Source organism: Streptomyces sp. NRRL WC-3626, assembly GCF_000718785.1.
GTDB classification, from domain to species: Bacteria; Actinomycetota; Actinomycetes; order Streptomycetales; family Streptomycetaceae; genus Streptomyces; species Streptomyces edwardsiae.
In genome coordinates, this window is sequence record NZ_JOCA01000001.1 from 341,144 (window position 1) to 398,814 (window position 57,671).

General features: G+C 71.5%; 41 protein-coding genes (2 of these 41 running past the window's edge). 20 read left to right on the forward strand and 21 right to left on the reverse strand.

Annotated features, from left to right (window positions below; all coding sequences use genetic code 11):
• Nucleotides 1-248: the end of an alpha/beta hydrolase gene (locus IF28_RS0101555; protein ID WP_030212617.1), read on the forward strand. The gene continues 1,363 nt to the left of window position 1, outside the view; the window shows 248 of its 1,611 coding nt (coding positions 1,364-1,611); the start codon falls outside the window, past its left edge; its stop codon occupies nt 246-248.
• Here the strand turns inward: IF28_RS0101555 and hemQ are convergent, their stop codons facing one another.
• Nucleotides 249-974, reverse strand: coding sequence for a hydrogen peroxide-dependent heme synthase (gene hemQ / locus IF28_RS0101560; protein ID WP_030212619.1), 726 nt, complete (start codon nt 972-974; stop codon nt 249-251).
• 4 nt (nt 975-978) lie between these two features.
• Nucleotides 979-2,436 carry a protoporphyrinogen oxidase gene (gene hemG, locus IF28_RS0101565; protein ID WP_030212622.1) on the reverse strand — a complete coding sequence of 486 codons (1,458 nt, stop codon included), beginning with the start codon at nt 2,434-2,436 and terminating at the stop codon, nt 979-981.
• A gap of 156 nt (nt 2,437-2,592) precedes the next feature.
• Between hemG and IF28_RS0101570 the strand changes: the two genes are divergently transcribed.
• Both IF28_RS0101570 and IF28_RS0101575 read left to right on the forward strand, forming a co-directional pair.
• A complete protein-coding gene (locus tag IF28_RS0101570; protein WP_030212625.1) occupies nt 2,593-3,576 on the forward strand; it encodes a DUF4349 domain-containing protein in 984 nt (327 codons plus the stop codon).
• A gap of 48 nt (nt 3,577-3,624) precedes the next feature.
• A complete protein-coding gene (locus IF28_RS0101575; protein WP_030212628.1) occupies nt 3,625-5,022 on the forward strand; it encodes an FAD-dependent oxidoreductase in 1,398 nt (465 codons plus the stop codon).
• Between the two features lie 227 nt (nt 5,023-5,249).
• Here the strand turns inward: IF28_RS0101575 and IF28_RS0101580 are convergent, their stop codons facing one another.
• Nucleotides 5,250-5,594, reverse strand: a complete 345-nt coding sequence (locus tag IF28_RS0101580; protein ID WP_030212631.1) for a hypothetical protein — start codon at nt 5,592-5,594, stop codon at nt 5,250-5,252.
• A 132-nt stretch (nt 5,595-5,726) separates the two neighbouring features.
• On the opposite strand from IF28_RS0101580, the gene IF28_RS0101585 reads away from it, so the two are divergent.
• Nucleotides 5,727-6,554, forward strand: a complete 828-nt coding sequence (locus tag IF28_RS0101585) for a rhomboid family intramembrane serine protease (RefSeq protein WP_030212634.1) — start codon at nt 5,727-5,729, stop codon at nt 6,552-6,554.
• Between the two features lie 30 nt (nt 6,555-6,584).
• Here the strand turns inward: IF28_RS0101585 and hemE are convergent, their stop codons facing one another.
• On the reverse strand, nt 6,585-7,679 hold the full coding sequence (gene hemE / locus IF28_RS0101590; protein WP_030212642.1) for a uroporphyrinogen decarboxylase: 1,095 nt from the start codon (nt 7,677-7,679) through the stop codon (nt 6,585-6,587).
• Nucleotides 7,680-7,818: 139 nt separating this feature from the next.
• Between hemE and IF28_RS0101595 the strand changes: the two genes are divergently transcribed.
• The 3 genes from IF28_RS0101595 (at nt 7,819) to IF28_RS0101605 (ending at nt 10,868) form a co-directional block, all read left to right on the forward strand.
• Nucleotides 7,819-8,493, forward strand: a complete 675-nt coding sequence (locus tag IF28_RS0101595) for a DUF3000 domain-containing protein (protein ID WP_078620798.1) — start codon at nt 7,819-7,821, stop codon at nt 8,491-8,493.
• A gap of 269 nt (nt 8,494-8,762) precedes the next feature.
• The gene (locus tag IF28_RS0101600; RefSeq protein ID WP_030212648.1) at nt 8,763-9,425 is read left to right on the forward strand and encodes a helix-turn-helix transcriptional regulator; all 663 of its coding nucleotides are present in this window, start codon (nt 8,763-8,765) and stop codon (nt 9,423-9,425) included.
• 150 nt (nt 9,426-9,575) lie between these two features.
• Nucleotides 9,576-10,868 carry a ribonuclease D gene (locus IF28_RS0101605; RefSeq protein ID WP_030212651.1) on the forward strand — a complete coding sequence of 431 codons (1,293 nt, stop codon included), beginning with the start codon at nt 9,576-9,578 and terminating at the stop codon, nt 10,866-10,868.
• 60 nt (nt 10,869-10,928) lie between these two features.
• Here IF28_RS0101605 and IF28_RS0101610 read toward each other — a convergent pair whose 3' ends face one another.
• The 3 genes from IF28_RS0101610 to IF28_RS0101620 are packed head-to-tail and all read right to left on the reverse strand — an operon-like array spanning nt 10,929 to nt 14,025.
• Nucleotides 10,929-11,759, reverse strand: a complete 831-nt coding sequence (locus IF28_RS0101610) for a carbohydrate ABC transporter permease (RefSeq protein ID WP_030212654.1) — start codon at nt 11,757-11,759, stop codon at nt 10,929-10,931.
• The gene (locus tag IF28_RS0101615) at nt 11,756-12,709 is read right to left on the reverse strand and encodes a carbohydrate ABC transporter permease (protein ID WP_030212656.1); all 954 of its coding nucleotides are present in this window, start codon (nt 12,707-12,709) and stop codon (nt 11,756-11,758) included. Before IF28_RS0101615 ends, IF28_RS0101610 begins: the two co-directional genes overlap by 4 nt.
• Nucleotides 12,709-14,025 carry an ABC transporter substrate-binding protein gene (locus tag IF28_RS0101620; RefSeq protein WP_030212659.1) on the reverse strand — a complete coding sequence of 439 codons (1,317 nt, stop codon included), beginning with the start codon at nt 14,023-14,025 and terminating at the stop codon, nt 12,709-12,711. The genes IF28_RS0101615 and IF28_RS0101620 overlap by 1 nt, the downstream gene beginning before the upstream one ends.
• Nucleotides 14,026-14,176: 151 nt before the next feature.
• Here IF28_RS0101620 and IF28_RS0101625 point away from each other — a divergent pair, with 151 nt between their 5' ends.
• The 4 genes from IF28_RS0101625 to IF28_RS0101640 all read left to right on the forward strand — a co-directional run bounded on the left by IF28_RS0101625 (nt 14,177) and on the right by IF28_RS0101640 (nt 21,127).
• Nucleotides 14,177-16,561, forward strand: a complete 2,385-nt coding sequence (locus IF28_RS0101625) for a glycoside hydrolase family 2 protein (RefSeq protein WP_030212669.1) — start codon at nt 14,177-14,179, stop codon at nt 16,559-16,561.
• Entirely contained in the window at nt 16,558-17,592 is a 1,035-nt protein-coding gene (locus IF28_RS0101630; protein WP_030212676.1) for a LacI family DNA-binding transcriptional regulator, read from the forward strand. Before IF28_RS0101625 ends, IF28_RS0101630 begins: the two co-directional genes overlap by 4 nt.
• A 191-nt stretch (nt 17,593-17,783) precedes the next feature.
• Nucleotides 17,784-19,001, forward strand: a complete 1,218-nt coding sequence (locus IF28_RS0101635) for a thiolase family protein (RefSeq protein ID WP_030212677.1) — start codon at nt 17,784-17,786, stop codon at nt 18,999-19,001.
• A complete protein-coding gene (locus IF28_RS0101640) occupies nt 18,998-21,127 on the forward strand; it encodes a 3-hydroxyacyl-CoA dehydrogenase NAD-binding domain-containing protein (protein ID WP_030212678.1) in 2,130 nt (709 codons plus the stop codon). Before IF28_RS0101635 ends, IF28_RS0101640 begins: the two co-directional genes overlap by 4 nt.
• 73 nt (nt 21,128-21,200) lie before the next feature.
• Here IF28_RS0101640 and IF28_RS0101645 read toward each other — a convergent pair whose 3' ends face one another.
• Nucleotides 21,201-22,709 carry a hypothetical protein gene (locus tag IF28_RS0101645; RefSeq protein WP_030212679.1) on the reverse strand — a complete coding sequence of 503 codons (1,509 nt, stop codon included), beginning with the start codon at nt 22,707-22,709 and terminating at the stop codon, nt 21,201-21,203.
• Nucleotides 22,710-22,751: 42 nt separating this feature from the next.
• Nucleotides 22,752-23,987, reverse strand: a complete 1,236-nt coding sequence (locus IF28_RS0101650) for a hypothetical protein (protein ID WP_078620799.1) — start codon at nt 23,985-23,987, stop codon at nt 22,752-22,754.
• 129 nt (nt 23,988-24,116) lie between these two features.
• Between IF28_RS0101650 and IF28_RS0101655 the strand changes: the two genes are divergently transcribed.
• Nucleotides 24,117-25,004, forward strand: coding sequence for an endonuclease/exonuclease/phosphatase family protein (locus IF28_RS0101655; protein ID WP_030212688.1), 888 nt, complete (start codon nt 24,117-24,119; stop codon nt 25,002-25,004).
• 20 nt (nt 25,005-25,024) lie between these two features.
• On the opposite strand, the gene IF28_RS0101660 is transcribed toward IF28_RS0101655, so the two are convergent.
• Entirely contained in the window at nt 25,025-28,810 is a 3,786-nt protein-coding gene (locus tag IF28_RS0101660; protein ID WP_234324827.1) for a bifunctional glycosyltransferase/CDP-glycerol:glycerophosphate glycerophosphotransferase, read from the reverse strand.
• 394 nt (nt 28,811-29,204) lie between these two features.
• Here IF28_RS0101660 and IF28_RS0101665 point away from each other — a divergent pair, with 394 nt between their 5' ends.
• A complete protein-coding gene (locus IF28_RS0101665) occupies nt 29,205-30,293 on the forward strand; it encodes an LCP family protein (RefSeq protein WP_030212695.1) in 1,089 nt (362 codons plus the stop codon).
• Nucleotides 30,294-30,325: 32 nt separating this feature from the next.
• On the opposite strand, the gene IF28_RS0101670 is transcribed toward IF28_RS0101665, so the two are convergent.
• Nucleotides 30,326-31,363, reverse strand: coding sequence for a hypothetical protein (locus IF28_RS0101670; RefSeq protein ID WP_030212698.1), 1,038 nt, complete (start codon nt 31,361-31,363; stop codon nt 30,326-30,328).
• Between the two features lie 207 nt (nt 31,364-31,570).
• Between IF28_RS0101670 and IF28_RS0101675 the strand changes: the two genes are divergently transcribed.
• A complete protein-coding gene (locus tag IF28_RS0101675) occupies nt 31,571-31,942 on the forward strand; it encodes a hypothetical protein (protein WP_030212700.1) in 372 nt (123 codons plus the stop codon).
• A 21-nt stretch (nt 31,943-31,963) separates the two neighbouring features.
• On the opposite strand, the gene IF28_RS0101680 is transcribed toward IF28_RS0101675, so the two are convergent.
• A complete protein-coding gene (locus tag IF28_RS0101680) occupies nt 31,964-39,355 on the reverse strand; it encodes a type I polyketide synthase (protein WP_030212703.1) in 7,392 nt (2,463 codons plus the stop codon).
• A 149-nt stretch (nt 39,356-39,504) separates the two neighbouring features.
• On the opposite strand from IF28_RS0101680, the gene IF28_RS0101685 reads away from it, so the two are divergent.
• The 6 genes from IF28_RS0101685 to IF28_RS0101710 are packed head-to-tail and all read left to right on the forward strand — an operon-like array spanning nt 39,505 to nt 45,496.
• Entirely contained in the window at nt 39,505-40,533 is a 1,029-nt protein-coding gene (locus IF28_RS0101685; protein ID WP_030212706.1) for a 3-oxoacyl-ACP synthase III family protein, read from the forward strand.
• On the forward strand, nt 40,530-41,465 hold the full coding sequence (locus IF28_RS0101690) for an alpha/beta fold hydrolase (protein WP_234324828.1): 936 nt from the start codon (nt 40,530-40,532) through the stop codon (nt 41,463-41,465). The genes IF28_RS0101685 and IF28_RS0101690 overlap by 4 nt, the downstream gene beginning before the upstream one ends.
• Complete coding sequence (locus IF28_RS0101695) at nt 41,462-43,039, forward strand: AMP-binding protein (RefSeq protein WP_030212712.1); 1,578 nt, start codon at nt 41,462-41,464, stop codon at nt 43,037-43,039. The genes IF28_RS0101690 and IF28_RS0101695 overlap by 4 nt, the downstream gene beginning before the upstream one ends.
• Complete coding sequence (locus IF28_RS0101700) at nt 43,036-44,070, forward strand: NAD-dependent epimerase/dehydratase family protein (protein ID WP_030212714.1); 1,035 nt, start codon at nt 43,036-43,038, stop codon at nt 44,068-44,070. The genes IF28_RS0101695 and IF28_RS0101700 overlap by 4 nt, the downstream gene beginning before the upstream one ends.
• Nucleotides 44,034-44,273 (forward strand): acyl carrier protein, encoded by a 240-nt coding sequence (locus tag IF28_RS0101705; RefSeq protein WP_030212717.1) that lies wholly within the window; start codon nt 44,034-44,036, stop codon nt 44,271-44,273. Before IF28_RS0101700 ends, IF28_RS0101705 begins: the two co-directional genes overlap by 37 nt.
• Complete coding sequence (locus tag IF28_RS0101710) at nt 44,270-45,496, forward strand: beta-ketoacyl-[acyl-carrier-protein] synthase family protein (protein ID WP_030212720.1); 1,227 nt, start codon at nt 44,270-44,272, stop codon at nt 45,494-45,496. Before IF28_RS0101705 ends, IF28_RS0101710 begins: the two co-directional genes overlap by 4 nt.
• A 9-nt stretch (nt 45,497-45,505) precedes the next feature.
• On the opposite strand, the gene IF28_RS0101715 is transcribed toward IF28_RS0101710, so the two are convergent.
• The 9 genes from IF28_RS0101715 to ngcE all read right to left on the reverse strand — a co-directional run.
• Complete coding sequence (locus tag IF28_RS0101715) at nt 45,506-47,029, reverse strand: amino acid permease (RefSeq protein WP_030212722.1); 1,524 nt, start codon at nt 47,027-47,029, stop codon at nt 45,506-45,508.
• Nucleotides 47,030-47,177: 148 nt separating this feature from the next.
• Nucleotides 47,178-49,109, reverse strand: coding sequence for a 1-deoxy-D-xylulose-5-phosphate synthase (gene dxs, locus IF28_RS0101720; protein WP_030212723.1), 1,932 nt, complete (start codon nt 49,107-49,109; stop codon nt 47,178-47,180).
• Nucleotides 49,110-49,348: 239 nt separating this feature from the next.
• Nucleotides 49,349-50,641: a sugar ABC transporter permease gene (locus IF28_RS0101725; RefSeq protein ID WP_030212724.1), complete on the reverse strand. Its 1,293-nt coding sequence runs from the start codon at nt 50,639-50,641 to the stop codon at nt 49,349-49,351.
• The gene (locus IF28_RS0101730) at nt 50,638-51,429 is read right to left on the reverse strand and encodes an ATP-binding cassette domain-containing protein (protein ID WP_030212725.1); all 792 of its coding nucleotides are present in this window, start codon (nt 51,427-51,429) and stop codon (nt 50,638-50,640) included. Before IF28_RS0101730 ends, IF28_RS0101725 begins: the two co-directional genes overlap by 4 nt.
• 183 nt (nt 51,430-51,612) lie before the next feature.
• Complete coding sequence (locus tag IF28_RS0101735; RefSeq protein ID WP_030212726.1) at nt 51,613-52,713, reverse strand: sugar ABC transporter substrate-binding protein; 1,101 nt, start codon at nt 52,711-52,713, stop codon at nt 51,613-51,615.
• Nucleotides 52,714-52,847: 134 nt separating this feature from the next.
• Nucleotides 52,848-54,059: an ROK family transcriptional regulator gene (locus tag IF28_RS0101740; RefSeq protein ID WP_030212727.1), complete on the reverse strand. Its 1,212-nt coding sequence runs from the start codon at nt 54,057-54,059 to the stop codon at nt 52,848-52,850.
• A gap of 229 nt (nt 54,060-54,288) precedes the next feature.
• Complete coding sequence (locus IF28_RS0101745; protein WP_030212730.1) at nt 54,289-55,224, reverse strand: carbohydrate ABC transporter permease; 936 nt, start codon at nt 55,222-55,224, stop codon at nt 54,289-54,291.
• A gap of 15 nt (nt 55,225-55,239) precedes the next feature.
• On the reverse strand, nt 55,240-56,169 hold the full coding sequence (locus IF28_RS0101750) for a carbohydrate ABC transporter permease (RefSeq protein WP_030212733.1): 930 nt from the start codon (nt 56,167-56,169) through the stop codon (nt 55,240-55,242).
• Nucleotides 56,170-56,246: 77 nt separating this feature from the next.
• Nucleotides 56,247-57,671, reverse strand: the 3' portion of a protein-coding gene (gene ngcE, locus IF28_RS0101755; RefSeq protein WP_030212735.1) for an N-acetylglucosamine/diacetylchitobiose ABC transporter substrate-binding protein. 39 nt of this gene lie beyond the right edge of the window; 1,425 of the gene's 1,464 nt are visible here — the last part of the coding sequence; its start codon lies beyond the right edge, outside the window; its stop codon occupies nt 56,247-56,249.

Below are 57,671 nucleotides of genomic sequence, written 5' to 3' on the forward strand. Positions count from 1 at the left end.
CCACCCCGTACGACGGCGCCCTGGAGCTGCACCGGCGGCTGGCCGGGTCGACCCTGGTGACCGAGCGCGACGCGGGGAGCCACGGCCTCGCGGGCGGGCCCAACGCCTGCGTCAACGCCCATCTGGAGGAGTATCTGCTGGACGGCCGGGTGCCGGGGCGGCGCGCCTCCTGCGCACCGCACCCGGCACCGGAGCCGAAGCCGGTGGCGGCGGGCCGGACGGCCGAAGAGGCCCGGCCCGCCGTCTGATCAGGCCAGGCCGGCGACGAGTTCCGCGACGTCCTTGCGGCGGCCCGTGTAGAACGGCACCTCCTCGCGGACGTGCCTGCGGGCCTCCGAGCCGCGCAGATGGCGCATGAGGTCGACGATCCGGTCCAGTTCGTCGGCCTCGAAGGCGAGGATCCACTCGTAGTCGCCGAGGGAGAACGAGGCGACCGTGTTGGCGCGCACGTCGGGGTAGCCGCGGGCCATCTTGCCGTGGTCGGCGAGCATGCGCCGTCGGTCCTCGTCGGGCAGCAGGTACCAGTCGTAGGAGCGCACGAAGGGGTAGACGCTCACATAGTTGCGGGGCGTCTCGTCGGCGAGGAACGCCGGGATGTGCGACCGGTTGAACTCGGCGGGGCGGTGCAGCGCCATGTTCGACCAGACCGGCTCCAGCGCGCGGCCCAGCCTGGTGCGGCGGAACAGGTTGTAGGCCTCCTGGAGCTGGTCGGCCGTCTCGGCGTGCCACCAGATCATGAGGTCGGCGTCCGCGCGCAGGCCCGACACGTCGTAGGTGCCGCGGATCGTGACGTCCTTGGCGGCGAGCTGGTCGAACAGCTCCTGGACCTCGTCGGCGTACCCGGCGCGGTCCTCAGGCAGGACGTCCTTCAGCCTGAAGACGGACCAGAGGGTGTAGCGGATGACCTCGTTGAGGTCCTTGGCCAGCTTGCCCTTGTTGGGGATGCGGTCGGGGGTGGTGGCGTCGTCACTCATGTCCTCATTCTCCTGCTCCGCCGTGGAGGCTCTGCACCGGGTGGTCGGTGAGCTGCCGCACAGCGCGCGGGTCACCGTGGATCTGGTCGGCGGCGGCGTACGCGCTCGCGATGCACGCGGGGACGCCGACACCGTCGTAGGCCGCGCCGCACACGGCGAGACCGGCGAGAGACGCGAGGTGTTCGCGGACCCGGGCGACGCGCGCGTGGTGGCCGACGGGGTACTGGGGCAGGCCGTCCTGCCAGCGGGTGACGCGGGTGGCGACGGGGGTGGCGTCCAGGCCGACGGCGGCCTTCAGGTCGTGCCGGGAGACGTCCACGAGGCCGTCGTCGTCGCGGCCGAGGATCTCCGTCTCGCCGTGCCGGCCGACGGAGGTGCGCAGGACGGCCAGGTCCGGGTTCTCGTCGGCGATCCAGGCCCATTTGCGTGAGGCGAAGGTGGCCGCCTTGATGGTGTGTCCGTCGACGGGCGGCACCAGGAAGCCGCTGCCGTCGGGCAGGGCGGTCTCCGCGCGGCGGTAGGCGAGGGTGATCAGCGCCATGGAGGCGTACTCGACACCGGCGAGTTCGGCGGCGGCGCCGGGCGCCTCGGCGCGCAGCAGGGCGGCGGCGGCCGGGGCGGGGACGGCGACGACGACCGCGTCGGCGTGCAGCACCCGGTCGCCGGCGACGACCCGCCAGCCGTCCTCCGGTTCGCGGCGCAGTCCGGTGACCGGCGTACCGGTGAGGATCTCCGCGCCGCGCGCGCGTACGGACTCGGCGACCGCGAGCGGGAGGGTGCCCACACCGCCCGCGATGCCCATGAAGACGGGGCCGGCCTGCTGGGCGGCGGCGGACCCGGCCTGGATCCCGCGCACGGCCTCGGTGAGGGAGGTGTGGGTGCGCGCGGCCTCGAACAGCTGCGGCACCGCGGAGCGCATCGAGATGCGGTACGCGTCACCGGCGTACACCCCGCCGAGCAGGGGCTCGACCAGCCGGTCGACGACCTCCCGGCCAACGCGCGCCGCCACGTACTCGCCCACGGCCACGTCGTCGCCGACCTCCGTGCGGGGCAGGGCGGCGTCCCGTCCGATCCGGGCGAGCCCCTCGTCGGAGAGGACGCCGGCGAGGGCTTCGGCGGTGCCGGGTACGCCCATGACATGGCCCTTGGGCATGGGGTGCAGGGCGCCTCGGGTCCACAGGGAGGCGGAGGCGGTGGCCGGCGGCTGGAGGCGGTCGGCGAGGCCCACCTCGCGGGCGAGACCGACCGCCTCGGGGCGGCGGGCCAGCAGCGACTCGGCGCCGAGGTCGACGCGCGCGCCCGCGATCTCGCCCGGCAGCAGTTTGCCGCCGACCCGGTCCGAGGCCTCCAGCACGGTGACCCGCGCCCCGAGCTCCAGCAGCCGGTGCGCGGCGGCCAGCCCGGCGATTCCGGCTCCGACGACGACGATGTGCCGCCCCGGGGCCGCGTGTGTTCCGCTCATGGCTCCACCTTCTCAAACGCCACCGGTGGTCCCGCCAGGGCCATGTGGCCCTGTCGAGTCCCGACCGTGACCGCATCGGGACCGTCCGGCGCCAACGTCCCGCACCCCTCCCGCGTCGAAGGAGCGTCAGTCATCACCAGACGGGGGGACTCCCACATGCGTATACGACGATCCCGCGCCCTGGCCGGGGTCCTGCTGGCGGCGGCGGTCGCCGTCAGCGGGTGCAGCGGTTCGGCGGACGACTCCGGCGGATCGACCGCCGACCTGGCCGCGGACGCGCCCGCGGCGGGGCAGGCCGCGCAGCAGGACGCGAAGCAGGGCGCGGGAGGCGGTTCGGCCGAGGGCGCGAAGGCGACGGCGGCACCGAAGGCCACCGCGAACCACATCATCCGCACCGCCTCACTGACCGTGCGGGTCAAGGACGTACCGCAGGCGCTGGGCGAGGCCCGTACGGCGACGGAGACCGCCGGCGGCTACATCGGCGACGAGTCCACCGCCCGGGACGCGACGGGCCACGAGCGCACACGTGTGGTGCTGCGCGTGCCCGTGGAGAAGTACGACGAGGTCCTCACCGAGCTGGAGGGCACGGGCAAGCTCCTCCAGCGCGACGCCAAGGCGCGGGACGTCACCGACCAGGTGGTCGACGTGGAGTCCCGCATCACGTCCCAGCGGGCCAGTGTGGCGCGTATCCGGGAGCTGATGGACCGGGCCACCAGGCTCAGTGACGTGGTCACGCTGGAGGGCGAACTCAGCACCCGCCAGGCCGATCTGGAGTCCCTGCTCGCCCAGCAGGCGTCCCTGAAGGACCGCACCGGCCTGGCCACCATCACCCTCACCCTGTCCGAGACGCCGGTGAAGAAGGCGGTGAAGAAGGACGACGATCCCGGTTTCACGGACGCCCTCGCGGGCGGCTGGGACGCCTTCGTGACGATGCTGCGCTGGCTGGCCGTGGTGATCGGCGCGGTCCTGCCGTTCGCGGCGGTCGCGGCGCTGCTGGTCCTGCTGTGGCTGAAGGCCGTACGGCCCCGGCTGCCCCGGCGTCCGGAGCGGGCGCCCGCGACGACCGCGACGACCGCGCCGGGCCCGCTGCCGGCGCACCGGCCGGCGGCCGAGGGCACGGACGGGGACGGGAAGGGCTGAGGACTCCTCGGGCGGGCCCGAAATCCCCTGCCCCCGTAGCGTGTTCCCATGAACATGAGCGATGCGCGCGGTGCGAGGGAACGTCTGGTGGTGATCGGCGGTGACGCCGCGGGGATGTCCGCGGCGTCACAGGCCCGGCGGCTGAAGGGCCCGGACGAACTGGAGATCGTGGCGTTCGAGCGCGGTCACTTCACCTCCTTCTCGGCATGCGGCATCCCCTACTGGGTGGGCGGTGACGTCCCCGACCGGGAGCTGCTGATCGCCCGCACCGCCGAGGAGCACCGCGCGCGGGACATCGACCTGCGGATGCGCACCGAGGTCACGGAACTCGACGTGGACCGGGGGCGGGTGCGCGCGCGGGACCTCGATTCGGGCGCCGAGTCCTGGACGTCGTACGACAAACTCGTGATCGCGACCGGTGCGCGGCCGATCCGTCCGGAGCTGCCCGGCATGGACGCCCCCGGGGTGCACGGTGTGCAGACCCTGGACGACGGCCAGGCCCTCCTCGACACGCTGTCCCGCACGCGCGGGCGGCGGGCGGTGGTCGTCGGGGCCGGGTACATCGGTGTGGAGATGGCCGAGGCGATGATCAACCGCGGTTACGAGGTGACGGTCGTCAACCGGGGCAGGGAGCCCATGGCCACCCTCGATCCCGACATGGGACTCCTGGTGCACCGGGCCATGGAGGGCATGGGCATCACCATGGTCAACGACGCCGAGGTCACCCGGCTGCTCACCGGCGACGACGGCAGGGTGCGGGCGGTCGCCACGCGGGACGCCGAGTACCCGGCCGACGTCGTGATCCTCGGTATCGGGGTACGGCCGGAGACGGCCCTCGCGCGGACGGCCGGACTTCCGGTCGGGGAGCACGGCGGGCTGCTCACCGACCGGTCGATGCGGGTGCGCGGGTCCGAGAACATCTGGGCGGGCGGCGACTGCGTGGAGGTCCTCGACCTGGTCTCCGGGCAGCTGCGGCACATCCCGCTGGGCACGCACGCCAACAAGCACGGCCAGATCATCGGGGCGAACGCGGGCGGCGGCTACGCGACCTTCCCGGGTGTGGTCGGTACGGCGGTCAGCAAGGTGTGCGACCTGGAGATCGCCCGCACCGGGCTGCGCGAGAAGGACGCCCACCGCGTGGGGCTGCGGTTCGAGTCGGTCACCATCGAGTCGACCAGCCGCGCGGGCTACTACCCGAACGCCTCCCCCATGACGGTGAAGATGCTCGCCGAACTGCGCACCGGCCGCCTCCTCGGCGTCCAGATCGTCGGCCGCGAGGGCGCGGGCAAACGCGTGGACATCGCGGCGGTGGCCCTCACGGCGGGCATGACGGTCGACCGGATGACAGCCCTGGACCTCGGCTACGCCCCACCGTTCTCCCCGGTCTGGGACCCGATCCTGGTAGCGGCCAGAAAGGCGGCGGCGAAGATCAGGGCGAGCATGTGAGGAGGGGCGGATCAGCGCCCCTGGCGGTCTGCTTCCGTCGCCGCCGCTGCGGGCAGGCGTGCCGCTGGGGCGGCACGGGTGGGCGCAACGGCACCCGGCAAGCGCCGGCGAGTGAACCCACCCCCGCTGGCAGGGGCGCGGGACTGTGCCGGCTTGCGGCTCCGCCGCGTGGGCGCGACACGCCACGACGCCGCCGCACCCGGAGATGCGGCGGAACCCCTACGGCGTCACGCCGTCCCGTTGATCCGCTCGATCGCCTGCCGAGCCTGCTCCGCGGGCGGCCGGGACGGCAACGACGCCACAGAAGCGCCCGAGGCGCCGGCCTCCGGCATCGGCGCGGACGCCGGCGCCGCGGGCGCGGGCGCGGGCCTCGCGTGGGCGGCGCTCTTCACGGAGCGCAGCCGATGCCCCACCGCCTCCTCGAGCGTCACCGGCCGCTGCAGCTGTGCCGCGAGCCGCCCCGCCTCCTGGCCGAGCCGGGCGACGTCCTCCCACGGAATGCGCACCACGAGCGTGAGTTCGGCCTCGCCGTCCGGAGTCGCGTGCATCGCGGGAGTCACTCGGTCGTTCATCGCCAGTTTCCTCACGTAGGGCCCGCGGCCCCTTCCCCGGGCCGCGGGCGTTGACGAGTCATACGCACGGCCGGACGGCGGCGTTCAGCGGCGCCCCGGATTCACCGCCCGGCGCCCGGGCAGTAGTGGGATGTGGTCATCCCGGTCCATGACGTGAACCCCGCGCGGCGCACCCCCTGGGTGACGTACGCGCTCCTCGCCGCGAACTTCGTGGTCTTCGTCGTCCTCACGCCCGGCACGGTCGGGGGCGGCGGTCTGGCCGACCTGTGTCATCTGCAGGCGTTCCTGGACCGCTACGCGGCGGTGCCGCAGGAGCTGATCCACCACCGGCTGCCGGACCTCGTGCCCACGGGCGGCACCGGCGTGGGCCCACAGGGCCCCGGGTGCGTGATCGGCCCGCCGGGCTACGAGAAGTCGCCGGAGCTGAGCGTCCTGACGGCCATGTTCCTGCACGGCGGCTGGCTGCATCTGCTGGGCAACATGCTGTTCCTGTGGATCTTCGGCAACAACATCGAGGACCGCATGGGGCACGTCCGCTACCTGCTGTTCTACCTGGTCTGCGGGTATGCGGCCGCGTACGGCTTCGCCGTGCTCAACGCCGGCTCCGGCGAGCCTCTGATCGGCGCCTCCGGGGCGATCGCCGGCGTGCTGGGCGCCTATCTGGTGCTGTATCCGAAGGCCCGCGTCTGGGTCCTCGTCCCGTTCCTGATCTTCCTGCCGCTGCGGCTGCCCGCCTGGATGGTGCTGGGCCTGTGGTTCGTGCTGCAGGCGGTGTACTCGTCCGGGCAGGGCGTCACCGACGCGGGGACGGTGGCGTACGTGGCGCACGTCGTCGGTTTCGTGGCGGGCATGCTGCTCGCCTGGCCGCTGCGTCCGGGCACTCCCCCGCCGCCCGAGCCACGGGGTGTGCTGTTCGGCAGAGGGGCGCGGCCGGGGCGGCGGTCCGGGTGGCCCGGATAGTCCGCCCCGGTCCCGGGCGTACGCGGCGGGTCAGCGTGCCGTGCGGGTGTGGACGTACTCCACGAGGCGGGTGAGGGCGTCCGCGTCGGTGTTCGGCATGACGCCGTGGCCGAGGTTGAAGATGTGGCCCTCCAGGCCGGCGGCCGAGTCCAGGACCTCCTGTGCCTTCGTCTCGACGGCCTCCCGGCCGGCGAACAGCACGGTCGGGTCGAGGTTGCCCTGGATCGCCTTGCCGGGGCCGACCCGGCGGGCGGCCTCGTCCAGCGGGACGCGCCAGTCGGCGCCGACGACGTCCGCGCCGGCCTCGCCCATGGGCTTCAGCAGTTCACCGGTGCCGACGCCGAAGTGGATGCGCGGGACGCCGTAGCCGGCCACCGCGTCGAACACCTTCGTGGAGGAGGCCAGCACCGAGCGCCGGTAGTCGGCCGGGGCGAGGGCGCCCGCCCAGGAGTCGAAGAGCTGGACGGCGGAGGCGCCGGCCTCGATCTGCACCTTCAGGAAGGCGGCGGTGATGTCGGCGAGACGGTCGAGCAGGTCGGCCCAGAGCTCCGGGTCGCCGTACATCATCGCCTTGGCGTTCTCGTACGTACGCGACGGGCCGCCCTCGACGAGGTAGCTCGCGAGGGTGAAGGGGGCGCCGGCGAAGCCGATCAGCGGGGTGGACCCGAGCTCGCGGGTGAGCATGCCGACGGCCTCGGTGACGTAGGAGACGTCCTCGGGGGTGAGGTCGCGCAGCCGGGCGAGGTCGGCGCGGGTGCGCACCGGCTGCTCGACGACCGGGCCGATGCCGGGCTTGATGTCGAGGTCGATGCCGATGGCCTTGAGCGGGACGACGATGTCGCTGAAGTAGATCGCGGCGTCGACATGGTGGCGGCGCACCGGCTGCAGGGTGATCTCGGTGACCAGGTCGGGGCGCATGCAGGAGTCGAGCATGCCGATGCCCTCGCGGACCTTGCGGTACTCCGGCAGTGAGCGGCCGGCCTGGCGCATGAACCACACCGGCGTGTGCGGCACGGGCTCGCGCCGGCACGCCTTGAGGAAGGCCGATTCCCGGACTGCATCGTTCCTGACGGGAGCGGGGGTCACGGTCGGCGTCTGGCCCGTCGGGCTCGCGTTGGCACTCACCCGGCCAGTCTCCCATGAGCCGCCCGAGTGCCGGGACCCGCCCGTTGGCCGAGGCCTCGCGGGGCGGGATCCGGACACCGCCGGGCGGCGCGGGTGTCCCTCCCTGCGCCGGGGGCCCGTTCCGCTTAACCTTCCCCGCATGGCTGCGGCTCAGGGACGACTGTCGGACGGCGCTGGCGGAATGGACGAGCGGAAGGAGAGCGAAGGGGACCCGGGGCAGGGGGGTGCGCCCCCGTTGCCCTTCCGGACCGCTGTCGAGGCGCTGCGCGGTGCGCGGCTGCGGCCGCAGATCGAGGTGGACCCCACGCCCGCGCCGAAACGGCTGGCGCCGTACGCGTACGCGCTGGAGGCGGCGGTCGTCGACGGCGAGGAGGATCTCGCCGACGGCAGGCTCGTCCTGCTGCACGACCCGGCCGGGCACGACGGCTGGCGGGGCACCTTCCGCCTGGTGACGCTGGTGCGCGCGGAGCTGGAGCCGGAGATGGCGGCGGATCCGCTGCTGCCGGACGTGTGCTGGTCGTGGCTGACGGGTGCGCTGACGGCGCGCGGACTGACGTACGGCGAGCCGAGCGGCACGGTGACGCGCGCGAGTTCCCACTACTTCGGCGGGCTGTCGGAGCGGCCCGCCGCCTCGCAGATCGAGATCCGGGCCTCCTGGACGCCCCGCGAGGGTCTGGGCGGGGCTCCGGACACGGCCGCGCATCTGGTCGCGTGGTCCGATCTGCTGGCTCAGGTCGCGGGGCTCCCGCCGGCCGCTCCCGGGGACGCCTCCGTGGTGACGCTGCCGCAGCGCAGGGGCCCGCAGTCGCGCTGAGCTGCCCGCTCGAGCCCGTCGGCAATCATCGACGCCCATCTCTTTGTCGATACGGCCACTTTCGGAAGCGTTGTGACCGAGACCGGAACCGTTCGATCTTCGAATGATCGCTCGCGCGTCCGAATTGCTCGGATTGTTACTCATCACTTCGTGATCATTCGTTAAAGGACACCAGGTTTGTTGCCGAAGACGACTGTGACCTTGAAAGCACGGTTCGTCCTGGCTCCGCCCCCCACGAGCCGGCCCCGCCCCGCCCCCCAGGAGGCCTGGTGTCCGTTCTCCTCGAGCAGCCCGCAAGCCTGGTCGCCTACCGCCCGAACAAGCCGACCGCGATGGTGGTCGTGGCCGACCCGCGCGTCCGTTCCACCGTCACCCGCCATCTGTGGGCGCTCGGGGTACGCGATGTCATCGAGGCCTCGTCCGTCGCGGAGGCTCGTCCCCGCGTCGGCAACCCCCGCGACATCTGCGTCGCCGAAGTCCATCTGCCGGACGGTTCCGGCCTCACCCTCCTCTCCGAGACCCGCGCCGCGGGCTGGCCCAACGGCCTCGCCCTCTCCGCGGCCGACGACATCGGCGCGGTGCGCAACGCGCTGGCCGGTGGAGTGAAGGGCTACGTCGTCACCGGCACCCGTACCAACCTCGGGCTCCCCACCCGGCCCGGTGCGGCCCCCATCGGCGCCGCCGCCGCACGCCTGCACCGCCGCCCCCCGGGTGCCCCGAGCCACCCGGGCGGCTACCGCGAGCTGTCGGGCCGTGAGGTCGAGGTGCTGCGGCTGGTGGCGGAGGGCCAGTCGAACAAGGCGATCGGTGTGTCCATGGGCCTGTCCGCCCTGACCGTCAAGAGCCACCTCGCCCGTATCGCCCGCAAGCTCGGCACGGGCGACCGGGCCGGGATGGTCGCGGTGGCGCTGCGTACCGGCATCATCCACTGACCCCTGTCCGCCCGATCACCGGCGCCCGTCACGGTCCACGACCGCGGCGGGCGTCCTCGTCGTATCCGGCGCGGCCTGTTCTCGCTGGTCAGTCATGCCCGCCCGGACGGGGACAGATTCGGCCGCCGTCCGGGCGGATACCCTTGACAGGTGACCGACGCCCACGACACCGCAGCAGACAGTTCACTGCGCACCACCGGAGGCGCCCCTCCGGACGACGGCGGATCTTCTGCTACGGAGGCGCCGATCCCCTTGCTCGAACCCCGCGAGGGCATTCCGCCCGTGATCACGGACGAGACCGCGCTCGCCGAGGTCGTCGCCGCGTTCGCCGCCGGCACCGGTCCGGTCGCCGTGGACGCCGAGCGGGCCTCCGGCTACCGCTACGGCCAGCGCGCCTATCTGGTGCAGCTGCGCCGCGAGGGCGCCGGGAGCGCGCTGATCGACCCCGTCGCCTGCCCCGACCTGTCCGCCCTGGGCGAGGCGCTGTCCGGCGTCGAGTGGGTGCTGCACGCGGCCACCCAGGATCTGCCCTGCCTGCGCGAGATAGGCATGGTGCCCACCCGCCTCTTCGACACCGAACTGGCCGGCCGGCTCGCCGGGTTCCCCCGGGTCGGGCTCGGCGCGATGGTGGAGAACGTGCTCGGCTTCGTCCTGGAGAAGGGCCACTCCGCCGTCGACTGGTCCACCCGCCCGCTCCCCGAGCCCTGGCTGCGTTACGCCGCCCTCGACGTCGAGCTCCTGGTCGACCTGCGTGACGCGCTGGAGAAGGAGCTGGACCGGCAGGGCAAGCTGGACTGGGCCCATCAGGAGTTCGACGCCATCGCCTCGGCACCGCCGCCGGAGCCCCGCAAGGACCCGTGGCGGCGCACCTCCGGCATGCACAAGGTGCGCCGGCGCCGCCAGCTGGGCGTCGTACGGGAGCTGTGGCAGTTGCGCGACCGGATCGCCCAGCGCCGGGACGTCTCCCCCGGCAAGGTGCTCTCGGACGCGGCGATCGTCGAGGCCGCGCTCGCCATGCCGGCCAACCACCACGCCCTGGCCGCGCTCAACGGGTTCGGGCAGCGGGTGGGGCGGCGCCAGCTGGAGCAGTGGCAGGCCGCCGTCGACCGGGCGAAGGCGCTGAGCGAGGCCCAGCTGCCCCAGCCCGGCCAGCCGGTGACCGGGCCCCCGCCGCCGCGCGCGTGGGCCGACAAGGACCCGGCGGCCGCGGCGCGGCTGTCCGCGGCGCGGGCCGGCGTCAGTGCGCTGGCGGAGCGGCTGGGGATGCCGCCCGAGAATCTGATCACCCCGGATACAGTGCGGAGGGTCTGCTGGGAGCCGCCGCAGCCCGCCGACGGGCAGGCCGTCGCGACGGCGCTGGCCGCGCATGGGGCCAGGCAGTGGCAGGTCGAGCAGGTCACGCCCGTACTGGTGGCGGCGTTGGCCGCGGCGGGTGGCGCGTAGCCGCTGTACTGGGCCGCGCCTGTGGGCGCCTGTTCTCAGGCGCCCACACCTCTCTCGTCCCTACTTCGTCGCCCCTCTCATGAAGCCGTTGTAGATGAAGCGCTGGAGGAAGAGGAAGACCAGGAGGGTGGGGAGGATGACCAGGACCGCGCCTGCCGAGATGGTCTCCCAGTGGGCGCCGAAGGGGCCCTTGAAGCGGAACAGGGACGTCGAGATCACGCCAAGATCCTCGGAGGGCATGTAGAGGAACGGGATGTAGAAGTCGTTGTAGACGTTGATCCCCTTCACGATGACCACCGTCGCGATCGCCGGTTTGAGCAGCGGGAAGATCACCTTGCGGTAGACGGTGAACGCGCCGGCGCCGTCCAGACGGGCCGCCTCGTCCAGGGAGACGGGGATGGAGCGGATGAACTGCAGGAAGATGTAGATCGACACGATGTCGGTGCCCATGTAGAGCGCGATCGGCGCCCACAGACTGTCGAACATGCCGAAGCTGTTGACGATCTGGAAGGTCGCCACCTGGGTGGTCACCCCGGGGACCAGCGCGGCGAGCAGGAACAGGACGACGACCAGTTTCCGGAACCGGAACCGGAAGCGGTCGATCGCGTACGCCGTCATCGAACCGATGAGGATCGTGCCGCCCACGGCGACGACGAGGATGATCGCCGTATTGCCGAACGCGGACAGCATCTGGCCGTCCCGGAACGCCGTCACGTAGTTGCCGAGGTTCAGCGGGTCGTCGGGCAGTGCCAGTGCCCCGCTGCCGTTCGCCATCTCCTCGGACGACTTCAGCGAGGTCAGGAAGACCACGGTGAGCGGCAGCAGGACGACGAGCGTGGCGAGGATCAGGGACACGTACACGAGGGTGCGGGCCACCGTGCGGCGGGTCATACCAGGTCCACCTTTTCGTCGGGGACGACGCGCCGCTGCACCCAGGTGACCGCCAGGACGATCAGCAGGAGGACGACGGCGGCGGCCGAGGCGAGTCCCGTCTTGTTGAACTGGAAGGCCAGCTTCACCGTCTGGATGACGAAGGTCTCGGTGCCGGTGGCGCCGCCGGTCATGATGTAGGGGATCTCGAAGACCGACAGCGAGCCGGAGACGGAGAGGATCACGCTCAGGCTCAGGACGGGTCTGATGCCGGGCGCGATGATGTACCGGAACTGGTGCCAGCGGCTCGCCCCGTCGATCTCGGCGGCCTCGTACAGCTCGCCCGGGATGGACTGGATGGCGCCGAGGAAGAGGACGAAGTTCAGGCCGGTGTAGCGCCAGACGGAGACACCGGCGAGCGACGTGTTCGCGGAGAACGGCGTACCCAGCCAGGCGTGGTCGGTCCCGACGCCGAGCAGGCTCAGCACCGAGTCGAGGGTGCCGCCGTCCTGGAAGAAGTAGAGGAAGACGAAGCCGATCGCCACCCCGTTGATCAGGTACGGGAAGAACAGCACACCCTTGAAGAAGTTCCGGAAGCGGACGTCGAAACTGAGGATCGTGGCGAAGTAGAGAGCGGCGACGATCTGCACCACGGAGGCGGCGAGGTAGTAGCCGCTGACGAAGAAGACCTCGAACAGCTCGGAGCGGGTAAGGAGTTCGGTGTAGTTGCCGGTGCCGGTCCAGTTCAGTTCGGGGCTGACGCCGTCCCAGTCGGTGAAGCTGTACGCGATCATGTTGGCGATCGGCGCGTAGGTGAAGGTCAGCAGCAGGGCCAGCGGAGCGATCAGGAAGAGCCACGGGGTGAGGCCGCGCGTCAGCCGGGTGCGGCGCGGGGCGGCCGCGGCCCGTTCCGGCCCGGCGGGCGCGGCCGGGGGAACCGGCCGCGCCGACTTGCGGGTGGTGTCCGTCATCAGGACCCCAGCGAGTTCCGTGCCTCGGTCCAGCGCTCGCCGAGGTCGCCGAGATAGTCGTCGAGTCCGCCCTTGCGGGCGCCGCGGGCGAGGTCGACGAGTTCCTGGCGGTAGTCGGGCTTGTAGATGCCGACCTCGGACTGGTTGTCGATGGACTTCACCTCGGCGCCCTTGGTGTCGTCGAGGTCGATGAGCTTGACGCCCTTGTCCTCGTACGGCTCGAGGATGTCGGGCAGCGGGGCGTCCTTCAGCGGGGACAGGGCGAGATTGGCCGCCGCGTAGCCGGACTTGTCGGTGAACCAGTCGATCCAGGCGCGGGCGGCCTCCTTGTGGTCGGAGTTGACGTTGACGGCCTGCTGGTAGTCCGGCGAGGTCACCGCGCAGAAGACGCCGTCCCGTTGGGCGGGGAAGGGCATGAAGCCGATGTCGGCGGGGTCGGTGCCGGCCTGCTTCGCGGCGTCCCGCATCTGGACGACGGCCCAGGAGCCGAGCCACATCGTGGCGATCTCGCCCTTGGCCAGTTTGGGCTTGGAGCCCTCCCAGTTGGTGGTGGTCGGGTCCTTCTCCACGAGTCCGCCGCGCACGATGTCGTACAACAGGGTGTCGCCCACGCGCAGATCGGCGCCCTCGGCCCAGGGGTCGCCGTCGGCGAGCCTGGTGGTGGCTCCGGTGTCGCAGCCGACGGAGCCGTTGACGTTGGTCCACTGGGTCAGCGGCCACATGTCCTTGAAGTTGGTGTAGTACGGCACCGCGTCGGTCTTCGACTTGATCGCCTTCAGATCGGCGAGGAACTCGGCCGGGGTGGTGGGCCATTCGGTGACGCCGGCCTCGCTCCACACCTTCTTGTTGTAGATGAAGCCGGGGACCACTCCGATCGGGCTCTGGCCGTAGACCTTGCCGTCGACGGTGGAGTAGTCGGTGAAGCGGTACTTGGCGCCGCGTTCCTCCTTGGTGCCCAGCGAGGCGAAGAACCTGGGGTAGTCCTTCTTCTCGATGACCGCCGGGATCATGAGGACGTCGCCGTAGTTCTCCGTGTTCATACGGATCTTGACCTCACCCTCGTAGTCGGTGAGGCCGTCGAACTCGACCTTCACCCCGGGGTAGGTCCTGTTGAACTCGGCGGCGTACTTCTTCATCGTCCCGTCCTGCACCAGGTCCGTGCGGTGGGTGAGGACCGTGATGGTGCCCTTGACCTCGGAGGGATCGTCGGGGGCCTTGGCGTCCGCGCCCTTCGAGGAACTCCCCGTGCCCGTGCAGGCGGAGGCCAGGAGGGCGAGGACGGCGATCGATCCGGCGAGTACCTTACGGCGGTTCATGTGCACCAGCTCCGTTCACGGGGCGGACGAGCACGAGTGGGTTGGCTGGTTCGGCACTCTGGCAGCCTCCTACTGAACCGGTAAAGTCTCTATTGCGCCAACGATGTCAAAACGTTGCCCACACGCGGCTCAACCGGTTTAGGGAGTGTGCATGCGTCAGGTCACACCGCTCACCGAGGGATGGACCCTGCGACACCCGGACGGCACGGGGGACGCGCTCCCCGCCTCGGTGCCGGGCTGTGTGCACACCGATCTGCTGACGGCCGGGCTGATCCCCGATCCGTTCCTCGGCCGTGCCGAGGCCGAGGTGGCGTGGGTGGGCCGGCGGGACTGGACGTACGAGACGGAACTGCGCCCCGGACCGGGCGGGCACGAGCGGACGGAGCTGGTCTTCGACGGTCTCGACACCGTGGCCGAGGTCCTGCTCGACGGCCGGACGCTGGGCCGGACCCGGAACATGCACCGCTCGTACCGCTTCGACGTGACGGGACTGAGCGGGCCGCTGGCCGTGCGGTTCACCTCCGCGTACACCGAGGCGGAGGCGGTGCGCGCCGCCCTGGGCGAGCGGCCGGGGGCGTATGCCGAGCCGTACCAGTATCTGCGCAAGATGGCCTGCTCGTTCGGCTGGGACTGGGGGCCGACGCTGGTGACGGCCGGGATCTGGCGTCCGGTGCGGCTGGAGCGGTGGTCCACGGCCCGGATCGCCCGGGTGCGCCCGCTGGTCACCGTCGAGGACGGGGTGGGGCAGGTGGAACTCGCGGTCGAGGTGGAGCGCTTCGGGGGCGCGACGCCGCTCATCGTGGAGGCGGGCGTCGGCGGTGTGCGCGCCCGCGCGGCGGTCGACGGCACGGCGGGGAGCGTACGGCTGCGGGTCCCGGACGCGGAGCTGTGGTGGCCCCGAGGCTACGGCGAACAGCCGCTGTACGACGTCGAGTTGACGCTGCTGCACGGTGAGGAGACGCTGGACTCGTGGCGGCGGCGGATCGGTTTCCGGACGGTGGAGCTGGACACCTCGGCCGATGAGCACGGCACCGGGTTCACCCTGGTCGTCAACGGCGAGCGGCTGTTCGCGCGCGGGGTCAACTGGATCCCGGACGACGCCTTCCCGTCCCGGATCACCCGTGAGCGCTACCGGCGGCGGCTGGAGCAGGCGGCCGCCGCGGGCGTGGACCTGGTGCGCGTCTGGGGCGGGGGGATCTACGAGAGCGAGGACTTCTACGACGCCTGCGACGAGTTGGGGCTGCTGGTCTGGCAGGACTTCCCGTTCGCCTGCGCCGCCTACCCGGAGGAGCAGCCGCTGCGCGGGGAGGTGGAGGCGGAGGCCCGGGAGAACGTCGTACGGCTGATGCCGCATCCCTCGCTGGTGCTGTGGAACGGCAACAACGAGAACCTGTGGGGGTTCAGGGACTGGGACTGGGAGCCGGGGCTGGCCGGGGACTCCTGGGGCGAGGGCTACTACCTGGGCGTACTGCCGCGCGTGGTCGCCGAGTCGGACCCCACCCGGCCGTACACGGCGGGCAGCCCCTGGTCCGGGTCCTGGCTGCACCACCCCAACGACCCGGCGCACGGCACACATCACTCCTGGGAGGTGTGGAACCGTACGGACTACGCCGACTACCGGCTCCACGTGCCGCGTTTCGTGGCCGAGTTCGGCTGGCAGGCGCCGCCCTCGTACGCCACGCTGCGCCGGGCGCTGCCCGGTGAGGAGCTCACGCCGGACTCCCCCGGCATGCTGCACCACCAGAAGGCGGAGGACGGCAACGGCAAACTGGAGCGCGGCCTGGCCCGCCATTTCACCGTGCCGGACGGGGACTTCGACCGCTGGCACTATCTGACACAGCTCAACCAGGCGCGCGCGATCGCGGCCGGGATCGAGCACTGGCGCTCGCACTGGCCGGTGTGCGCGGGCACGGTGGTGTGGCAGCTCAACGACTGCTGGCCGGTGACGTCGTGGGCGGCGGTCGACGGGGACGGGCGGGAGAAGCCGCTCTACCACGAGCTGCGGCGGCTGTACGCGGACCGGTTGCTGACGGTGCGGGCGGAGGGTGACGGGCTGGTGGTGGCGGCCGTGAATCAGTCGGCCGAGGAGTGGCGGGGCACGCTGCGGCTGCGGCGGATGTCCGTGGACGGGGCGGTGCTCGGGGAGGCGGGGGCGGTGCTGGCCGCCTCGGGACGGACGGTGGGGCTGGCCGAGGTGCCGGCCGGTCTGGTGCCGGCCGGTCCGCAGGAGTTCCTGGTCGCCGACGCCGACGACGGGGTGCGGGCGCTGCACTTCCCCGCCCCGGACCGGGAGATCCCGTATCCGCGTCCGGAGTTCGAGGTCGCCCTCGTGCCGGACGGGATCACGGTGACCGCCCGCACCCTGGTACGGGATCTGCTGCTCCAGGCCGACCGGCTGGACCCGGAGGCGGTGTCCGACCGGGGGCTGGTGACCCTGCTGCCCGGGGAAGAGGTGACCATCGGGGTGCGCGGCTGGAAGACTCCGGACGCGGACACCGCCCGTGGTGCCCTGTACTGCGTGGAGCCCACTCGATGACGGCAACGCCGACCCCTCGCGTCACCATCAAGGACGTCGCCGCGCGCGCCGGTGTGTCCAAGGGGGCCGTGTCCCTCGCCTTCAACCGGAAGCCCGGACTGTCGGAGGCGACCCGGGACCGGATCTTCCGGGCGGCGCGGGAACTGGGGTGGGCGCCGAGTCCGACCGCGCGCACACTGGCCGGGTCACGGGTGGACGTGGTGGGGCTGGCCGTGTGCCGGCCCGCCCGGCTGCTGGGCCTCGAGCCGTTCTACATGGAGTTCATCTCCGGGGTGGAGAGCGTCCTCGTCGAACGGTCCTGCTCGCTGCTGCTGCGGCTGGTGCGCAGCCCGGAGGAGGAGGTCGGGCTGATGGAGTCGTGGTGGCGGGGCCGCCAGATCGGCGGATCCATCCTGGTGGATTTCCGGGCCGGCGACCCCCGCCCGGCGGTGGCGGAGCGGCTGGGGCTGCCGGCGGTGGCCGTCGGGCATCCGTCGCTCACCGGCGGGCTGACCTCCGTATGGACGGACGACGCGACGGCGGTGACGGAGGCGGTGCGGTATCTGGCGGCGCTCGGGCACCGGCGGATCGCCCGGGTGGGCGGGGCGGCGGCGCTCGGGCACACGTCGATCCGTACGACCGCGTTCGACGAGGCGGTACGGGGGCTGGAGCCGGCCGCGCGGGCGTGGCAGGTGGCGACGGACTTCTCGGGGGACGCGGGGGCGCGGGCGACGCGGTCGCTGCTGGCGGCGGGGCGGGGGGAGCGGCCCACGGCGATCGTGTACGACAACGACATCATGGCGGTGGCGGGGTTGTCGGTGGCGGCGGAGATGGGGTTGCGGGTGCCGGACGACGTGTCGTTGCTGGCGTGGGACGACTCGCAGCTGTGCCGGCTGACTCATCCGACGTTGTCGGCGATGAGTCATGATGTGCACGGGTTCGGGGCGGAGGTGGCTCGAACGCTGTTCGGGCTGATCACCGGGGGTGGGCCGGGTTCGCACCCGGTGCCGACGCCGGTGCTGACGCCCCGGGGCTCCACCGCCCCGCCGTGATGCGCCCCCGCCGTCCCTTCCCTGGGGCTCCGCCCCAGACCCCGCTCCTCAAACGCCGGAGGGGCTGGATTCAGCGAGGCATACGTGTGATGTTCGCCGCTCCAGCCGCCGGGACTGTGCAGTCACGTTACTCATAAGTAGCATGGCCCGTAAGCAAGCGCTCAGCGTCCCGCACCTGGAGGAGAGCCAACGTGCCTCGTACCGTCAGGGACGTCGTCTTCGTCGACGGCGTCCGTACCCCGTTCGGCAAGGCGGGCCCGAAGGGCATCTACCACGAGACCCGCGCCGACGACCTCGTCGTGAAGGCGATCCGGGAGCTGCTGCGCCGCAACCCGGGTCTCGACCCGAAGAAGATCGACGAGGTCGCGATCGCCGCGACCACGCAGATCGGCGACCAGGGCCTGACCATCGGCCGCACGGCCGGCATCCTCGCGGGCCTGCCCACCTCGGTCCCCGGCTACTCCATCGACCGTATGTGCGCGGGCGCCCTGACCGCCGTCACCACGGTGGCCGGCTCCGTCGCCTTCGGCGCGTACGACATCGCCGTCGCGGGCGGTGTCGAGCACATGGGCCGCCACCCGATGGGCGAGGGCGTGGACCCCAACCCGCGCTTCGTGAGCGAGAAGCTGGTCGACGAGTCCGCCCTGTTCATGGGGATGACCGCGGAGAACCTGCACGACCGCTACCCGGCCATCACCAAGCAGCGCGCCGACGAGTACGCGGTCCGCTCCCAGGAGAAGGCCGCGAAGGCGTACGCCAACGGCAAAATCCAGGCCGACCTGGTACCGGTCTCCGTGCGCCGCACCAACGAAGAGGCCGGTGAGACGGGCTGGGGCCTGGTCACGGCCGACGAGCCGATGCGTCCGGGCACCACTCTGGAGAACCTGGCCGGTCTGAAGACGCCGTTCCGCGTCCACGGCCGGGTCACCGCCGGTAACGCGGCCGGGCTGAACGACGGCGCCACCGCCTCGCTCATCGCGAGCGAGGACTTCGCCCGCGAGCACGGCCTGCCCGTCAAGATGCGGCTGGTCTCCTACTCCTTCGCGGGTGTCGAGCCCGAGGTCATGGGCTACGGCCCGATCCCGGCCACGGAGAAGGCGCTGGCCCAGGCGGGCCTGTCCATCTCCGACATCGGTCTGTTCGAGATCAACGAGGCCTTCGCCGTCCAGGTCCTCGCCTTCCTGGAGCACTACGGCATCGCCGACGACGACGCGCGCGTCAACCAGTACGGCGGCGCCATCGCGTTCGGCCACCCGCTGGCCTCCTCCGGCGTCCGGCTGATGACGCAGCTGGCCCGCCAGTTCGAGGAGCAGCCGGACGTCCGCTACGGCCTGACCACCATGTGCGTCGGCTTCGGCATGGGCGCGACGGTCATCTGGGAGAACCCGCACTTCGAGGGGGACAAGTGAGCACCACCGCAGAGCTTCTGAAGGGTGCGGCCGAGCTGTTCCCCGGCGAGGTCGTCACCAGCGCGCACGTACGGCACTTCGACCTGCCGCTGGGGGCGGGGCGGTTCGCGCTCATCACCCTCGACAACGGTCACGACCACACCAAGCCGACCACGCTCGGCCCGCAGTCGCTGGCGAACATCGACGCCGCCATCGACCAGGTCGAGAAGGAGGCCGCGGACGGCGGCATCGTCGGCGTCGGCGTCACCGGCAAGCCGTTCATCTTCGCGGTCGGCGCCGACCTCAAGGGCGTCGAGCTGCTGAAGCGGCACGAGGACGCGCTGGCCATCGGCAAGGGCGGCCACGACGTCTTCAAGCGGCTGTCGACGCTCGCCGTGCCGACGTTCGCGTACTACAACGGCGCCTCGATGGGCGGCGGCGTGGAGATCGGCCTGCACTGCTCCTACCGGACGGTGTCCTCGGCCCTGCCCGCGTTCTCCCTCCCCGAGGTCTTCCTCGGTCTGGTGCCCGGCTGGGGCGGCTGCACGCTGCTGCCGAACCTGATCGGCGCCGACAAGGCCGTCTCGGTCATCATCGAGAACAGCCTCAACCAGAACAAGCAGCTCAAGGGCGCGCAGGTCCACGAACTCGGCATCGCGGACGCGATCTTCGAGGGCGCGGACTTCCTGGAGCAGTCGCTGATCTGGACCGCGGCCGTCCTCAAGGGCGAGATCGTGATCGAGCGCCCGGTGATCGACCGTGGTGAGGCCTGGGACCAGGCCGTCGCACGCGGCCGCTTCATCGCCGACGCCAAGGTGCACGGCGCCGCCCCGGCCGCCTACCGCGCGCTGGACATCATCGCCGACGCCAAGAACGGCGACCTCCAGCAGGGCTACGACGCCGAGGACAAGGCGCTCGCCGACCTCATCATGGGTGGCGAACTCCGGTCCGGCATCTACGCGTTCAACCTGGTGCAGAAGCGCGGCAAGCGCCCGGCCGGCGCCCCGGACAAGAACCTGGCCCGCCCGGTCACCAAGGTCGGCGTCGTCGGCGCCGGTCTGATGGCCTCCCAGCTCGCGCTGCTGTTCCTGCGCCGCCTGGAGGTCCCGGTCGTCCTCACCGACATCGACCAGGAGCGCGTCGACAAGGGTGTGGGCTACGTCCACGCCGAGATCGACAAGCTGCTCGGCAAGGGCCGGATCAACCAGGACAAGGCCAACCGCCTCAAGGCGCTGGTCTCGGGTGTGCTGGACAAGGCCGAGGGCTTCGCGGACGCGGACTTCATCATCGAGGCCGTGTTCGAGGAGATGGGCGTCAAGCAGACGGTGTTCGAGGAGGTCGAGGCGGTCGCCCCGGCGCACGCGATCCTCGCCACCAACACCTCCTCGCTGTCGGTCTCGGAGATGGCGTCGAAGCTGAAGCACCCCGAGCGGGTCGTCGGCTTCCACTTCTTCAACCCGGTCGCCATCCTCCCGCTGCTCGAGATCGTCCGCGGTGAGCGGACCGACGACGCTGCTCTGGCCACGGCGTTCGGTGTCGCCAAGAAGCTGAAGAAGACCGCGGTGCTCACCAAGGACGCCCCGGCGTTCGTGGTGAACCGCATCCTGACCCGCTTCATGGGCGAGATCCAGAACGTCATCGACGAGGGCACCCCGGTCGAGGTCGCGGAGAAGGCGGTCGAGCCGCTCGGGCTCCCGATGTCGCCGCTGGTGCTGCTCGAGCTGGTCGGTCCGGCGATCGGCCTGCACGTCTCCGAGACGCTCAACAAGGCGTTCCCGGACCGCTTCACGGTCTCCCCGAACCTCAAGAAGGTCGTCGGGGCGGGCAAGCGCGGCTTCTACGTCTACGACAGCGGCAAGCCCGAGCTGGACCCCGAGGTCGCCGCCCTCCTCGAGCAGGGCGACACCGTCCTGACCGAGGAGCAGGTCCGCGACCGCGTCCTGGACGCGGTGGCCCAGGAGATCGGCCTGATGCTCGCCGAGGGTGTCGTCGCCGAGGCCCAGGACATCGACCTCTGCCTGATCACCGGCGCCGGCTGGCCCTTCCACCTGGGCGGCATCACGCCGTACCTGGACCGCGAGGGCGTGTCGGAGCGGGTGAACGGGAAGCGGTTCCTGGAGGCCGGGGTGGCGTCGGTCCCGGCGTAGTACCCGCAGACAACCGAAGGGCCCCTGGAATTCGCCGGCGAATTCCAGGGGCCCTTGTCATGGGGGCGGACGGTCAGTAACCGAAGGGCGAGGCTCCCGCCGTGACGTGCATGACGTCGAAGGGGACGAGGGCCGCCGGGGTCTCGGTCCCCACGGCGTCCACGGCGAACACCTCCACGGTGTGCATGCCTTCCTGCCAGGGCCACCCGGCGTCCCAGACCCACCGTCCGTCGGCCGCGACCGGAGCCGTGCCCAGCAGGGTGCCCCCCGCTCTGAAACCCACCTGTACCGCTCCCCCGGCGAAGCCGGCGAAGCGTACGGCCGGCCCCGCGACCTGCTCGTAGGCCGCCGGCGCCTGGACCGTCGGCGCCGTCGGCGCGCCGTGCGCCGGGGGCGCCGGCACGGGGGCTCCGGGCTGGGCCGGGATTCCGGGCCCGGCGGCGGCCGCCGCGCCGGCCACGGCGGTGAACGCGACGACGGTGCCCTTGGTGTGGCGCTTCTCCGCGTCCCAGGCGACGGCCTTCACCAGGTGGTCGCCCGCGCTCCAGGGCTTGTCCCGCTTCCACGCCCACGTGCCGTCCGGGGCCACCGAGGGGGAGCCCAGGAACTTGCCGTGCTCCCAGAGGCTCACCCGGACCGCTCCGGGGGCGGTGCCGGTGAAGTACACGCCGTCCGTGGGCAGTTCCATGTGCGCGAGCGGATGCGTCACCACCGGCATGGGGATCTCGCTGGGCCGCTCCGCCGAGGTGGCCGACAGATAGCCCTCGAGGGCGGACCGGTCGCGGTCGGGCTCCTCGTACCCGTTGCGCACCATGCCCAGCCTGGGGGGAAGCCCGTCGGCGAGCATGTTCAGGAGCCCCATGAGGAAGGGGACGTTGCGCCGGGTGACGTCCGAGTGGCGGGTGATGTGAGGGGACTCGCTGAAGACGAAGTTGAAGTTGTCGTACCCCTGGAAGAGTCCGAGGAAGGGCTCGACCTGCTCCTTGTACTGCTCGTCCTGCGGCGAGGAGAGGAGGTAGATGTTGGAGTGCCGGGCGACGCCCGAGCGCACCAGGTCCGGGATGAGCGCGTCGACCGTCCGGACGTTCTCCTCCGGAATCCCGTCGCCCAGCATGAACCGGGCGACCTTGGGGTGCACCCGCTTCACATAGGTGCCGACGAGGAACTGCGGCACGATGGAGACGATGTTGCCGAAGCCGTAACGCATGCCGAAGTAGAGGGCGGCGCTGCCGCCCTTCGAGCCGCCCCACATCGTGACCTGGTCCGGGGTCAGGTCGAGGGCGTTCATCACCTTGGAGATGACCCCGATCACGGACTGCTCCAGGGAGAAGTCCATCCCCTCGCACAGGTAGTAGCTGTTCATGCCGTGGAACTGGTCGCGGATCCACAGGATGTTGGACCGGACGGGGTTGAGGACGCCGTTGGACCAGCCGTAGTCGTCCGTGACCATGAAGTTGGCGAACACGACGAGGAGGTGCCGGTTGCCTCCCTTGGCGTGCGTGAACCGGTACTCGACGGGATACGCGCCGGAGGTGTCGACCCCGGTGATCAGCTCGCGTGTCTTCGGCGCTGCTTTCGGCATGTGTGGTTTCCGCTCGTGGGTTGTCGTCATCGTGGGCCGTCGTCAGTACCGCGGTGTGTAGTGCCCGGCGGGCACCGAGTGGCCGGGGACCGCGGCCGCACCCGGCGGCTGCCCGGACACGGCCGGCGGGACCGGGACGGGCTCCCGGTTGACCACGGTGAAGGGGAGTTCGACCCGTGCGGAGTGGAAGCCCGCCGGGTCCACCGCGAAGATCTTGACCACATGCCTGCCGACCGTCCACGGTTCGGCCGGCTCCCAGGACCAGGTGCCGTCGGCGGCGACCGGCGGCGACGCCACGAACTTGCCGTTGCGCCACATGCTCACCCGCACCGCCCCGTAAGCCGTGCCGGCGAACCGAGGTCCCGTACGCGGGACTTCCCCGTCGTGGGCCGGCACCGCCACCACGGGCGGTGCGAACGCGTCGGCGCTCTGGACCTTGGAGGTGGCGGAGAGATAGGCGTCGATGCCGGACCGATCGCGGTCGAACTCCTCGGCGGCATGGCGTACGAACCCCAGCCGGGGTGCGTAACCGTCGGCGAGCAGGTTGAGCAGACCGACCAGTGCCGGGACGTTCCGCCGGGTCACCGTGGCGTGACCGGTGATGGTCGGCGACTCGCTGTAGAGGAAGTTGAAGTTGTCGTACGCCTGGAACATGCCGAGGAACGGCTCCACCTGCACGGCGTAGTGCTCGTCCTGCGGCGAGGAGAGCACGTAGATGTTGGCGCCGCGGTTGGCGTGGGCGCGCACCAGCTCGGGGAGGAGCGTGTCCAGGACCCGCGCGTTGTGCGCCGGTGCCCCGTCGCCCAGCATGTAGGCGGAGACCTTCGGGTGCCGCTTCTCCAGGGCGTCGCCGATGAGGAACTGCGGGACGATGCCCACGATGTTGCGGTAGCCGTACCGCAGTCCGAAGTAGAGCGCGGCGCTGCCGCCCTTGGAGCCGCCCCACAGGGTGACCTGGTCAGGTGTCAGTCCCAGGGACCTCATGACGTTCGCGATGAGGTTCTGCACCGAGTCGGCCAGCCCGAAGTCCATGTTTCGGCACAGGTAGTAGGCGTTCATGCCGTCGAACCGGTCGCGGATCCACAGGATGTTGGCCCGGACGTTGTCGAAGACGCCGTTCGACCACCCGTAGTCGTCGGGCGCGGAGAAGTTGGCGAAGACGACGACGAGGTGCCGGTTGCCGCTCTTGGCATGGGTGAACCGGTACTCCACCGGGAACGGTCCCGAGGCTTCGATCCCGTTGAGCACGTGCCGCCCGTTCGAGGATGCCTTGGACATGTACGGACTCCACTCTCAGATGTGCGTCGAAGACGGGCGGCGGCCGGGGCCGCACGCGGACGGCTTCCGGAGGACCACCGGAACCAGGCGGTTTTGGCTGGTCATCGACGTGTCGGTCATGATGGCCGGATGTTGTGGACCCGCACTCCGTCGTCCCGCCCGCGGGGACGGCGCCGGCTTGCCGCCGTCGCGTCGGCCGCCGTCCTGGCGGTGGCCGCGGGCGACGGCGGCGGACCGGTCCGCTCCCCGGCCGAGGCGGGGACACTGACCGTGGCGACCTGGAACATGTGCGGTGTCCGGGACTGGAACTGTGCCGGTACCGGCAGCGGTGAGGCGAAGCGGCGCCGGATGGAACGCCTGGCCACCGGTGCCGGGGCCCGGGTCCTGTTCCTTCAGGAGACCTGCGCGGCCGACGTCGAGGCGGTGCGCGCGTCCCTCGGGGCGTCCTGGCACACCGAGTTCAGGGCCTACCTGCGGCGCGGGCGGGACGGACGCCGTACCGCGGTGCGCTGCGGGGCGCCCGAGAGGGGACAGGCCGGTTACGCCCTGCTGTCCGCGTACCCGCTGTCGTCCGTGCGTACGGTGTCCGCGCTCCAGCCCACGGTCGGGGTGCGGCGCGGGATCCTGTGCGCGTTCGTCGCGGCGCACGACGTCACGGTGTGTGCCGCGCATCTGACCCCGCGCGGTGGTGACCGGGCGCATCCGTCCTGGGAGTTCCGCGACGACCAGCTGAAGGCGCTGGTGGACGCGGTGCCCGGGAAGCGGGTCGTGTACGGCGGGGATCTGAACGTGGATCCGCCCGGGAAGCACAATCCGCTCTCGTGGGTGTGGCCGGAGAACGCCCACCGTGCGCACCGGGAGTGCGACGCCTCGCGGCCGGCGCGGGCGACGCATGTGTCGGGGCACAAGCTGGACCATCTGTTCACCGGGCTGCCCGTGCTCGGTTGCCGGGTGAGCGGGACCGGGGTGTCCGACCACCGTGCCGTGCTGATCCGGGTGGACACCGGCACCGGCTGAGGCCGCGGACGGAACCGGCGTCACACGATCACGCCTTCGTAGTCGCGGTCGCCGGAGGGCTGCGTGGGCACGACGCCGAAGAGTCCCGTGGTCGTACGGGGGCCGCTGAACCATTCCGACACGCGCGGTCGCGCGGGGGTCATCGCCCTTCCCGTGTGCCGGGTGCCGACCGTGCCGACGGCCGGGGCGTGTGCCTGTCCGGGGGCGAGGTCACCACCGGCGACCAGCATCCTGTCCGCGAGCCGGGCGGCGGCGTACCCGTCGTCCAGGTCGCAGAACTCGTTCTGGAACCAGCGGTACCGCTCGGCGTAGAGGTCCTGGATGGCATCGATGTCGCGGATGGCCGCCACGAGTTCCTCGGACGAGTGGAGCAGCGGGCCCGGGGCACTGCCCTCGAAGTCGAAGTAGAACCCGCGCAGGGTGTCGCGGTAGTGGTCCAGGTCGTAGGTGAAGAACAGGATGGGCCGCCCGGTGTTGACGTAGTCGAACATCAGGGAGGAGTAGTCGGTGATCATCACATCGGTGATCAGCGAGAGGTCGGCCATGTCCGGGTAGTCGGACACGTCGAAGACGAATCCGTCACCGGCGCCCGGCACCGGGTCCACGACGTTGGGGTGGCGGCGCACCATGAGGACGTGGTCGTCCCCGAGCTCCGCGCGTGCCGCCGCCAGGTCGATGCGGAAGTCCAGCTTGTACTTGCCGGGCGCGTAGAACTGGTCGTCGCGCCAGGTGGGCGCGTACAGGACGACCCTCTTGCCCTCCGGCAGTCCGATCCTGCGGCGGATCCGCTGCTCCTGGTCCTCCGTGTCCGGCCGGCGCAGGACGTCGTTGCGCGGGTAGCCGCTCTCCACCATCTCGCCGGGGAAGCCGAAGGCGCGCTTGAGGATGGGGGTGGAGAAGCTGTTGGGGGACACCAGGATGTCCCAGTTCTGCACCTCCTTCTCGACGCGTTCCAGATAGCGCTGGTCGGCGAAGTGGATGGACTCGATGTCATGGCCGATCTTCTTCAGCGGCGTGCCGTGCCACGTCTGCACGACGACCTGGCCGTCCCGCTTCTTGAACCAGTCCGGGAGGTGGTTGTTGGCGACGACGTAGCGGCTGGTGGCGAGGGCCTCGTACCACTGCGGTGACCACATGCGGACGGGTGTCGCCGTCGGCGGGACCTGGACCTGGTCGTCGCGTACCACCCACAGCTGTTCCAGATCGACGCGACGGCGCAGGAGTTCCTCGTGCAGGGCGCGGGGGCTGTCGGAGTACTGGGTGCCCTTGAAGGCGTCGAACAGCACGGCGTCGCGCACCGGCTGCCGGCGGGCGTCGGGGTAGGCCTTGGTGCGCAGGATCTTCTGCCGGTAGGGGCCGCGGGCGTGGTCGGGCATCGCCGAGTGGACGAGGAGCGACAGCCGGTCGTAGGCCTCGGCCTGTATCTCGTAGCGGCGCTCCTTCCTCTCGTAGTCCTGGGGGAACGCCTCGATCAGATCCTGTTCGATCTTCACCATGAGGTCTTCGAGGCGGTCCTCGCGCGCCACGGCGGAGAGGTCCTGCCGGCGCAGGAAGAAGTCCCATCGTCCGGCCGCGAGCGGGATGTCCCCGGCCAGGGTCCGCATGGCGGCGGGGGCCAGGACCGCGCGGAACTCGTCGCCCTCCCAGGTGAGGGGGACGGGGCGTTCGGCGCCGTGGGCGCGCGAACGGATCACCAGATGAGCGGCCCGGTACTCCTCCTCGGTCAGCTGGTCGGCGGCCAGATAGCGGCCCTGGACCAGCAGTGAGCCGTCGTCCCGCCACTCGCACCGGGACGCGACGGGCAGGGTCGCGCGTTCGAAGAGCACGAGGTAGCCGGAGCCGTTGCGGTGGACGACGACCTCACGGTCGTACTCCCGGGTCTGCAGGGTCGCCGGCATGGGGTAGTGGCCGTCGGGGGTGTCCTCCGCCACGACGGGGTACATGGTCATCTTGCGGCCCTCGACGTGGAAGGTGGTCTTCCAGCCGTTGGCGCCCATGTTCCAGGACTGCGGGACGTCGGCGTCCGTCCCGGCGTGGACGCGGGACTTGGGTACGAGGCGGCTGAGGGGAACTCTGGCGGAGAAGGTGCACCAGCCGTCGCCGCCCGGGGTGAAGTGGACGCGTGCGTCGTGCCGTCCCGCGCCGCTCAGGCTCGTGACGCGGAGCTGGCCCCACTCCGGGACTTTGGGGCCGAGGTAGACGCCGCGCAGCTCCAGCTGGTCGCCGATGAGACGGTGCTGGGTGATCCGGCAGCGCACGACCTCGACGCGGAGCTTGAGCTTGCCCTGGAGGAAGACCGGAAGGATCCGGGTGTTCTTGTCGACGTACCGGTAGGGCGGGTTGGCGGCGCTGCCCGCGCCGCCCCGGTCGATGCCCCGGTAGCGGAACAGCCCGCGGCTGAGGACACCGGCGGCCACGTCCCAGGTGCCCTCGACCCACTGGCCCTTGCGCTTGAGGCGGGCGGTGTCGATACGCGCCTCGAAGCCGGCCCAGTCGTAGCAGTAACGATTCTGGTTGCTGTCCTCGGTGGCCTGCGGCGCGTAGACGGTCTTCGCCGTCGTGATCATCATGCGCCCCTGCTTCTTGTTCCGCAGGGCGATCGCCTTCACCGACATGTGCTTCTTGTGCACGTTGATGAACCGGACGTACGCGGTTCCGGTGAGGGTGAGCAGATCGGAGTCGGGGATCCAGCGGGCACCGGACAGCGAGCCGTGCAGGGACAGTTCCTTGTCCAGCCGGTAGGCCTTCTTGTCGAGGCCCACCTCCCGGTCGCCGAGGTAGGGGTAGTTGAGGTAGCGCCGGAACCGCCGCTGCACGGGCATGGGGCCGCCGCGGCGCTCGAACTCGATGACCTCGAGGAGTTCGGGCAGCCGCCCCTCGCGCACCAGCAGCCATTTGACGCGGGCGTCCGCGGGCAGTTCGTCGATGATGGTGAGGTCGGACTCGTCGAGGAACTCGTTGGCCCACTGCATGAAGGAGTGCCGGTACTCCTCGTCGGCGTCCGGGAGCACCTTCAGATGGAGCATGAGGTCGGACTTCAGGCAGGCGAGGTCGTACTTCCGCTTGCTGTCCGCGTACTCCCCGGAGTTCTGGTCGCCGAGGAAGCGGCTCACGGACTGCACGGCCGCGACCCGGTCGCGCAGGTTCGACAGTTCGGTGTGCCGCTGGGTGATGGAGGGGGCGGCTCCGCCCTCCCTGCGGCGCCAGAAGTAGACGACGTCGGTGATGACGTCGACCTTGGCGGCGCGGAAGTGGGCGTACATGTTGACCCACGAGTCCTCGTACATGACGCCTTCGGGGAAGGCGATGGAGTGCCGGTTCCAGAAGGAGCGCCGGAAGAGCTTGTTCCAGACGGTGCGGTCGTAGATCAGCGCCTCGAACCTGGTGATGTGCGTCCCGCGCCGGTTCTTCTGCATGGGGCCCTTGTGCAGCGGCGACTGCCACTTCTTGGTGGAGTTCATCATCTGCACGTTGCCCGAGACGAAGTCCGCCTCGGATTCCTCGAGCGTGCGCACCAGGAGTTCGTAGGCGTACTCGGGGATGACGTCGTCGCCGTCCACGAAGGCGAGGAACTCCGCCGCGGGATGGGTGTTGCGCAGTCCGGTGTTGCGCGCGTGTCCGGGCCCGTGGGCGTGCTGGCGGACCAGCCGGAAGCGGCGGTCCGCCGCGCAGAAGTCGGCCGCGATCCGCACCGACCCGTCGGTGGAGCCGTCGTCGACGAGCACGACCTCGAAGTCACGGAACGACTGGCGCGCTATCGACTCCAGACATTCGGCGAGATATGCCTCGACATCCTGAAAGGGCACGACAACACTGAGGCGCGGCTGAACCACCAACTCGTACTCCTACCAAGACATTTCGCCCATAAGGACACCGAACGTCCACCATGGACACCCCACCCCTGATGCGGCACGTCGCGACTTCTGCCGCCGTGCGCCGCCAAACCCCTGTGGCCGCGTGAAAGCCCCCCTTCACATCGGTCACAGGTTCGACATATCTTAAGTCACCCTTAAGGATGGTCAAGGTCGGTTCATGTGGCGTTCATCGCTTCGCGGTGCTAAAGCCACCCGGTCCGGGCCAGGTCGGGGCCACTGCCTATAGTTCTCCCACTGTTGCGATCGCATCAGTGGACCGGTCTTCCCCCCACCCGGGCCCAGCCACTCCGCCGCGCGGAGCCCGTGAGGAGAGGAACCGAACACCATGACGACCAGCGCCACCACGGAGTCACGGCGTGTGCAGCCCGACAGCGGCGGCGGACGTCGCAGGGCGCAGCGCCCCCGTAGACGCTGGGGACGCATCGTGCTGCTGTCGCTCCTGGTCCTCCTGCTCGCGGCGGGCGGCACCGGGTACTGGCTGTACAGCGACCTGAACGGCAACATCGACGGCGTCGACCTGGACAAGGCACTCGGTGAGGACCGACCGGAGAAGCTGCCGACGTCGGGGCAGAACCTGCTGGTCCTCGGCTCGGACTCACGCGGCGGCGCCAACGCCTCGCTGGGCACCGGCAAGGTCTCGGGCGCCCGGTCCGACACCGCGCTGGTGGTGCACATCCCCGAGGGCCGCGATCAGGCCGTGGCCGTGAGCATCCCGCGTGACACGCTCGTCACCCGCCCGGAGTGCGCCAAGTCCGACGGCTCGACCCTGCCGGCGGCGGAGCGCGTCATGTTCAACTCCGTGTACTCGACGGCCGGTCCGGCCTGTGTGGTGAAGACCGTGGAGAAGATGTCCGGCGTCCGCATGGACCACTACATGGAGATCGACTTCGCCGGCTTCAAGGGACTGGTCGACGCGATCGGCGGCGTGACCGTCACCGTCGACGAGCCCATCAAGGACACCTCCAGCGGCCTGGACCTGAGCGCCGGAACACACAAGCTGGACGGGACCGACTCCCTGGCGTTCGTGCGGACCCGGCACGGCATCGGTGACGGCAGCGACCTGGGCCGTATAGGCCTCCAGCAGCAGTTCATGATCGCCCTGCTGAGCGAGGTGAAGCGGCAGGACCTGTTCGGCAGTCCCACCAAGACCTACAAGATCGCCGACACGCTGACGTCCGCGCTGACCACCGACGCCGAACTGGCCTCCCTGACCAGCCTGGCCAAGTTCGCGCGCAGCATGAACGGGGTCGACCCGGCGACCATGGAGACGATCATGCTCCCGGTGGCGTACGACAAGGTCGACCCGAACCGGGTGGTGGCCGCGCAGCCCCAGGCCGAGCAGCTGTGGAAGGCGATCCGGTCCGACGCGGAGATTCCCGAGTCCGCCAAGAAGTCGCCCGCGACGGGCGGCTGACGCCCCCGCACGACGACGACGGCGACGGCCGCTCAGCTACCGAGGACGTCCCACCGGGTGAGCGTGAGGCCGTCGCCGTCCTCCTGGCGGGCGACCCTGGGCGTGCCGTCGGTGCCGATCAGCGCCATCACCACGCGACCCCGCCCGTCCCGGGCCAGGGCCGGGGAGCCCTGGCAGGTCTCGGCCAGCGCGTACCACCAGAACCCGGCGGACTCGTTCTCGGTGCCGCCCATGCCGAGCACGGCCGCGCCGTCCTTGTCACGGCAGGCGAGGACGGCACAGTCGTAGCCGTCCAGCGACGTACGCAGCACCGCGTACGGCCGCTCGGCCGGAGTGCCGCCCAGGGAGACGGGCCAGTCGCCCGCCCGCCAGGCCGCCGCGCCACCGCTCTCGGCGTCCGTCCAGAAGAACGTGGCCCGGCCGGGTGCCGTCTCCAGGGCCGCGACCGTGCCCGGCACGGGCCGCAGCGAGAAACCGCGGGGACCGGTGAAGTCCTCCCCCGGTGCGGACTGGCTCCAGACGAGCACGCCCGTCTCCGCGGCGGCGCAGACCTCGACGCGTCCGTCGGTGAGCGCGATCGCCGCCGGCCGGGCGTCCAGTCCGCCGCCGCGCAGGTCCTCCCACGCCCGCCACTTGCCGTTCGGGGCCTCGCGCCGCAGGACGAGACCGCCGTCCGCGCCCCGCAGGAACACATGCACCGTGCCGTCTTCGGCCACCGCCCCGACCGGAGCGGCGAGCACGCCGGGGTCGTCCCGGTCGCGGTGGGGGTTGCCGAGGGACCGCCAGTCGCTGAGGGCGAGTCCGGTCTGGTACTGGACGGCGTGCACGACGTCCGCCCCGGTCGTGCCGTCGGCGCCCTCGCGTTCCCTGCGGCCGAGGAAGTGGACGTAGCCGTTGGCTCCCTGGGCCACCGACAGATGCGTCAGCCCGGCCACCGGTACGAAGTGCGGCCCGCTCCACCGCGGGCCGCCGACGGCGGTCTCCGTCCAGCGCAGCAGACCCCCGCCGGTGGGGGCGTACAGCGTCAGCCGGCCGTCCTTGCCGCGGGTGAGCCACTCTCCGTGGGCCACGCCGGACGCGGTCCGTCGGTCGTCGACGGGGCCACCCGTGGAACCTGTCGGCCTTCTCCGCATCGCCTGGTGAACCTTCCTGCAGCCCGCCGCATCACCGACACGGGAACCCCGAAACTCGGCACATCATATGTCGATCGTTCGCCGATGCCCCGGGCTCCTCCCCGCCGGCCCCCGGGTCCGCCCCGTGCGTGGGACGCTGGCCCGATGAACGACACCTCCGCCCTGCTCGTGATCGTCGACGCCGCGAATGTCGTCGGGTCGGTGCCCGACGGATGGTGGCGGGACCGGCGGGGTGCGGCGGAGCGGTTGCGGGACCGGCTCGCGGCCGACGGCGTGCCGGGGCGTTCGGGAGCGGTGGAGATCGTGCTGGTCGTCGAGGGGGCGGCGCGCGGGGTGGAGTCGGTGCCGGGGGTGCGGGTGGAGTCCGCTCCGGGGAGCGGTGACGATCATATGGTCGCCCTGGTGGCGGACTCGGTGGGCCGGTCGGTTCTCGTCGTCACGGCCGATCGTGAGCTGCGCCGCAGGGTGACGGCGCTGGGGGCGGAGGTCGCCGGTCCGCGGTCGGTGCCCCGCTGAGACCGGCGGCCTCCGTCCCGGCTACGCCTCCGGGTCCAGCCGCTGGTGGATCAGGCGGGCGAAGTGGGCCGGGGTGCGGCCGGTGGCCAGGTCGGCCGGGCCGAGGCGGATGTCGAAGAGGTCCCGGGCCTGGACCAGGAACTGCATGCCCAGCAGCGAGTCCAGGCCGTGGTCGGTGACGTTGAGCGTGGGGTCGAGGCCGGCCGGGTCGGTCTGCAGGACGGCCGCGAGGAGCCGGGTGATGACGTCGGTGATCCTGCGGACCGCCTCGTCCGCCGGGAGGTCCGCGAGGGTGGCGAGGAGTGCGTTGCGGGCGTCCGGGGAGGGCGTGGCGGAGGCCGGGGCCAGGAGGGCGAACCGGGGGGTGGCCAGGGCCGGCAGCAGGGGGCGGGCGGTTCCCCAGCGGTAGCGGCCCGCTCCGGCGACATCGGTGCCGGCCGCGAGGAGACGGTCCGTGGTGGTCAGGACCTCGGCGGGGGTGAGCGGTTCGAGGCCGCGGGCCGCCATGGCGGACTCCATGCCGCCGCGCGCCACATAGCCGGTTTCGCCGATCGGGCCCCAGGCCAGTGCCGTGCCCGTCCGGCCGGCGGCGCGCCGGGCCCGCACGAGCGCTTCCAGGTGGGCGTTGGCCGCCGCGTAGGCCGACTGGCCCGGGTTTCCGATGGCGGCGGAGACGGAGGAGCAGGTGAGGAACAGGTCCAGGTCGCGGTCGGTGGTGAGGCGGTCCAGTACGGCCGCGCCCTGGGCCTTCGGGGCCAGTACGGCGGCGAAGCGGTCGTCGGACACATCGGCCAGTGCCGCGTCGTCCATGTGCATCGCCGCGTGCACGACGCCGCGCAGGGGGTGTCCGCCGGCGTCCACGGTGTCGAGGACCCGGCGCAGCGCGGCCTCGTCGGTGACGTCGGCGGCGTGGGCGGTGGCGTGCACTCCCCGCTCGGTGAGGGCCTGGAGGAGGGCGGGTGCGCCGGGGGCCCCGGGTCCGCTCCGGGAGAGCAGGGCCAGGTGGCGGGCGCCCCGGTCGGCGAGCAGGTGGGCGGTGGCGGCGCCGAGACCGCTCAGTCCGCCGGTGATCAGGTAGGTGCCGTCGCCGTCGAGGCGGAGGGTGCGGGGCGCGGGTTCGACGGGGACGGGTTCGTCGAGGGGGTCGAAGGTGACGACGACCTTGCCGGTGTGCCGGGAGTGCTGCAGGAGGTGGAAGGCCTCGTCGACGCGGGCGGCGGGGTAGGTCGTGTGGGGCAGGGGGCGGTAGGTGCCGGCCACGGCCTCCGCCTCGAAGGCGGCGAGGAGGCGGGCGGACGCTTTGGGGGCGTCGATGACGGCGTCGAGGTTGAAGCCGATGAAGGTGAGACTGCGGTGGAAGGGGCGCAGTGTGACGGGGTTGTTGAGGAAGATGTCCTTCTTGCCGAGCTCGATGAAGCGGCCGCCCGGCGCCAGCAGGTCGAGGCCCTGGGCGATGGCCTCGCCGCTGAGGGAGTTCACCACGACGTCCACGCCCCGGCCGCCGGTCAGCTCCCGCACCCGGGGCACGAAGTCCAGGCTGCGGGAGTCGAGGACGTGCTCGACGCCGAGGGTGCGCAGCAGGTCCCGTTTGGTCTCCGTGCCGGCGGTGGCGATGACGCGGGCGCCCTGGCGGCGGGCGCACTGCAGGACGGCGAGGCCCACCGCCCCCGCTCCGCCGTGTACGAGCACGGTCTCCCCGTCGTCGAGGCCGGCCTGGTGGACCAGGGTCTGGTGGACGGTGAGGAAGGCGACGGGGAAGGTCGCCGCCTCCGCGAAGCTCATCCCCTCGGGGATGCGGAGGAGGGCGGTGGCGGGGGTCGTCGCGTGGGAGGCGAGGGCGGCGGGTACGAGGCCGCAGACCCGGTCGCCCGGCTTCAGGTTCCGTACCCCCTCCCCCACGGCGCGTACGACGCCGGCCCCGTCGGTGCCGAGGCCGCGGCCGATGGGGCTGTTCTCCACGGCCTCGGGCGGCAGCAGGCCGTTGGCCCGCATGGGGTCGCGGTAGTTGAGGGCCACGGCCCGCATCTCGAGGGCCACTTCACCCGGTCCCGGCCCGGCGGGTTCGGTCTCCCGCCAGATCAGGCGCCGGCGCAGGCCGGGGTCGCGGGCCTCCAGGATGTACGGCGTGTCTGCGGGGGTGGCGGGCGGTTCGCCGGTGTGCCGTGTACCGGCCGGGGCGGCGGGGGAATCGTCGCCGTACGGCCTGCCGACGGGGATCGCCGGTGGCTCGTCCGCCGGGTGCTGTAGCTGCCGGGGGACGAAGCGGCCCCCGGCGGTGAGGACGATCTCGTCCTCCTGGTCGGCCGGGGCGAGGAGTTCCGCGGCGAGACGGCGCGCGTCGGTGGCCGGGTCCCCGGTGCGGTGGCAGGACAGGCGGCGCAGGGCCAGGTCGGGGCGCTCGTTGGCGAGGGTGCGGCAGGCCGCCCAGACGGCGGCGTCGGCCGGGTGGGACGGCGCCTCCGGCGCGGGGAAGAGGCCGGTCGGGCGGGTGACGAGCCACATCCTGGGGACGGTACGGCCGTCGAGGTCGTCGCAGGCGGCGGCGAGGGAACGCAGGGTGGCCGCGCGGCGGGTGGTCCGCTCGACGGTGTCGTACGGGGCGGGTTCGGCGAGCAGCAGGACGATGTGCGGTTCGGAGCCCGTGGGCGGGGCGGTGCGCCGGCCGGGCGTGGTGACGACGGTGGCCTCGCCGAGGTGGGCGGCCAGGGCCCGCGCGGCCGCCGTCTCGGTGTCGTCCTCCGCGACGATCACCCAGGAGGCGGCCGACCGGGGCAGCCCGGGCGCCGGTCCGGGCTCCTGGTCCGCCGCCGCGTGGAGTACGGAGCGGTCCTCGGGGCCGGTCAGCGCCACACCGGTGAAACCGCATCGCTCCAGCAGCGGTGCCCACCGGTCGCGGGGGAGGATGCGGGACGCCGGGCGCAGGGTGTGGTCGGCGCGCTCCCAGAAGTCGTGGGACGTGCCGGACAACAGGGCCTGGAGCGGCGCGTGATGGGGTTCGGTGGCCAGCAGGTGTCCGCCGGGGGCCAGTACGGTGCGCAGTCGGCGCAGGGTGGCGGCGAGGTCGGTGGTGGCGTGCAGGGCGTCGCCCGCGAGGACGAGGTCGAAGCCGCCCGGAGGCAGGCCCTGGCCGATCAGGTCGGCGTCCGGGTCGAGGACGCGGCGGTCGACGAAATCGTGGGCTGCGAAACGGTGTTCGGCGCGGGTGAGGACACCGGCCGTGGCCGCCGTGCAGGTGTAGCGGGTGCGGTCGGCCGGGAGCAGGGGCAGGACGGCGGCGGTCAGGGCGGTGGTGGTCGCGCCGAACTCGAGGACGCGCAGCGGGCGGTCGGCGGGCCAGCGGGCGACGATGTCGCCGAGGAGTGCCTGTACGGCGCGGTGGGTGAAGCGGTGGGCGGGGTCCGTCTCATGGAGCTGTTCGTGGGCGCCGTCCCCGGCCGGCAAAAGTGCGTGGCCCCGCAGCACGTCGGGCAGGTGGCGCAGTTGCCGGTTGAGGAGCAGGGTGCGGGCGCCGTAGGCGGGATGGTCCTCGACCAGATTGCGCAGGAGCGCCCCGGAGCGGGTCTCCGCGTCGGTCAGCCTCCAGTTCTCGTCCTCCTGTCGGACGAGGCCGTGTTCGGCGAGCAGGGGCAGCAGCAGCCGTACGAGCCGCCGGTGCCGGGGCTGCGTTCCGCCGGTCACCAGATCGGCCATGGTGAAGGGGGCGGTGGGGTCGGTGAGGAGGCCGCGCAGGGTCTCGGCCCAGCGGTGGGCGCCCGCCTGTGCGGCGGTGGCGGTGAACCGGCGGTGGCCGGTGTCGTCGAGGGCGGTGCGGGCGGCGGCGATGCGTGGCCCGGCCGCGCGGGCCACCTCGGTGGGCGCGGGGAGCGGGGAGGGCGCGGCGGGGCTCCCAGGGTGGGGTGCGGCGCGCAGGACGGTGCGCTGGACGGTCAGCGGGGTGCGTTCGGTCAGGTGGCCGCGGCGGGTGCGGCAGCCGTCGATCTCGACGGTGACGGTTCCGTCGGGGTCGGCGTAGGTGATGTCCCAGCAGATCTCGTTGGCGCCACGGCTGCGGCGGCGCAGGTGGACGACGCCGGTGGGCGCGGGGGTGCGCCAGACGCGTACGGCGCCGAACACGGTCGGCAGGAACGCGGCGGACTCCGCCCGCTCACCGGCGAGGGCCACGGTCGCCTGCAGCGGCGCGTCGATCAGGACCGGGTGGGCGGTGTAGTCGTCGGCGGGGTGGGTCAGCCGGTAGCCGACCAGCACCTCGCCGTCGCCGGCGTCGATGCGGTCGATGAGCTGGAAGTCCGGGCCGCAGTTCAGGCCGATGCCGTGACAGGTGCGGTAGAAGCCGGGGCCGTCGATGCGGCGGTCGCAGCGTGCCCGGACCGCGTCGACGTCGAGCGGGGCGGGGGCCGTGCCGAGGAGGGTGCGGACCTGGGCGCGTACGACGGGCAGGCACGCGCCGCCGTGTTCCTCGCGGACGCTGATGGTCAGGGCGCCGTCGTCGGGGGTGACCGCCGTCTGCAGGGCGAGCGGCGTCGGGTCCGGCCACGGCACGGACAGCGGCCGGCCGATCTCCAGATGCCGTACCTCGACCGGGCGGTCCAGGGCCCGCCGGCCGGCGCTGAGCGCCATCTCCACGTAGGCGGCGGCCGGCATGAGGACGTCGTCCCCGATCCTGTGGTCGCCCAGCCAGGGCACCAGCTGGGGTTCGACGGTGCCGTGCCAGACGTGGTGCGGGGCGGGCATCCGCTCGCCCACCAGGGGGTGGTCGAGGAGGCCGCTGCCGCTGGTGTGGGCGACCAGGTCCTGTGCGGTGCCGTGCCAGTACCGTTCGCGCTGCCAGGCGTAGGCGGGCAGGTCGGCCACCCGGCCGGGGCGGGGGAAGTGGTGGCGCCAGTCCGTGGCGGTGTCGGCGGCGAGCACGGCGGCGACGGCCGACGCGGTCTCGCGGGGGCCGTTCCCGTCGCGGCGCAGGGTGGGGACGCAGGTGGCGCCGGTGTGGCGGAGATAGGGGCGCAGGACCGGGTGCGGGCCGATCTCGACCAGGACACCGGCGTGTCCGGCGGCGAGCTGGGCGGCCTCGGCGAACCGGACGGGCTCGCGGACGTTGCGCCACCAGTGGCCGGCGTCGAGTTCGGGCCCGGCGAGCGGGGTGCCGGTGACGGTGGAGAGGAACGGGACGCGGGCCGGGGCGGGTTCGAGTCCGGCGAGGGCGTCCAGGAGGGGTTCCCTGATGGGGTCCATGGCCCGGCTGTGGAAGGCGTAGTCGAGGTCCAGTTCGCGGAAGAAGACGCCGCGGGCGGTGAGTCCGGCTCCCCAGGCCGCGAGCGCGTCGGCGTCGCCGGCGATGGTCACATCGCGGTCGCTGTTGATGCCCGCGAGCTCCAACGCGCCGTCGTGGGCCCGCAGTTCCTCGCGCGCCTGGGCTTCGGGGAGGCCTACGGCGGCCATGCGGCCCCGGCCCGCCGTGGCGCCCTGGGTGCGGCTGCGCGCGGCGATCACCAGGGCCGCCTGTTCGAGGGTGAGGACCCCGGCGGTGTGGGCGGCGGCGACCTCGCCGACGCTGTGCCCGGTCACCGCCCGTGGGCGGATGCCGTGGGAGGCGAGCAGTGCGGTGAGGCCCACCTGTACGGCGAACAGGGCGGGTTGGGCGATCTCGGTGCGCGGCCACTTCCCCGGGGACGGGTGGGCCAGTTCCTTGGCGACCGACCAGCCGAGGTGGGGTGCCAGGGCCGCGTCGGCCTCCTCGACGGCCCGGCGGAAGGCCGGTTCGCGCTCCAGCAGGTCGGCGGCCATGCCCGGCCACTGGGAGGCGTTGCCGGAGTACACGAACGCGGTACCGTCCCGCTCGGCCGTGCGTACCGTGGCCCCGTGGGCGGGCCGGCCGGCCGCCAGCAGGTCCAGCTGCCGGGCGGCGTCCCGCGGGTCGGCGGCGAGTACGGCGGCCCGGTGCGGGTGTGCGGTGCGCCGTACGGTGCTGGTGCGGGCCACGTCGTAGAACTCGCCCGGCCCGGTGTGCCGCAGCCGCTCCGCCATGCGGGCGGTCAGCTGCTCGAGGGCCTTGGGTGAGCGGGCGGAGACGACGACGGGCAGCGGGCGTCCGTCCGGCTCCGGGTGCGGGTCCGTCCGCCGGGGAGCGGGCGGCGGGGTGACGACGGCGTGGGCGTTGGCACCGCCGAAGCCGAAGGCGCTCACCCCGACGGCGGCCCGCTCCCCCACCTCCAGCGGTACGGGGTCGACGGCGGGGGCCAGGCCCAGGCCGTCGAAGTCGATGCGCGGGTTGAGGGGAAGGGCGTGCAGGGTCGCCGGGACCAGCCCGTGGCGCAGCACGAGGATCGCCTTGAGCAGACCCGCCATGCCGGAGGCGGGCTCCAGATGGCCGACGTTCGACTTCACCGAGCCGATCGGCAGCGGTCCGCCACGGCGGCGCCGGCCGAGCGCCCGGCCGATGGCCTCGGCCTCCGCCGGGTCGCCGACCTGGGTGCCGGTGCCGTGGGCCTCGACGTAGACCAGGTCGTCGGCGCCGATCCCGGCCTCCGCGTAGACGGTGTGCAGCAGCGCCTCCTGGGTCTCGGCGCTGGGCACGATCATGCCGGTGCTGCGGCCGTCGGTGTTGTTGCCGGTGGCGGCCAGGACGGCGTGCACCCGGTCGCCGTCCGCCAGCGCGTCCGCGAGGCGCTTGAGGACGAGTACGGCGCCGCCCTCCGCGCGGACGAACCCGTCGGCGTCGGCGGAGAACGCCGCGCAGCGTCCGCGCCGCGACAGCATGCCCGCATAGGAGAACCCGGCGAACGAGTAGGGATTGCTCAGCACGTTGACCCCGCCGGCGAGGGCGACCCGGCTGGAGCCCTCGCGCAGGGTGCGGCAGGCGCGGTCCAGGGCGACCAGGGCGGAGGAGCAGGCCGTGTCGACGGCCATGCTCGGCCCGCGCAGATCGAAGGCGTACGACATGCGGTTCGCCGTGATGGACAGGGTGGCGCCGGGCATGGTGTGCGGGCTGGTGTGGTCCTGCATCATCGACAGGTTCACGCCGTAGCCGGGGTCGGAGACGCCGACGTACACACAGGTGTCGGAGCCGGCCAGTGATCCGGCGGGGAGGGCGGCGTCGTCCAGTGCGTCGGCGGTCATCTCCAGCAGCAGGCGCTGCTGCGGGTCGATGTGCCGGGCCTCCGCGGGCGACATGCCGAAGTACGCGGCGTCGAACGAGGCGACGTCGTCGAGGAAGCCGCCGGCGGCGGTGTAGCTGCGGCCGGGCCGTACGGTCCCCGGGTCGACCGTACGGTCGCGGGGCAGCCGGTCGGCGGGCATCTCGCCGACCATGTCCCGCCCGTCGCGCAGCACCGACCACAGGCCGTCCAGGTCGGTGATCCCTCCGGGCAGTCGGCACCCCACGCCCACTACCGCCACGGCCCGTTCATGCTGCTGCATCGCCAAGTCCCCGCCCCTTCACACCAGTTACCGGTCCTCTTGCGGATTGAAAGGGACAACTGGGCGGAAAATCCAGCTCAAATCACTCGTTGGGGTGGAGAACACCATGTAATCGTCATTCCGGTCGGGCGGCTGGCTACGGTGACGCAGTGCCCGAAGCCCTCCGTGCCCGTATCGCCGCCGTCTCCGCCCACCTTCCCTCCCGTTACCGGACGTTGGACGAAATCCGCGTCAAGATCACCGAGACGGGTGGCCATGCGCCGCCGCCAGGACTGCTGGAGGATCTCACCGGAGTGCGCGGGGTCCATGTCCACGAGGACGGGGAGAACGCGTCCGATCTCGCGGTGACGGCCGCCCGCAGCGCGCTCGGCGACGCCGGACTGAAGATCGGCGAGGTGGATCTGCTGGTGTTCGCGTCGACCTCACAGGATCTGGTCGAACCCGCCACGGCCCATCTCGTGGCCACCAAACTGGGCGCCTCCTGCCCGGTGTTCGACATCAAGAACGCCTGCAACAGCTTCCTCAACGCCATGGAGGCGGCCGCGTCGTTCATCGAGACCGGCCGCTACCGCACGGTCCTCATCGCCTGCGGCGAACCCTCCACCCTGGCCACCCGCTGGCACGCCCCGGACCGGGAGGACCTGCTGCGGGCCCTGCCCGGCTACACCGCCTCCGACGCCGGCGCGGCGATGGTGCTGACCGCCGGCCCGGCGGGCGACGGCGACCCCGGCATCCTGTCGCTGCGGTTCGTCAGCAACTCCGCGGCCTGGGAGGCCTGCACCGTGTCCGGCGGCGGAAGCATGCACCACCTGTCCGTCCACGACGACCACACCACCCTGCGCCTCAACGGGGACCTGCGGCAGGCCGGTCTCGACGTGCTGCCCCGGATCCTGGAGACCGCCGGAAAGGAACTGGAGGCGGCGCGGGCCGGGGCCTTCTCCTTCATCGCCTTCCACCAGATCGCGATGCCGCAGTACCGCGAGGTGATCGAGACCTTCTCCCTCCCCGAGGACCGCTGCATGCCCGCCGTGGCCGAGCACGGCAACTGCGCGGCGGCCTCGCTGCCGCTGCAACTGGTCAAGGCGCGGGAGGCCGACCGGGTCGAGAGCGGGGACCTGGTGGCGATGATCGGCCTGGCCAGCGGTTTCAGCTTCGGTCTGGCGGTCGTCCGGTGGTGACCGCACGAGCGGGGGGCGCCCCGGTTCCCGCCGCGCCGCACCAACTGCTGCCGGGCTACCCCGCACCCCGGCACTGGCGCCGGGTGCCGGTCACCGGGCAGCACTACGTCGATCTCGGCTCCGGGCGGCCGGTGCTGTTCCTGCACGGCAACCCGTCGTGGAGCTATGCCTGGCGGGGACTGCTGCGCCAACTCGCCCCGCACGCCCGCTGCGTGGCCCCCGACCTGCCCGGGTTCGGAATGTCCCGGCAACTGCGGCCGGCGGACGGGGTGCCCGACCCGTACGAGGCACAACTGGAGGGCCTGGACAGCCTGTACCGCCACCTGGTGCGGGACGGGGGGCTGCCCGAGCGGGGCTGGACGTTCGTGCTGCACGACTGGGGCGGCCCGCTCGGTACCGCCTGGGCGCTGCGCAATCCGGGGGTCGTGGCCGCGATGGTCGTCTGCAACACGGTGGCGTTCCCGTTCCCGGACGGTTTCCGGCTTCCGTTCTTCCTGCGCTGGATCCGCGACCACCGGCCGGTCGCCGAACTCGTCCACGTCACCAACGCGTTCGCCCGTATCGCCGTACGGAAAGGGGTGCACCGCCCGCTCCTTGCGGCCGAGCGGCGGGCCTTCCTGCGGCCGTACGCCCGCCGTGCGGAACGCCGGGCGGTCACCGACGCCGTACGGGCGATCCCCCGCGGGCCCGCGGACCCCTCGTGGCGGCTGCTCGAACCCGCCGGGGCCGGGAGCGGCCTGGCGGACCTGCCCCTGCTCGTCGGCTGGGGCATGCGCGATCCCGTCTTCACTCCGGCCCTGGCGGCGGAGTGGGAGCGCCGGTATCCGCACGCCGCCGTCCACCGCTTCCCCGACGCCGGGCACTTCGTGATGGAGGACGCCACGGCCGAACTGGGCGACCTCATCCGCGACTTCCTCCAGGGGACCCCATGAGCACGAGCCTTCCGGGCCTCGCCGCACGCCTGGCCGGGCGGCCCGGCGCCGTCGCCCTCGTCGAAAGCCGCAAGGGGCTCTCCCGGGCGACCCGGCGCGGGGAGCTGCTGGGGCACTGCCATCACATCGCGCGGGCCCTGCACGACGCCGGGGTCCGGCCCGGTCACAAGGCCGTCGTGATGACCCGCGACGCCCACGACCTCACCGCCGTCTGCTACGCGCTGGGTCTCCTCGGCGCCGTACCCGTGCTGATCGAACCGCGCGCCGAGGTGGGCCGCTGCCTCCAGGACGTCGCCCCGGACGTGTTCATCGGGGAGCCGCCGGCCCAGTGGGGACGCCGGGCGCTGGGATGGGGGCGCCCGCATGTGCGGATCACCCTGGTCACCGGGGACTCGCCCCTCCCGGCGGGGCGGCGGCTGACCACACGGACGCCCGCCGACGGCATCCCGCTCCCCCGCTCCGGCGGGCCCGACGGTGACGGGCCGGCGCTCATCGCCTTCACGTCCGGCTCCACGGGACGGCCCAAGGGCGCCGAGTACCGCCACTCCACCCTGGCCGGTCAGCTCGACGCGCTGACGACGCTGATGGACCCGGGGCCCGACGACGTACTCCTCGCCGGGTTCCTGCCGGTGGCGCTGCTCGGTCCGCTGCTGGGCCTGACCACCCTCGCCCCGGCGGTGAACCACCTCGCCCCGGCCCGCACCCCGCCGGAGGAACTCGTCGGACCGCTGCTGGAGCACCGGGCGAGCATCGTCCTGGCCTCCCCGGCCGTCCTCACCCTGATCGCCCGGCACTGCGCCCGGCACGGCATCACCCTGCCCTCGGTCCGGCAGATCCTGTCCTTCGGCGCCCCGCTGCGCACCGCGCTCGCCGCCGCCCTGCGCGGGGCCGTACCGCAGGACGCCGAACTCCTCAGCGTGTACGGCGCCACCGAGTGCCTGCCCGTCTCCGCGATCGGCGACCACGAACTGCGGGCCTCGCGCGCCGCGCCGCCCGCCGGACACGCGGGCACCTGCCTGGGCCGGCCGCTGCCCGGTGTCCGCGCCCGCGTCCTGGACGCCGACGCCACCGGCCTCGGGGAGATCGCCGTCAGCGGAGCCACCGTCAGCCCCGCCTACCACGCGCGCCCGGACGCCGACGCCGTCACCAAGAGCGACACCGACGACGGTGTGCTGCACCGCACCGGCGACCTGGGCCGGCTGGACGACGAGGGCCGGCTGTGGTTCCTCGGCCGCCGGGCCCACCTGGTCACGGGCACCGGGTTCGGCCTCACCACCGAGGACATCGAGGCCACGGCGGACACCGCGCGCGGGGTCCGCCGTACCGCCCTGGTCGGGGTCGGTCCGGCCCTGTGCCAACTGCCCGTGCTGTGCGTGGAACCCCTCCCGGGTACGTCCCGCGCCGCCGTCCTGGCAGCCGTGCGGGCCGTGCTGAAGGACCATCCGGAGGGACATCGTGTCGGCGCCCTGCTGATCCGCCGCGGCTTCCCCACCGACCCCCGGCACAACTCCAAGATCGACCGGCTGCGACTGGCCGGCTGGGCCGCCGGAAGGCTCCGCGGGAGGGGACGATGAGGGTCCTGGTCACCGGCGGGAGCGGATTCCTCGGCCGGGAGATCTGCCGGCAGCTGACCGCGCGCGGCGACGTCGTCTCCTCCCTGGGCCGTCGCCCGAGCGCGGCGCTGGAACACCTGGGCGTCCACCAGCACCTGGGCGATCTCGCCGACGAGGCCGCTGTCGCCCGCGCGGTCGCCGGGTGCGACGCGGTGGTGCACAACGCCGCGCTCGCCGGTGTCAGCGGCCCGCCGAGGCCCTACTGGGCCACCAACGTCGTCGGCACCCGCCATGTGATCGGGCAGTGCCGCGCCCACCGGGTGCGCACCCTCCTGCACACCTCGACCGCCAGCGTCGCCTTCCGGCCCGGCGGCCTGGAGGGCGTCGACGAGAGCCTGCCCGTCACGCCCTGCCACCTGCCCGCCTACCCCGCCACCAAGGCCCGCGCCGAGGCCCTGGTGCTGGCCGCCCACGGCCCGGAGCTGGCCACCGTGTCGCTGCGCCCGCACATCATCTGGGGGCCGGGCGACCCCCACTTCGCCCCCGCCCTCGTACGCGCCGTGCGGGCCGGGCTGCTGCCGATGCCCGGCGACGGCGGCAACCTCGTCGACACCACCCACGTCCGCACCGCCGCCCACGCCCATCTGCTCGCCCTGGACAGTCTGCGGCGGTCACCGCGGACGGCGGGCGGCCGCGCCTACTTCATCGCCCAGGACGACCCGCGTCCGCTGCGCGAGCTCACCCGGCACTTCCTGCGGGCCGCCGGCGTCGACGCCCGCTGGTGCGCCGTACCGCCCCGGCTCGCCACCGCCGGGGCCGCCGCCGCCGAGGCGCTGCTGCGCGCGGCCCGCAGCACCCGCACCCACGCCCTGAGCCGCTTCCTGGTCGCGGAACTGCTCCACCCGCACCACTTCGACCTCACCGCCGCACGCCGCGACCTCGGCTTCGAGCCGCCGGTCGGATTCGACGCCGGCATCGCGGAGCTCACCCGATCGAACGACAGCGAGGACCCACCGTGCCGGACAGCTACGACACCCTCCGCTCCATCCTGACCGGCTCCTTCCGCGTCCCCGAGGACGAGATCCGGCCCGAGCTCACCCTGGAACAACTCGACCTGGACTCCCTGGCCCTGACGGAACTGGTGCTCGTCCTGCACGAACGCCTCGGGGTCAGGATCGACGGCGAGTCCGTCTCCCGCACCGCGACCGTCGGCCAGGTCGCCGGCCACCTCGACGCACTGCGCGCGAGCGCGTGACCGGGCCCGTCGCCGTCACCGGAGTCGGCCTGCTCACCCCCGGCGGGGAGGACGCCGACGCCACCTGGGAGACGGTCCGCCTCGGCGCCCGCACCGCGGCCGCCCACGATCCGGCGCTGGCCGGCCTGCCCGTCGACTTCTCCTGCCATGTGCCGCTGTCCCGCGACGAACTGGACCGGCGCGTCGGACGTGCCGCCTGGCGCATGTCACGCAACGCCGTGCTGGCCGTGCTGGCCGCCCGCGAGGCGGTACGGGACGCCGGGCTCGACCCCCGCACCTGGGACGGGGACCGCGTCGCCGTCGTCATCGGCTGCGGGCTGGGCGCGGACGAGGTGCGCGAGGAACAGGGCGGACGGCTGGAGGAGCGGGGCGCCGGCCTGGTCTCCGCGCTCACCGTCCCCCAGATGATCCCGAACATGGCGGCCGGTGAGGTCTCCATCGACCTCGGGGCCCGGGGCCCCGGCCTCGCCTGCGCGACCGCGTGCGCCTCCGGCGCCACCGCCGTGGCCGTCGCCCGTGATCTGCTCGCCGCCGGACGGTGCGACATCGCCGTGGCCGGGGCCACCGAAGCCGCCGTCACCCGGCTGACGACCGCGGGCTTCTGGCGCGCGGGCGTCCTGTCCCGGCGCGTCGACGCGCCCGCCGCCGCGTCCCGGCCGTTCGCTCCCGACCGGGACGGCTTCGTCATGGCGGAGGGCGCCGGGATGCTCGTACTGGAGCGGCGGGCGGACGCGTTCGCCCGCGGTGCGCGTGCCCGTGCGCTGCTGGTGGGCTGCGGCAGCACCTCGGACGCGTACCACCCCACCGCGCCCGCCCCGGACGGCCGGGGCGCGGAGGCGGCCCTGCGGTCCGCGCTGGCGGACGCGGGCCTGTCGCCTCACGACGTCGACCACGTCAACGCCCACGGCACCTCCACCCGGGCCAACGACGCCGGGGAGGCGGCCCTGATCGCCCGGGTGCTTCCGCACCGGCCCAGCGTGACCGCGCCCAAGGGCGTGCTCGGCCACGGGCTCGGCGCGGCGGGCGCCGTCGAGGCGGCGCTGACCGTGCTCACCCTGCAGCACGGCACGGTGCCGCCGGTCGCGAACCTGGACGCCGAGGCGCCCGGGTCCGGCATCGACTGCGTCACCGAGGAGCCGCGCCGGCAGGACGTCCGGGTCGCCGTGAGCCACTCCTTCGGCTTCGGCGGGCACAATGTCGTCCTCGCCCTGGCGAGGGCCTGAGCGGCCGGCTCAGCGGGAGCCCGGGCCGCCGGACGATGCCGGCGGCGTCCCGGGTTCCGCCTCACCGCGGGCCAGCCGGCTGTGGGTGCGGCTGTAGAGGAAGTAGACGACGACACCGATCGCCATCCAGACGCCGAAGCGGATCCATGTCTCGGTGGGCAGGTTCAGCATCAGCCACAGCGACGCGGCGACCGACACGATCGGCAGCACCGGCACCCACGGGGTGCGGAACGCGCGGTGCAGGTCGGGCCGGGTCCGGCGCAGGATGATCACGCTGATCGCGACGATGACGAAGGCGAACAGGGTGCCGATGTTGACCAGCGCGGCCAGCTCGTTCAGCGGGGTGAAGCCGGCGACGATCGCGATGATGACACCGAGCAGGATCGTCGGCCGGTGCGGGGTCCGGAACCGGGGGTGGACCCGGGAGAAGAACCGGGGCAGCAGTCCGTCGCGGCTCATCGCGAAGAACACCCGGGTCTGCCCGAGCAGCAGGATCATGCATACGGTCGTCAGGCCGACGGCGGCTCCGAAGCTGATGAAGCCCGCGAACCACGGGTGTCCGGTGGCCTTGAAGGCGTCTGCCAGCGGGGCGTCCACGGACAGCTCGGTGTAGTGCTGCATACCGGTGACGACGATCGACACCAGCACGTACAGCACCGTGCAGATGAGCAGGGAGCCGAGGATGCCGCGGGGCATGTCGCGCTGCGGGTTCCTGGTCTCCTCGGCGGCCGTGGCGACGATGTCGAAGCCGATGAACGCGAAGAACACCACCGAGGCGGCGGTGAAGATGCCCATCACACCGAAGTTGGCCGGGGCCCAGCCGAACATCAGCTGGATGAGCGGCGCATCGAGACTGTCCCCGGCGGGGACCGGCTTGGAGTCCGGGATGAACGGGTCGTAGTTGTCGCCCGTGATGAAGAAGGCACCCGCGATGATCACCACGAGGACCACGGTCACCTTGATGGCGACGACCACCGAGGTGACCCGGGCGGACAGCTTCATGCCGAGGACGAGGATGCCGGTGAGCACCAGCACCAGGGCGGCGGCGAGGATGTCGAACCCGAACACGTCGGAGCCCTCGCGGCTGCCGAGCGCGGCGGGCATCTGCCAGCCCGCGTTGTCCATGAGCGACTGGATGTAGCCCGACCAGCCGACGGCCACCACCGCCGTGCCGAGCGCGAACTCCAGGACGAGGTCCCAGCCGATGATCCAGGCGGGCAGTTCGCCCAGGGAGGCGTACGAGAAGGTGTAGGCGGAGCCCGCCACCGGCACGGTGGAGGCGAACTCGGCGTAGCAGAGCGCGGCGAGCGCGCAGACGACACCGGCCACCACGAACGCCAGGGCCGTGGCCGGCCCGGCGTTGTCCTTGGCGACCGTGCCGGTGAGGACGAAGATGCCGGTGCCGATGATGACACCGACACCGAAGACGGTCAGATCCAGCGCGGAGAGGGACTTCTTGAGCGCATGCTCGGGTTCCTCGGTGTCGCGGATGGACTGTTCTACCTTCTTCGTCCGGAAGAGGGGGCTTGTCACGGGAACCTCCCACGCTTGTCGTCCTCGACATGATCGAGAGGGGGCGTACCTCGTATGCCCCGGCGCGGGCGCTTTCACGCGGATGGGCCGCGCGCGCCACTCTTCACGGTGGCGGGGGCGGCCCATCCGGGCGACGTGTGTCGCGAGGTCAGTCGCGGGCGGGTTCCACCGAGTCGACCGCCTCGGCGGCGGAGCGTCCGTAGCCGCCGTCGAGCTTCGCGACCAGACCGGTGACCTGGCGGGCGATGTCGGGGGCGGTCAGCCCGATCTCGGCCATGACCTCGGCGCGGGAGGCGTGGTCGAGGAAGCGCGGCGGGATGCCGAAGTCGCGCAGCGGCACGTCCACGCCGGCGTCGCGCAGCGCCTGCGCGACGGTGGAGCCGACGCCGCCGACGCGCGAGTTGTCCTCGACGGTGACGACGACCCGGTGCTTCGCGGCGAGCGGGGCCATGGCCTCGTCGACGGGCTTGACCCAGCGCGGGTCGACGACGGTGGTGGAGATGCCCTGCCGGTCGAGCAGCGCGGCGATCTCGAGGCACATCGGCGCGAGGGCGCCCACGGACACCAGCAGCACGTCCGGGGTGTCGGTGCCGGGTTCGCGCAGGACGTCCATGCCGCCGACGCGTCCCACGGCGGGTACGGCGGGGCCGACGGCGCCCTTGGAGAAGCGCACCACGGTGGGGGCGTCCTCGACGGCGACGGCCTCGCGGAGCTGGGCGCGGACCTGGTCGGCGTCGCGCGGGGCCGCGAGCCGCAGGCCGGGGACGACCTGAAGGATCGACATGTCCCACATGCCGTTGTGGGAGGCGCCGTCGGTGCCGGTGACACCGGCCCGGTCGAGCACGAACGTCACACCGCACCGGTGCAGGGCCACGTCCATGAGCACCTGGTCGAAGGCGCGGTTGAGGAAGGTGGCGTACACGGCGAAGACGGGGTGCACCCCGGCGTGCGCGAGGCCGGCCGCGGAGACCGCGCCGTGCTGCTCGGCGATGCCGACGTCGTAGACCCGGTCGGGGAAGCGCTTGGCGAACTTGTCCAGGCCGACCGGCTGGAGCATGGCGGCGGTGATGGCCACGACGTCGTCGCGCTCCTCGCCGAGCTTCACCATCTCCTCGCCGAAGACGCTCGTCCAGTCGGCGCCGGAGCTGGCGATCGGCAGGCCCGTGTCGGGGTGGATCCTGCCGACGGCGTGGAAGCGGTCGGCCTCGTCCTGGAGGGCGGGCTGGTAGCCGCGGCCCTTCTCGGTGAGGCAGTGCACGATGACCGGGCCGCCGAACCGCTTGGCGCGGGTGAGGGCGGACTCCAGGGCCTCGATGTCGTGGCCGTCGATCGGGCCGACGTACTTCAGACCGAGGTCCTCGAACATGCCCTGCGGGGCGATGAAGTCCTTGAGGCCCTTCTTGGCGCCGTGCAGGGTGTCGTAGAGGGCCTGGCCGACGACCGGGGTGCGCTCCAGGAGGTCCTTGGTGCGGGTCAGGAAGCGCTCGTAGCCGTCGGTGGTGCGCAGGGTCGCCAGATGGTTGGCGAGGCCGCCGATGGTGGGCGAGTAGGAGCGCTCGTTGTCGTTGACGACGATGACGAGCGGGCGGTCCTTGGCGTCGGCGATGTTGTTCAGCGCCTCCCAGGCCATGCCGCCGGTGAGCGCGCCGTCGCCGATGACCGCGACGACGTGGCTGTCGCGCTTCTTGATCTGGTTGGCCTTGGCGATGCCGTCGGCCCAGCCGAGCACCGTGGAGGCGTGGCTGTTCTCGATGACGTCGTGCTCGGACTCCCCCTGCGAGGGGTAGCCGGACAGGCCGCCCTTCATCTTCAGCTTGGAGAAGTCCTGCCGGCCGGTCAGCAGCTTGTGGACGTAGGACTGGTGGCCGGTGTCCCAGAGCACTTTGTCCGTGGGCGACTCGAAGACCCGGTGCAGGGCGAGGGTGAGCTCCACCACACCGAGGTTGGGGCCGAGGTGGCCGCCGGTCTTGGAGACCGCTTCGACGAGGAAGGTCCGGATCTCCCCGGCCAGCTGGTCGAGCTCCTCCAGGCTGAGCCGGTCCAGATCGCGCGGTCCCCTGATGCGGGTCAGCAGCGGCACCCGTGCCTCCTTGCAGTAGAGCTGATCGAGCTATTGCCGGGCGGGACGAGTCTAATGTTCCGTTGAACCGATCGACCCCCGGGCCATGCGTCGTACATCACCCGATCGGCAGTACCCACAATCCGTACGTTCTACGACACGACTGTTGCCCGGCGCCAGGAAGGCACCGGGCAACAGCGACGTACTTCAGGGGCGCGGGGAACTGCGCGACGAGCCACAGCGCACCCGCGGATACAGCGTTACGCGCGACCCGCGGTCTTCTGCGTCTTGCGCGTCACCGCGTCGATGACCACGGTCGCCAGCAGAACACCACCGGTGATCATGTACTGCACCGGCGAGGCGATCCCCTCGAGCGCCAGCCCGTACGTGATCGAGATGATCACCATCACACCCAGCAGCGCGTCCCACGTACGGCCGCGCCCGCCGAAGAGCGACGTACCGCCGATGACCGCCGCGGCGATGACGTTCATCAGGAACTCACCGGTGCCCGCGCCCTGGTTGGCGGAGGCGATCTTCGACGCGACGAACAGACCGCCGATCGCGGCGAACGTACCGGCGATCGCGAAGACCGAGATACGGACCATCTCGACGTTGATACCGGCACGGCGGGACGCCTCGACACTGCCGCCGAGCGCGAAGACCTTGCGGCCGTACGCGGTGCGGCGGAGCACGAAGTCCGTGAACACCAGGAACACGAGGAAGATCACCACGGCCAGGGGCAGGCCCTTGTACTGGTTGAAGACGATCGCGGCGGCGAACGCCAGGATCGCGAGCAGTACGGTCCGCACGATGATCTCGTTCAGCGGACGGGACGGCACACCGGCGGCCTCGCGGCGGCGGTTGTCGAAGAACGCGAGGAGGAAGTACCCCACGGTCGCGACGACCGCCAGGCCGTAGGCGGCGGCCACATCGCTGAAGTAGTAGCTGGTCAGCTTGACGACGATGCCCTCGGAGTCGAGGTTGATCGTGCCGTTGCTGCCCAGGATCTGCAGCATGAAGCCCTGCCAGAACAGCAGGCCGGCCAGGGTCACGGCGAAGGCCGGGACGCCGATGCGGGCGAAGATGAAGCCGTGGACGGCGCCGGCCACCGTGCCGGTGAGGATCGCCAGCACCAGGGCCAGGATCTCGTTCATGCCGTGGGTGACGTTCATGACCGCGAAGGCCGCGCCCGCGACACCGCTGACCGAGCCGACCGACAGGTCGATCTCGCCGAGCAGCAGGACGAAGACGATACCGACGGCGATCATGCCCGTGCCGACCATGGCGACGGACATGTCGGAGAAGTTGCCGGCGGTGAGGAAGTTGGAGTTCAGGCTGGTGAAGATGGCCCAGATGATCAGCAGGCCGACCACGACGGGGATGGAGCCGAGGTCACCGGCCTTCATCTTCCGCTTGAACTCGTTCCAGTAGCCCGCGAGCCCCTGCTCGCGCACCAGCAGCCGGGGGTCGACCACGGTGACGGCCGCGGCGGCCGCCTCGGGGTTCTCGACTGCGTGGTCCCCGGTGGGGGTGGAGGTCTTTTCGGTGCTCACTTCTTGATCTCCCCATTGGTGCGCGCCGCACGACGGGTCACGGCGTTGTCCGTGGCGCCCGTGATGGCGGAGATGATCTCTTCCTGCGAGGTCGACTTGACCTCGAAGACGCCGTTGTTGCGCCCGAGGCGCAGGACGGCGACCTTGTCCGCCACGGCCTTCACATCGGCCATGTTGTGGCTGATGAGGATGACGGCGTGGCCGCGCTCGCGCAGCCGCTCGACGAGGTCGAGGACCTGTGCGGTCTGCTCGACGCCGAGGGCGGCGGTGGGCTCGTCCAGGATCACCAGCTTCGGCTCGCCGAGCATGGACCGGGCGATGGCCACGACCTGGCGCTGACCGCCGGAGAGGGAGGCGATCGGGATGCGGACGCTGGGGATGCGGATCGACAGGGTGTCGAGGAGCTCGCGGGAGCGGCGCTCCATCTCCACCTCGTCCAGGACTCCGCGCCTGCGGAGCTCCCGGCCCAGGTAGAGGTTGCCGACGACATCGATGTTGTCGCACAGCGCGAGGTCCTGGTAGACCGTCGCGATGCCCAGGTTCTGGGCGTCGTGCGGCCTGCTGATCTGGACGGACTCGCCATCCCACTCGATGGATCCCTCATCGATGGGATGCACGCCGGCGATCGTCTTGACCAGCGTGGACTTTCCGGCGCCGTTGTCGCCCACCAGGGCGACCACCTCACCGGCGTGGACCTCAAGCTCTACGTCGGTGAGCGCCTGGACGGCACCGAAACGCTTGGAGACCCCGCGCAACGCCAGCACGGGCGTAGCGGACACGTGAACCATCTCCTTCGCCGCCTGACCCGGCGGGAGGTTGTGCAGAGAAACTGGGGGGGGTGTTCCGTCCGGCGCCCCGCGTAGCTTGCGGGGCTGGTGTGTGCGGGGCGCCGGCGGAGCGTGTGGCAGTCGGTCCCGTGCGGGGAGTCCGGGTCACGGACTCCCCCGTGTGTCACGGGAGTCGAGGACTGCTTACTTGAGGCCGATCTTGTCGCAAGCGGCCTTGTACTTGTCCGTGCAGATCTCCTGGACGGTGTAGATGCCGTCCTTGATCACGGTGTCGTTGATGTTCTCGCTGGTCAGCGAGACGACCGGGACGAGCACGGAGGGGACGGCCTTGGTGGTGGGGCTGTCGACCTTGTCCTTGGCGATGGAGTCCAGCGACTTGCCCTGGGCCAGCAGCACGGCCATCTCCGCGGCCACGTTGGCCTCCTGCGGGTACGGCTTGTAGACGCTCATGTACTGCTCACCGGTGACGATGCGCTGCACACCCGCGAGCTCGGCGTCCTGGCCGGTGACCGGGATGTCGTCGATGCCGGCGGCCTTCAGGGCGGTGATGATGCCGCCCGCCATGCCGTCGTTGGCGGAGTAGACGCCGACGATCTTGTCCTTGCCGATGGCGGAGATGGCGCCCTCCATGTTGGAGTTGGCGTTCTCCGGCTTCCACTCCTTGGTGTCGTACTCGCGGCCGACGTTCACCTTGCCGTCGAGGACGGAGTGCGCGCCTTCCTTGAAGAGCGCGGCGTTCGGGTCGGTGGAGGACCCGTTCATCATGACGATCTGGCCGTCCTTGGCCTTGTTGCCCAGGGCCTTGAGGAGGGCCTCGCCCTGCGTCTTGCCGACGGTCACGTTGTCGAACGAGGTGTAGGCGTCGATCGGACCCTCGGCGAGGCGGTCGAAGGCCACGATCGGGATGCCCGCGTCCTTGGCCTTCTTCACCGAGCCGGCGATGGCCTTGGCGTCCACGGCGTCGATGATGAGAACGTCCACCTTGTTGGTGATCATCGTCTCGACCTGCTGGTTCTGCAGGCTGGCGTCCTGCTTGGCGTTGTTGTAGACAACCTCGCCCTTGTTGTTCGTGAGCTCCTTGACCTTCTTCTCGATCAAGGGCTTGTCGAACTTCTCGTACCGCGCGGTCTGGTTCTCCGGCAGGAGCAGACCGACCTTGATGTCATCGCCCTTCGCGGCGGAGTCGCCGGAGTCGCTCTTGTCGCCGGACTCGGCGGCGCTGCCACAAGCGGCGAGCGAGACGGCCATCGCACCGGCGGCGATGGCAAAGGCAGCACGACGCATACGCGTGTTCACTTCTAGGAACCTCCCTGACGAGGCCGCGTCGTTGCGGCCGAGGTGGCTGGAAGTCAACTCGGCCACACGTGCGACGTCAAGAAGTAAATCCTTAACGAGATGGCAACGGTGCCATCCGTTCTCTAAGTGAAGGCAGGGGTCGCCACGGTGAGGGACCCCGTCGCGGTTCCGTCCAGAAGGGTCGAATCGCCCATCTCGCTCAGTGCGAGGGCGAGCGCTCCGAGCACCTCCGCACGGCCCCCAAGTGCCCCGGGGAGAACGGACAGTTGACGTGCCGCGCTGGGGATGGCGTAGCGGCCGACGGACTCCCGTATCGGTCCGAGCACCAGCTCACCGGCCTCGGCGAGATCGCCGCCGAGGACCACCCGGCTCGGGTTCAGCAGGTTGCAGAGATTGGCGACCCCGCTGCCGATGTGGCGGCCCACGTCGGCGATCACCCGGCGGCAGCCGGGGTCTCCGTCCCGTGCCAGCCGTACGACGCCCTCCATGGTGAGGTCGGTGCCGTGACTGGGCTGGAGCAAGGGAAGCACATAACGCGCGGCCGTGAAGGTCTCCAGGCAGCCCCGGTTGCCGCAGCGGCAGACGGGACCGGACTCGTCGAGCGTGATGTGCCCGATCTCCCCGGCGGTGCCGCCGGGACCGCGATAGATCTTCCCGCTGATCACCAGGCCCGCGCCGACACCGCTCGCGACCTTGATGTAAGCAAGATCACGCACGCCCCGGCCGCTGCCCCAGACCATTTCGCCGAGGGCGCCGAGGTTGGCGTCGTTGTCCACGTGCACCGGCACGCCGAGCCGCCCCCGCAGCTCCTCGGCGGGCCTGGTGCCGGTCCAGCCGGGCAGGATCGCGGTCGAGCCCAGGGTCCCGGACTCCACGTCGATCGGCCCCGGTACGCCGAGACCGACTCCGGCGACCTTGGACGGGTCCACACCGGTGGCCTCGATCAGCCGTTTGACCAGCTGTTCCGCCCGGTCGAAGCCCTGGTCCGCGGAGGCGTCCACATCCAGCGGCTCGGACTCCTCGGCGAGCACCTGATGGGCGAGGTTCCCGACCGCGACCCGCAGATGGGTGTGCCCGAAGTCGACCCCGATCACGATGCCGGCGTCCCCGCTGAGCGAGACGCTGCGCGCCCGGCGGCCGCCCGCCGAGGTGGGGGTGACCTCGACCGTCCCGCCGTCCTTCAGTTCCCGGACGATGTTGGAGACCGTGGCCGCGGACAGACCGGTGGTCCTCGCGATCTCGGCCTGGGTGAGGGAACCCGCAAGACGTACTGCCCGGACGACCCGCTCCAGGTTGGCTCGGTGCAGCGACGACTGCGACCCCGGAGTCTCCACGACGACCTCCTGCGCGCGGGGGCCGCTTCGGTGAGGCCCCTCATGTCCAACTAGTGAACTCTAAGATGAGCCGTTCGGGTTGCCTCCCGTCAAGAGGTTGAACCGTTTCCGGGTCCACGCACACAGCGGCACGCGCCGCTCCCAGGGGCGGGAGCGGCGCGTGTGCGAGGCGTTCCGGTGTGTCACTTCAAGGCCGTACCGATCGGCCGTCGCGCGGCGGTACCGGTCGTCACTTCAGGGTGGCGGAGGTGAGTCCTGCCTGCACCTGCCGCTGGAAGGACAGGTAGACCACCAGCATGGGCACCATGGCGATGGTCACGCCGGCGAAGAGCACCGGGAGGTCCGAGGCGTAGCCCTGCTGCTGCTGGAGCTGGATCAGTCCCTGGGTCAGCACATAGCGTTCCGGATCGTCTCCGCTCTGCGGCTGCATCAGCACCGTCGGCAGGATGTACTGGTTCCACTGGCCGAGGGTGTTGAAGATGCCGACGCTGAGCAGTCCGGGCTTGGCCATCGGGAGCATGACCTGGAAGAAGGTCCGGGTGTGCGAGGCGCCGTCGAGGATCGCCGCCTCGAAGACCGCCGAGGGCAGGGTCCGGAAGAAGGCGTGCATGAAGAACACCGTGAACGGCAGCGAGTAGGCGACGTAGACCAGCGCCAGGCCGTGGTAGGTGTTCAGCATGTCGAGCCGTTTGACCATGAAGAACAGCGGCACCAGGGCGAGGAAGACGGGGAACATCGCGCCCGCGACGAAGAAGAAGTACAGCAGGCGGTTGCCCCAGAACTCGTAGCGGGCCAGTACGTACGCCGCCATGGAGCCGAGCAGCATGGTCAGCGGCACGGACATGACGAGGACGATCACCGTGCTGGTGAAGTAGTCCCCGATGCCCTTGTCCCAGGCGCGGGAGAACACACCCAGGTCCCAGTTCTGCGGCCAGCCGAAGGCGGACGCGCCGATCTGTGTGTCGGTCTTGAAGGAGCTGAGCACCAGCCACAGCAGCGGCAGCACGATCAGCACCGCCCACACGACGAGGAAGCCGTGCGAGAAGACGTTCAGCACGACGCCTTCGCCGCGCCGGTCGCCGGGGCGGACGGTGCCCTTGGCCACCGGCGGCGGGGGCGGGGTGGGGCCCCCGGTGGGGGCGGATTCCTTGAGGGGTGCGCTCATCGTCGTTACTCCGCCTCAGAACTCGATGCGCTCGCGACGGGTGGCGCGCAGCATGACCACGGACACGATCAGGGTGAGGAGCAGCATGACCACGCCCATGGCGCAGGCGTAGCCGCTCCGGCCGTACAGCAGGAAGTTCCGCATCATCACGGTCGACATGACCTCGCTGTGGTGGTCGGGGCCGCCGCCGTAGTCCCCGGCGGTCATGGTGGAGACCAGGATGAACATGTCCATGGCAGCGATGCCGAGGTAGACCCAGGCGGTCTGCACGGAGTCCCACAGCAGGGGCAGGGTGATGCGGAAGAAGGACTGGGCGCGGCCGGCGCCGTCGATCAGCGCGGCCTCGTAGATGTCCCGGGGAATGGACTGCATGGCGGCGGAGAACAGCACCAGATAGAAACCGACGCCGTGCCAGACGACCACCGCGACGAGTGCCCACAGCACGAAGTTCGGCTCGTTCAGCCATTCCACCGGACGGTCCGGGTCGACGAGCCCGAGTTTGATCAGAACGCCGTTGAGCATTCCGCCGCCGTCGCTGCGGTACACCGCTCCGAAGAGCACCGCCATGATGGCGAGCGACAGCACCTGCGGGAAGAAATAGACGACCCGGTAGTACTTCGATCCGGCGACTCCCGAGACACCTCCGGAACGTCCGCGTCCGCCCGCGTTCACCATGAAGGCGAAGAACAGCGCGAGCAGAATGGTGATCACCGGGATGAACACCAGGAACAGGATGTTGTGCCAGATGGCACCCATGAAGACGTCGTCCTTGAACAACGCCGTGTAGTTGTCCAGGCCGACGAAACTGAAGGTCTGCGACTGGCCCTTCCAGTCGGTCAGTGAATAACCGAACGTCTGGATGTACGGCCAGATCACGAAGATCAGATAGAGCACCACGGGAAAGAAGAGGAATCCCGCGACGAACCGGTGCTGCCCTTTGCGCATGGCGTTCCTGCCCCTGGGTGTGGCCGTTCCGGGCCGGGAGTCTCCTCCCGGCCCGGAGTGCGGTCGGTCGAGCGAGATCAGTCGCGGTGGTTCTGCTTCGAGGCCGGGTCCTTGGCCTGCTTGTCGACCGCGGCCTGGGCGCGCTTGAGCCATTCCTTGGGCTGGATGCGCTTGGCCATCAGCTCGTTGGAGGCGTTCTCGATGGCGGTGCCCATCTCGCTGTACCACTCGGTGTACAGGAAGCGGAAGGTGTTGTCGCCGGCCGCCTTGGATGCCTCGACGGTGGACTGGGTGCCCGGACGCAGCTGGACGTTCGGGTCGACGCCGTCCTTGAGGATGGTCAGCGAGTTCGCCTCCTTGGCGAACAGCGTGGACCACTCCTTGGAGAGCATCCTGCGCATGAACTCCTTGGCCGCGGGGAGGTTCTTGGCCTTGGACGGGATGATGAAGGGCTCACCGGAGCCGGCCCGGATCGCCTCGAACGGCAGCGCGCTGTCCGGCAGCAGCGGCATCGGCAGGAACTTCATGTCGAAGTCCTCCGGTGTCGTCTTGAGCTGCTCGTTCTCGAGCCAGGAACCGCTGGTGATGAAGGCGGCCTTGTACTGGTTCCAGCGGGTCTGCGACTCGGTGTGGGTCAGGCCGTTCGTACCGGGCATCAGATAGCCCTTCTCGACGACCTCGTAGACCGCCTCGATGGCCTCCTGCGCGGCGTCGGAGCCGACGAACGCCTTGGGGTCGAGGTTGTCGATCGCCTTCATGGCGTCCAGGCCGCCCTTCTTGGCGATCAGGTCCATGATGGCGACGTTGATGTAGTACGGGTACTTGCCCTGGTGGGCGAGGCCGCCGATGCCCTCGGACTTGGCGTCCTTGCAGATCGCGAGGAAGTCGTCCCAGGTCTTGGGCGCCTCCCAGCCCTTCTCCTCGAAGAGCTTGCCGGAGTACCACAGACCCCACACCGTGTAGATGTAGTTGAGGGCGACGACCTTGCCCTCCTGCATGCCGGCGTCGAGCGTGCCGGGGATGAGGGTGTCGCGGACCTTCGTGTCCGGGTCGTCGACCGACGGCGCGTCCAGTACCTCGGCGAGGTCGAGGAGCTGGCCGTTCTTGTGCAGGACGTCGATCGGGATCTGCTGGGCGCCGGAGTCGTCGACGATGTCCGGCGGGTTGCCCGCGTTGAACCGGGGCTGGAGCTTGCCCGTGATCTCCTGCGTCCCGGTGTGCACGGAGGTGACGTCCCACTGCTTCTTGAACGCGGCTTCCCACGCCTTGGCGTAGTCGTCGCCGTAACCGCCCTTGAAGATGACGACGTCGAGTTTGCTGCCCTTTTTGACGCCGAACGGGTTGGACTCGGACGTCTTGCCCTCGTTGTCACCGGAGTTGTCGTCCCCGCCGCCACTGGCACACGCGGACAGGAAGCTCATCGCCGGTACGGAAACCAGGCCGAGCGCGGCGGACCGCTTGATCAGTGCGCGGCGCCCGACGCCGGCCGTGCTGTTCTCGGT

Bases quoted from the DNA above. Each gene is read 5' to 3' on its own strand.
- IF28_RS0101620 (WP_030212659.1), bottom strand. From the start codon at position 14,025: ATGAACCGCCGTAAGGTACTCGCCGGATCGATCGCCGTCCTCGCCCTC.
- IF28_RS0101570 (WP_030212625.1), top strand. From the start codon at position 2,593: ATGCGTATACGACGATCCCGCGCCCTGGCCGGGGTCCTGCTGGCGGCG.
- IF28_RS0101655 (WP_030212688.1), top strand. From the start codon at position 24,117: ATGTTGTGGACCCGCACTCCGTCGTCCCGCCCGCGGGGACGGCGCCGG.
- hemG (WP_030212622.1), bottom strand. From the start codon at position 2,436: ATGAGCGGAACACACGCGGCCCCGGGGCGGCACATCGTCGTCGTCGGA.
- IF28_RS0101695 (WP_030212712.1), top strand. From the start codon at position 41,462: ATGAGCACGAGCCTTCCGGGCCTCGCCGCACGCCTGGCCGGGCGGCCC.
- IF28_RS0101610 (WP_030212654.1), bottom strand. From the start codon at position 11,759: ATGACCCGCCGCACGGTGGCCCGCACCCTCGTGTACGTGTCCCTGATC.
- IF28_RS0101735 (WP_030212726.1), bottom strand. From the start codon at position 52,713: ATGCGTCGTGCTGCCTTTGCCATCGCCGCCGGTGCGATGGCCGTCTCG.
- IF28_RS0101675 (WP_030212700.1), top strand. From the start codon at position 31,571: ATGAACGACACCTCCGCCCTGCTCGTGATCGTCGACGCCGCGAATGTC.
- IF28_RS0101595 (WP_078620798.1), top strand. From the start codon at position 7,819: ATGGCTGCGGCTCAGGGACGACTGTCGGACGGCGCTGGCGGAATGGAC.
- IF28_RS0101580 (WP_030212631.1), bottom strand. From the start codon at position 5,594: ATGAACGACCGAGTGACTCCCGCGATGCACGCGACTCCGGACGGCGAG.
- IF28_RS0101665 (WP_030212695.1), top strand. From the start codon at position 29,205: ATGACGACCAGCGCCACCACGGAGTCACGGCGTGTGCAGCCCGACAGC.
- IF28_RS0101575 (WP_030212628.1), top strand. From the start codon at position 3,625: ATGAACATGAGCGATGCGCGCGGTGCGAGGGAACGTCTGGTGGTGATC.
- IF28_RS0101730 (WP_030212725.1), bottom strand. From the start codon at position 51,429: ATGGTTCACGTGTCCGCTACGCCCGTGCTGGCGTTGCGCGGGGTCTCC.
- IF28_RS0101625 (WP_030212669.1), top strand. From the start codon at position 14,177: ATGCGTCAGGTCACACCGCTCACCGAGGGATGGACCCTGCGACACCCG.
- IF28_RS0101680 (WP_030212703.1), bottom strand. From the start codon at position 39,355: ATGCAGCAGCATGAACGGGCCGTGGCGGTAGTGGGCGTGGGGTGCCGA.
- IF28_RS0101645 (WP_030212679.1), bottom strand. From the start codon at position 22,709: ATGCCGAAAGCAGCGCCGAAGACACGCGAGCTGATCACCGGGGTCGAC.
- IF28_RS0101650 (WP_078620799.1), bottom strand. From the start codon at position 23,987: ATGTCCAAGGCATCCTCGAACGGGCGGCACGTGCTCAACGGGATCGAA.
- IF28_RS0101750 (WP_030212733.1), bottom strand. From the start codon at position 56,169: ATGCGCAAAGGGCAGCACCGGTTCGTCGCGGGATTCCTCTTCTTTCCC.
- IF28_RS0101745 (WP_030212730.1), bottom strand. From the start codon at position 55,224: ATGAGCGCACCCCTCAAGGAATCCGCCCCCACCGGGGGCCCCACCCCG.
- IF28_RS0101615 (WP_030212656.1), bottom strand. From the start codon at position 12,709: ATGACGGACACCACCCGCAAGTCGGCGCGGCCGGTTCCCCCGGCCGCG.
- hemQ (WP_030212619.1), bottom strand. From the start codon at position 974: ATGAGTGACGACGCCACCACCCCCGACCGCATCCCCAACAAGGGCAAG.
- IF28_RS0101630 (WP_030212676.1), top strand. From the start codon at position 16,558: ATGACGGCAACGCCGACCCCTCGCGTCACCATCAAGGACGTCGCCGCG.
- IF28_RS0101700 (WP_030212714.1), top strand. From the start codon at position 43,036: ATGAGGGTCCTGGTCACCGGCGGGAGCGGATTCCTCGGCCGGGAGATC.